The following is a 57,671-nucleotide window of genomic DNA, read 5'->3' on the forward strand; positions in this document are numbered from 1 at the left end:
TGCTGCTTGTGCAGCATGATTTTGACTTTCGTTGCCGTGTCGTATGCCGACTGGAATTAAACCATGCTGGCGTAGTTGATGTTGCATGTTGACAAAATCTATATTATCTGCGCATTGATTTACTCTTTGTAAATCAATAACTAATGGCATGTTCTTAAACAAATTTGGAGTTTTTTGCGCGTGTTTGCGTAATTGGGCAATAAAGACATTTAAGTCTACGCTGAGTAAATGCAGTACGGTGAGTGTAAACAAGCTGCCTTTGAGTTCAAACGCCATATTCGATCTTGCAGCGGAACTTGAAGATTGCATAAGTGACTGACCTTCTAAAGAGTGACTTTACTTTTACTTTAAAATCAAGATAATAGAACTATTAAGGTAACTGCTGGTCTCCTTTTTTAAAAGGGGTGAGTAGTTGCCAGCATTTGAGTTCGGTATTCTGCCTTAATCAATTGGCTAAACACAAGCGGGAACTTTATGTCTGAAAAAATCTGGTTGAAACAATATCCGCAAGATATAGCGGCGGAAGTAGATATAAAGGCCTATAGTTCTTTGGCCGATTTATTTGAAAAATCCTGTGCTGAATTTAAGGATGCGCCTGCATTAAGTAATTTGGGTTCACAACTTAGCTTTGCTGAGTTGGACTTATTATCACAACACTTTGCCGCTTATCTTCAACATGAATTGCAGCTGTGTTTGGGGGACAGGGTGGCGATTATGTTACCTAATGTGATGCAATATTACGTAGCTATGTTCGGTATATTACGCGCAGGTATGATAGTCGTGAATGTCAATCCCTTGTATACCGCGCTTGAACTGTCACATCAGTTGGCGGATTCAGGAGCTACAACGATTATCGTGATGGAAAATTTTGCCCATACGGTTCAAAAGGCTCTGCCACAAACACCCTTAAAACACGTTATTGTTACCGGGATAGGGGATTTGTTGGGGGGATTTAAATCACATTTGGTTAATTTTTTCGTTAGGCATATAAAAAAATTAGTTCCGTCATATCAATTGGAGCACTGCATTCGTTTTAAACAAGTGATGGCCATAGGTAAAGGTCATATTTTTCATAAAGTAATCCTTAACCATCAAAATATTGCCTATTTGCAATATACCGGAGGAACAACCGGAGTTCCTAAAGCTGCAATTTTAACCCACGGCAATATGTTGGCTAATGTCATGCAGGCCATAACCTTCGTTAATGCGGGCAGCATCATTAATAAGGGGAAGGATACGGTTATAGTGCCATTGCCGCTGTATCATATATTTTCATTGACCGTTTGTGCCTTAAGTTTCTTAAGATTAGGCTGTAAAGCGAGCCTAATTACGAATCCTCGTGATCTGAAGGCGTTTATTAAGGAATTAGCTCGGACTCGTTATGAGGTCATGGTAGGTATTAATACACTTTTTAATGCTTTAATGCATCGCGCAGAATTTAGAAAATTGTCATTTAATAGTTTAAAATTAGTCATTACCGGCGGCGCGCCAGTGTTAAAATCTGTTGCTGTGGAGTGGCATAAATTAACTGGGGTGCAAATTTTGGAAGGGTATGGTTTGACTGAAGCCAGCCCAATTGTCACGATCAATCCAGTCAATATTTCACATTTTACGGGTAGCATTGGGGTGCCTGTACCCTCAACTGATGTAGTCATAAAGGATGATAATGGCTATGATTTACCTGTCGGTCAGGCAGGTGAGTTGTGCATTAAAGGGCCGCAGGTCATGCAAGGCTATTGGAACAACGCAGCTGAAACCAGTAAGGTATTTACAGAAGATGGCTGGTTGAAAAGCGGGGATATTGCTAAATTCGATGAACAAGGTTTTTTATATCTTGTAGACCGTAAAAAAGATATGATTTTGGTATCTGGATTTAATGTTTATCCTAATGAAATTGAAGATGTATTAACTAGCCATCCTGGCATTTTAGAAACCGCGGTCATCGGTATTGCCAATGATTTAACTGGAGAAGCGGTAAAAGCATTTGTAGTAAAAAAAGATCCACTGCTTACAGCAGAACAAATTATCGCTTTTTGCCGTGAAAAATTGACAGGGTATAAAATTCCCAAAGATATAGAGTTTGTCAGTGAGTTACCGAAATCTAATGTGGGCAAAGTATTGCGCAAAGAGTTGCGGAAATAATGCAACTTATATCAACCTACTCAAAGTATTGAGTATACAACTAGGATGTAATGACTATGAAAGAACAATCACCAGGTAAACGTTTTAAAATTGCAGTCAATAAGGAAAAACCCCTGCAAATCGTGGGCGCTATCAATGCGTATTGTGCCTTGATGGCGACGCACGCGGGTTATAGGGCGCTTTATTTGTCAGGGGGAGGCGTTGCTGCTGCCTCTTATGGTCTGCCTGATCTCGCCATTACGACTTTAGATAATGTTTTGGAAGATGCGCGGCGTATTACCGGGGTTACGGAGGTGCCTTTATTGGTTGATATCGATACGGGTTGGGGGTCAGAATTTAATATCGCAAGAACGATACGTCTTATGGAGGGGGCAGGTGTAGCTGCTGTACACATTGAAGATCAACCTGGAGTCAAACGCTGCGGACACAGGCCAGGTAAGCATGTGATCCCGGTTGAAGAAATGGTAGATCGAATCAAGGCGGCGGTTGATGCTAAAGTGGATGAGGATTTTGTTATTATGGCGCGCACTGACGCTATACAGAAGGAAGGGCTGAGTGCTGCAATAGAAAGAGGGCATCGTTATATAGAAGCTGGAGCGGATATGATTTTTGCTGAAGCAGTTACCGACTTAGACCAGTATCGAGAATTTGTACACAAAATCAAAGCGCCTATTTTGGCTAATATCACCGAATTTGGTAAGACCCCTCTATTTACATTAGAGGAGTTGCGTGCGGCTGGAGTAAGTATGGCGTTATATCCATTATCAGCGTTTCGCGCTATGAGTAAGGCCGCAGAGAATGTATATAAAACGTTGCGTGAAGCAGGTACGCAAGAGAGTCTTTTGAAAAATATGCAAAGTCGTGAAGAATTATATAAACATCTAGATTATTATCATTATGAAGCTAAATTGGATGGTTTGAAGACTGAATAATCAATAAATTTTTTACAGGTGCTTAAAGAATGGCCGATATACTTAAGCGACGCAGCGTAGCTGTTAAAATCGGTTCAATTATCATGGGTGGTGATTCACCCATCGTCGTGCAATCCATGACAGATACTGACACCGCTGATGTAACTACAACCGTCAAGCAAATTGCCGCACTGGCTCATGCCGGCTCGGAAATTGTACGCATCACAGTCAACAATGAAGCTGCAGCGAAACAAGTCGCGCGAATCCGAGATCGATTACGTGCTATTGGCTGCAACACGCCACTGGTTGGAGATTTTCATTACAATGGCCATACCTTACTGACCCAATATCCTGAGTGCGCTGAAGCTTTAGACAAGTACCGTATTAATCCGGGTAATGTAGGTTTTGCTAATAAAAAAGACAAACAATTTGCGACCATGATAGAAATGGCGCTGAGATATGATAAACCGGTGCGTATAGGCGTCAATTGGGGCAGTTTGGATAAGGAGTTGGCAACTGGACTTATGAATCAAAATGCACGCTTGCCAGAGCCGAAAAGCGCAGCATCAGTGACAGAGGAAGCATTAATATTATCAGCGTTGCAGAGTGCTGAATTGGCTGAAAAGCTAGGGTTAGGGCGTGATAAAATTGTGCTTTCCTGTAAAGTTAGCGATGTGCAGGCGCTGATTGCCGTTTACCGTGAGTTGGCAAAACGCTGTGATTATGCATTGCACTTAGGGCTTACCGAAGCAGGCATGGGATCTAAAGGCATTGTCGCTTCGAGTATTGCTATTGGCGTTTTATTACAACAAGGGATTGGGGATACCATTCGCACGTCATTAACCCCTGAGCCAGGTGCAGAACGCGTGAATGAAGTGATTGTATCGCAACAGATTTTACAAACGATGGGATTGCGGGCATTTACGCCTATGGTGACTGCCTGTCCTGGGTGTGGACGCACCACTAGCCAGTTTTTCCGTGAGCTGGCTGAGAGAATACAAACCTATGTGCGCGAACAAATGCCAAAATGGCGGGAGCAGTATTTGGGTGTGGAGACTATGACTTTAGCGGTGATGGGTTGCATTGTGAATGGTCCCGGTGAAAGTAAGCATGCGAACATCGGTATTAGTCTTCCTGGAAGTGGTGAGGAACCGGCAGCGCCAGTTTTTATTGATGGCATTAAAACTGTAACCCTACGCGGGTCTAATATCGCTAGTGAATTTATACAGCTGATTGACCAGTATGTTGCGACTAAATATCCGCGTGTTGGCTAATTAGTTGTTGTCGCCGGATTTTTAAATGACACATATTTTCATATTTCGCCCCAGCGGCTGTCGCCACACGCACTCTACTACGTCGTCCCGCGGCTTGTCCGCGGGACGACGCAGTGGGGAGGCTAATTATTGACAGGCCCTAGCAATGAGGAGCTTTGCTGTCAAAAAGAGAAAAGAATTAACTCAAGATTTTAAATCTATATCAAGTAAACTACGCTCAGTAGGTGTTGGTGGTTTATCTTCTTTGAAACGCAAGTGGGTTCTCAAGAGGTGCCGTTTGGCATGGTTATGGTGGCTATGAGTTTGCTGATTCCAATATTCAATAGCTCTGCAGATGTATTCGGCGCGATGCACCCGCATAGATTTTGCATGCAAGTCGGCTTCATTTAGGATTTTTTCGGGCAAGCGAATAGAAATGAGTGTCATGATATAACCTCCTTGTTATAATCGATTGAAATATAGTTCCCGTCTCACATCCATGTTTTAAGGTATTTTTAGCAACTTCATACCTAAGTAAATTTGTTATTCATTGGCTTAACCATAATCCTCAGGCAGATGGGAGTGTCCTTCTGGGACTCGCATGAGGTTAATGGTAAAGCTGATTGTTACAAACTCAGACGGTCTGTAAATTATAGACCGCAACAGCAATTGAGGCAATAAGAATTATGGAATTTATTTTTCAGCCAAGTGTAGTGTTCGGAACAAAACCTGCAAGGTGGTAAGGATAGAAAGTCCAATAAAAACAATAAATAAGGCGCTTGCCCAGTGGGTGTTATATAAGCTGAGAATAGGAATTAACAGCATGAAAAAAAACATTTCGCCACGATTTAAAATACGCCAGATAATTTTTTCTTCTGGGTCAACGACAGCCTGACGGTGGTTGGCATAGGCGACAATAAAAGAAGGCATAATTGCAAAAAATAGGGCGATATAAATCCATTGGCCTAAGAGTAACCAGGGGAGCTCAAGGGGCAGCCAGAAATAGCTGAACAATATAATAGAATCGATAAAGCGGTCTAAACTGCCGTCTAAGAATGCACCTTTACTTGAAGCACAATTTAAATGTCGGGCAAGTGCGCCATCAATTAGGTCGCATACGCCCGCAATGAGAAATAATAGGGTACTGCACCAGACCCAACCGTAAATCATCATTCCCATGCCAATAAGGGCTATGGGTATAGTCATCCAGGTGTAATGATTGGGCGAAAATGGCAATTTTGATGAAATTTCCCCTAATTTTTTTGAGGCTAGGGCCCAGAGTTGTGATTTTTCCTTTATCATTTTCCTATTATACCCTTGACTTTTTTCCTTCTCCCCTTGTGGTAGAAGGTGCCCGCAGGGTGGATGAGGGGTGAGCCTTGCAGTAGCTTGGGCTACTTAAACCAACCCTCCATCGGCCCTATCAGACACCTTCTCTCACAAGGGAAAAAGAAAATGGGCTTTATGTAGTAAATGCTGCTGCAAGGCTTACCCCTCATCCGCCCTTGCGGGCACCTTCTACCACAAGGGGAGAAGGAATAAGGTTAAGGCTGTTTTAGGACTGCAATTTTTTCTTTAATAGCTCATTCACTTGTCCGGGATTAGCTTTGCCTTTAGTAGCCTTCATCACCTGACCAACAAAAAAACCAAACACGGCTTCTTTTCCAGCGCGATATTGGGAGACCTGTTCGGGATTAGCAGCGAGAATATCTTCTATGGCTTTTTCAATAGCACTTGTGTCAGTGATTTGTTCCAATCCTTTGCTTTTAATAATCTGATCGGCATCCCCCTCACCATTCCAAACTGCTTCAAATACCGACTTAGCAATTTTGCCAGAAATCGTGTTATCAGCAATACGTGTGACTATTCCGCTTAGCTGTTCTGGAGTCATGGGGCATGAGATAATGTCCAACCCCGCCTTATTCAAAGCTCCCATTAAATCGCCAATAATCCAGTTAGCTACTAACTTGGCAGAGCCTTTAGGTGCTGATTTGACAGCCGTTTCAAAATAGCTGGCTAATTCACGCTGACTGGCTAATATATTGGCATCATATTTACTCAAGCCATATTCTGAGATAAAGCGTTGGTTTTTTTCCCAAGGGAGTTCTGGCAAAGTACTGCGCACCGATTCAATCAGTTGTTCCTCTAGTACTAATGGCAGTAAATCGGGGTCTGGGAAATAACGATAGTCATTAGCCTCTTCTTTGCTGCGCATAGGACGAGTTTCGTTTTTATCAGCGTCATATAACATGGTTTGTTGTTCAATTTGACCACCACTTTCTAGAATTTCTATCTGGCGTTGGATTTCATAATTGATAGCGCGTTCAACAAAGCGGAAAGAATTGACATTTTTTATTTCTCGTCGGATGCCAAATTTGCTTTGTCCCACAGGTCTTACGGAAACATTCGCATCGCAGCGGAAAGAACCTTCCTGCATATTGCCGTCGCTGATGTCTAAATAACGCACCAGCGCATGTAATGTTTTTAAATAAGCAACGGCTTCTTTTGCTGATCGTAGCTCAGGTTCAGAGACAATTTCCAACAAGGGTGTGCCTGCGCGATTTAAATCGATCCCAGACATACCTTGCAGATCCTCGTGCAATGATTTACCCGCGTCTTCTTCTAAATGTGCCCTTGCAATATTGATTAATTTTTCTGTGCCATCTTCTAGGATAATTTTTAATTGTCCTTTACCGACAATGGGTAAGTCGAATTGGCTAATCTGATATCCTTTAGGCAGGTCAGGATAAAAGTAATTTTTTCGGGAGAACACGGAGTGTCGAGTAATATCCGCATTGATGCTTAGACCAAATTTAACGGCCATACGTACCGCTTCACGGTTAAGGGTGGGCAATACGCCGGGGAAGCCTAGGTCAATAATACACGCTTGCGTATTAGGCTCGGCACCGTATTTTGTTGCGGCGCCGGAAAATAGCTTAGATTTGGTTGAAAGTTGTACATGGACTTCAAGTCCTATCACGGATTCCCATTGCATGATTTAAGCCTCGTGTTTAGCTCGTTAATTCAGGAGATTGTAAATGCCAATCAGTATTTTGCTGATATTGGTGCGCGGCATTCAGTAACTTAGCTTCAGAAAAATGCGGTCCCAATAATTGCACTCCAATAGGCAGGCCATTGATAAAACCAGCTGGGATAGCGATGCCAGGCAAGCCAGCCAAATTAGCGGCAATGGTATAGATATCCGAAAGGTACATACTCACGGGGTCATGATTCTTTTCGCCTAACTTAAATGCTGGGGTTGGCGTAGTCGGAGAAAGGATCAAATCTACCTCTTTAAAGGCTTGATTAAAATCATGGCTGATAAGCTGGCGGACTTTTTGGGCTTTAATATAGTAAGCATCATAATAACCGCTGGATAGCACATAAGTGCCAATCATGATGCGTCGCTTCACTTCTTCACCAAACCCTTCGCTACGGGTTTGTTCATAAAGATCAGATAAATCTTTAGGATTCTGGCAACGATAGCCATAGCGTACGCCGTCAAAGCGCGCCAGATTGGATGAGCATTCAGCCGGTGCAACTACATAGTACACAGGTACTGATAAAGATGTGGAGGGTAGGGAGATTTCTTTAAAGGTGACCCCCAATTTTTTATATTCTGCAATCACAGCATCAATGGATTGGCTCATATTGGCATCCAGGCCATTACCAAAGTACTCTTTAGGTAGACCGATACGCAGTCCCGCTAAAGGATTGTTTAATTCTGCAGTGTAATCGGGCACTGGGTAGTTTATGCAGGTGGAGTCTTTATCATCATAGCCGGCAATAACATTGAGCAAGAGTGCGCTGTCTTCGGCGGTGATGGTCATCAAACCGGCTTGATCCAAGCTTGAGGCAAAAGCAATCATGCCAAAACGCGATACACGGCCGTAAGTGGGTTTAATCCCAGTGATGCCGCATAAAGTTGCTGGTTGGCGCACCGAACCGCCGGTATCAGTTCCGGTTGAAGCGGGAGCAAGTCCAGCGGCGACTGCTGCTGCTGAACCACCTGATGATCCTCCCGGCACTCTCGATAGATCCCAAGGGTTTCTAACAGGGCCATAGAAGCTGGTTTCATTGGATGAACCCATCGCAAACTCATCCATGTTGAGTTTCCCCAATGAAATCACTCCGGCTGCATTAAGACGCTCAATTACAGTGGCATCATAGGGAGATATAAAATTATCCAACATTTTAGAAGCGCAGGTGGTACGCACCCCTTTAGTGCAAAAGATATCTTTATTGGCGATGGGAATACCCAATACTGGGGAGGATTCACCTTGGGCGCGGCGTTGATCGGCATTTTTAGCAGCTGTGAGTGCCTGCTCTGCTGTAACGGTAATAAAACTATTGAGTGTTTTATCCAGTTTTTCAATGCGATCTAGGTAAGACTGTGTCAATTCAACGCTGGAATATTTTTTTGCTGCCAAATCACGGGAGATTTCAACGATGGTTTTGTGAGGCATGTGGACCTTCATAATGTTGGGTTAAAGGTTCGACTAATCTTCTTCTCAATGAACCTCTCCCCTTGTGGGAGAGGTCGACAGGCGTAGCATGGAGGGAGAGGGGGGAAGCTTGGGTAGGCAGAGATTAAGTTAATGCCTACCGAAGCCCACCCCTCTCCCTCCGCGCTATGCGCGTCGACCTCTCCCACAAGGGGAGAGGTTATTGAGAAGAAGGAGATGTTTAATCATTCGATCACTTGTGGCACCAGATACAACCCACTTTCCGTTAACGGTGCCAGCTTAAGTAAGACTTCCCGCTGGTTAGTCTCAGTGACTTTGTCTTCACGTAATTGCAAAGCCGCTTCCATAAAAGGCGAGGCCATGGGGGTAACACCACTGGTATCTTGGGCGTTAATCTGCGCAATCAGATCAAATATATTGGAAAGACTCAAAGCATGTTCATGGATTTCTTTAGCATCAATACGTAGACGTGCTAGCTGAGCTACTTTTTTCACTTCCATTTCAGTAATTTTGGATGCATGTGAGGTAGACAAGGTTTATGCTCCTTTTTAAAGGGAGCATAGTGTATCAACCTTGAAAGATTGAATCAAATGACAAGAGCGATCAGTGCGAGGGGCATTAAGAGATCTAAGTTATTGACACAATGAGGAATTGCCCTGAAAGAAAAATTGCTGCAAAATATTCGTGAGCTTCTCGACGAAACCAATGTTTTCAGTTAAAGTAATAGCGGCTTGACTTTTCAGGGCTTGCGGGTAACCGGAGAAAAATCTGAGGCAAGCAAAAAAATCTGCTTGCGTTTTTATACCGCGCAGTATCATCAAACAATCATTCAACGCGTCTGGATGGGATATTCATGTTATTTAAAAAGTTTTTCGGTATTTTCTCTAACGACCTTTCTATTGATCTGGGGACAGCCAATACCCTGATATATGTCAGGGAAAAAGGTATAGTTTTAAACGAGCCTTCAGTGGTTGCGGTGCGTATGGATCCTCATTCCGGTCAAAGCCATGTGGTTGCGGTGGGGGTCGAAGCCAAACGTATGTTAGGACGTACACCAGCCAATATCACAGCTACCCGTCCTTTAAAAGATGGTGTTATCGCTGATTTCTTTGTCACTGAAAAAATGTTGCAGCATTTTATTCATAAAGTGCATGAAAACCGCATATTAAAACCCAGTCCTAGAGTATTAGTTTCAGTGCCTTGTGGTTCAACGCAGGTAGAACGCCGTGCGATCAAAGAATCTGCTTTAGGCGCAGGTGCGCGAGAGGTGTTTTTAATAGAAGAGCCGCGTGCTGCAGCTATGGGAGCAGGCTTGCCAGTAGAAGAAGCCAGTGGTTCTATGGTGGTAGATATTGGTGGCGGCACCACAGAGGTAGCCATTATTTCACTGAATGGCATTGTTTACTCGGCTTCAGTGCGCATTGGCGGGGATCGTTTTGATGATGCGATTGTCAATTATGTGCGTCGTAATTACGGCACATTGATAGGTGAGGCCACAGCTGAACGTATCAAACAGGATATTGGAGCCGCTTTCCCAAGCAATGAAGTGCGTGAAATTGAAGTACGTGGGCGTAACCTGGCAGAAGGGGTACCACGCAGTTTTATAATGAATAGCAATGAAATTTTAGAAGCACTGCAAGAGCCCTTGGCTGGTATTGTTGCTGCCGTGAGAGATGCATTAGAAAAGATTCCACCCGAGCTTTCTTCTGATATCGCAGAACGTGGTATGGTATTGACGGGAGGTGGTGCGTTGCTTAAAGATTTAGATCGTCTTTTGATGGAAGAGACTGGATTACCTGTGATTGTTGCTGACGATCCCCTGACCTGTGTAGCCAGAGGTGGTGGACGCGCGTTAGAAATGATGCATGTATTCAACGATGATTTTTTATTCAGGGAGTAAGCCTTTAGTCTAAGAGGCCTTATAGGTCATAAGGAGTATCAGCCATTAAACCACTGTTTAAACGAAGACCTTTACTGGGGATACGAGCCACAATCCTGGTCATTTTATCTTTGGGCTTGATGATTATAAATCATCAAATGACCACATTAGATGTAGTACGTTCCAAATTAACTGTGCTGATTTTGCCAGTACAGTATATCGTCGATAAACCAATGAAATTTATTCGTTGGGCGCAAACCAGTTTCTCAGCTCAGCAGGATGTTATGGAGGAAAATGCCAGGCTGCGTGCCCGGCAGCTTTTGTTGCAGGCAAAATTGCAGCGGTTATTGGCTTTGGAGCGGGAAAATTTACAATTACGCGAACTCATGAGTTCATCCAGCCACTTAACTGGCAAGGTATTGGCTGCGCAGATATTGGATGCTGACCTTGATCCTCTTAACCAAGAGATTATCCTCGATAAAGGTGAGAAAGAGGGGGTATTTGTCGGACAGCCTGTGTTAGATGCCTATGGTATCATGGGGCAGGTGATAGAAACTGGACCATTTACCAGCCGTGTATTGTTGATTACCGATGCGCGAAGTGCAATACCGGTACAAGATAATCGTACTGGCATGCGAGCTATTGTGGCTGGCACTGGGTATGCTAATGAATTATCTTTGCTGCATATGCCGACGACTACCGATGTGCAGCGTGGAGATTTTTTTGTTACTTCAGGGTTAGGCGGAAGATTTCCATTTGGGTATCCAGTAGGAACCATCGTTGATATCAATAAAAAATCAGGTCAACGATTTGCGGTAATCACGGTGAAGCCAAGTGCACATGTTGAAGAATCCAGGATGGTGGTTTTAGTTTGGCCGCCTAATGTTTCCAATGATACTAGCCTACCTGTTGCAGATACTACTGCAAAGCCTGAAGTCCATCCTAAAAAAAGCAAGAAACGTAGTACATAATTAACTGCTCTCTCTCGGCTGTCATCTTGAATATAAGCCAAGGATGACAACCGGAGAGAAGAAATATGGACATGAATATTAGGATAAACCACAAATGAAAACTTTCTTCGCAGTGACCTTAAGTTTCCTGGCAGCACTGATTTTGGCAATTATTCCATTGCCCACCTGGGCAATTTGGTTTAGGCCGGACTGGGTATTGCTAGCTTTGATATACTGGTCGCTTATGCTGCCAGAGCGTGTGGGAGTTAATGTGGCTTTTTGTCTGGGGTTATTAATGGATGTGTTAACTGGGACTTTGCTTGGGGAGCACGCATTGGCTTATGTTGCGGTTGCTTACTTTACTGTGCGTTTTTGTCCATTAATTCGCTTATTCCCAATATGGCAGCAAGCATTGCTGATATTTATATTTACTTTTCTGGTTCAAGCATTCAAATTCTGGATTTGGGGCTTATCCGGCACTGGAGCTATTTCCGTAGGTTGGATTTATTGGCTGCCTGGAATTATCAGTGCGATATTATGGCCTGTGATATATACTCTTCTAAAAGGTTACCAGGGGCGGTATAGAATTTACGAATAGCGTTTAACCAATATCTGATATGCTTTTAAAAAAATTACTAAAATTCTTTATAGAAGCAATTGTTGCGATATTGGTATTGGTGGCTATCCTATTGGGTATCGCACGCTCATTACTTCCTTATGTTGATCGCTATCATTCTAATTTTGAAACCTGGGCTGGTCATGCCATTGCCCATCCAGTTTCTATAGGGAAAGTTGCAGCCAGCTGGAGAGGGTTATATCCTCAATTTAGCTTTGACCATATTATTATTTATGATAGCGCACGTAAAATCCAACTGCTTAAAATAAAGCATTTTCAAATCAGTCTTAATTTATTTGCCAGCCTTATTAATAAACAAATTACGCCTGCAGAGTTTCATGTATCTGGCACTTATCTTTCCATTCATCAATTGGAAAACAATGATTTTGCTATTAATGGCATCAGAATGCATTTTGCTCCTCAGCAATTGGGTAACTCAAATATTCAGAATTTCTTAGAGCAGATGTTGGAGCAGGGGCAGGTGTTACTTGATGAAATGGATGTCGATTGGTATGGGAAAAATGGCCTGGTATTACCCATTACCAATTTACAATTAAAATTAAGTAAGCACTTTTTCCAGCATCAAGTGATTGGCATCGCAACACTTATACAAAAAAAACCAGCTATACTCACGACTTACCATGCGAATAATTTTCTGCAAATAAATATCGCACAAACCTCAACTATTTGTGCATTGCCGCCTAAAAATTTCCATGCGCTATCCATATCAAAACGGATCTTTGATTTCTGTCCATTGCCGCCGCCCGTAAAAAAAGTAGAAAGCTCATCTGCCCAGGTGCGCTTTGTGCTTAATTTGCATGGTGATTTTTTGCAGAAGAGTCAGCTAAAGGCCGACGGCTATATTTATATAAAAAATCTCCAACTTGAGCCCTGGTTAAAAAATCATATACAGAATGGATTTTCATTCACTGAAGGTAAATTAAGTCAACTGCAACTATGGGCAAATTGGAGTAATCAGCAATTACAACAAGTACAAAGCGTATTTACATTGAATAATGGCTTGTTGCGTTCACAAGCCACGGGGAATATGGTTAATGTCAATACAGTGAGCGGAAATATAGCTTGGCAACGTCATCAAAATGGCTGGGACTTGGCGGCAGATCAATTGCAGTTAAACATCAATAATCACCTGTGGCCGTTGACACAATTGAGTATCCAAAATGTACAACCTGCAGCTCAACCAGAACTGCAGCTTTTTCGAGCTGATACTTTAGAGTTAGCTCCACTCAATGCCCTTTTGCGTAATTCAGATTTAATCTCAGAGAATATCAGTGCGCTATTGCAAGCCATGCAACCTGTGGGAGAAATTAAAAATCTCATTATCAGACGTGAACTGCCCATAAAGACTAATGAAAAACCCAGTCTATCGGCAAGCGCTGACTTCAAGCATGTAGGTTTGCAACCTTGGAAAAAATTCCCCGGAATAGAAAATTTAAGTGGCCATCTACTTTTGACACCTACTACAGGCGATGTACAACTCGCAGGTGACAACCTATCAGTGATGATAGGACAACTATTTCATCAGCCAGTGCGGCTGACGAATTACCATGGTCGAGTGGAGTGGTTACAAACTGATACAGGTTGGAAGGTTCAAGCGAGTGATTTAGCATTGAATAACAACGCATTCAGTCTTCGAGGCGATATGGATTTATATCTTCCGTCTGCGGGTGATCCGATTATTCGTTTACTTACTGGTTTTTCTATCAATAACATTGTTCAAGCCCATCAATATATTCCAACACTTATACTCAAACCGAAATTGACTGCATGGCTAGAACAGGCATTTGTGGGTGGAGAAAACATAACAGGTCAGATGCTATTGCAGGGACCTCTTTTGCACTTTCCATTCGAAGATCACACGGGTCAATTTGAAATTGCAGCGCATGCTACCCACCTTGATTTCAGTTTTCATACCGGTTGGCCATTGGCGAGAGACATGGACGCGGATATGTTTCTGGATGGTAAACGTTTGCAAGTAAAAGTAGCCAGCGCCAAAATTTTGGGGGTACCTGTTAATTCAATCTATGGTGAAATTGACGATTTGATTACCGGAAAACTTGAGGTGCAGGGTAATGTGGTAGCAGATATGCGTGACTGCATGCGCTTTATTTTTAAGAGTCCATTACAAGTACCGCTAGCAGGTCTGAAACAACTGGATATGCAGGGTCCCATGCGATTGAACTTAAAGTTGGAAGTGCCATTGCATGAAGCATCAAATGCGCATGAATTACCTAAAGTTGATGGCGACATTACGCTCTTGCCGGGTGGAATGGCAAAATTACCGGCATGGAATATCAGTATGGATCAGTTACAGGGGCAAATACACTTCACTGAACGTAGTGTACAATCGCAAGGATTACAGGCCAACTGGCTAGGGCAGCCCGTTGCAATTTTAGTACAATCAATAGAGCTCGAGCCTTTGCATCACATGACGACAATTCAGCTGACTGGGAATGCAATGATTAAGGCAATTATTGATAAATACCAAGTGAATTCTCTGCGTAACATCATTTCAGGAGCCATGCAATATCAAGCGCAGTTGCAGTTAAATAAGAATAAAGACCAGAGCCAAAACCGTTTGATAATCGACTCAGATTTACAAGGTGTCGCCATCAATCTACCTGATCCTATTAAGAAATCAGCTGCTAGTAAGATGCCTGCAGAGGTAGAGTTGGATTTTAGCCAACAAAATAAACTGAATCTATTTGCAACTTTAGCCAAGAAGTTAAGTTTAGCGCTGAGTTTTGATGCCAATAAGTCTGGAAAATACTTTCTAAAAAGTGGAAATTTACGCTTTGGGAGTACTAAAGCTGCTCTTAACAATAGTGGCGGGTTAACGATTGATGGCGAACTGGCTCGATTAGACTGGTCAGAGGTCAGCCCATTTTTAACTCCTTATTTAAACGGTAGCCCAGCCACTAATACCTCATTTCCTCTGCAGATAAACCAGATTCATTTATCAATTGCTGAACTCGATGCCTTGGGTATGCAGGTGTTGGGGGCTAATATTCTGGCACGCCCGATGGCTGATGCCTGGAGTTTGAGAATTGATAGTCCTGCGATAGCTGGCAGAATTTTACTGCCAAAAGATTTAAAAAATACAGAAATACAAGGCCGTTTTCAACACTTTACTTTTGTACCTGGTGAGTCTTCAATCTCACAAAGTATAGAACCGGCTAAGGTGCCACCGCTTAATTTATTGTTCCAGGATTTTAGTTATGAACAAAGACATTTAGGTAAGCTAACATTGGTGACTTTCCCAGAGAACAATACACTGGTAATTGAAAAATTAGCGTTAGATACCCCTAATTTAAATCTTTCAGCCCGTGGACGTTGGCAAGGCAGTGCTAACCGCCAGCAGACTACCCTCAATGGTAATATTAAAAGTAATAATATAGGAGCAGCATTGAAATCTTGGCAAGTAACCAATAGTCTTGAAAGCGGGGAAGGTACGGCCACTTTTGCGTTATCTTGGCCAGCTGCAGCCTATAAATACAGCTCTGCAATTTTAAACGGCAGTTTTTCATTCAGTTTCAACAAAGGACGCATTGTCAATATCAGCCAGGGGACTGAAGCGGAAATGGGAATTGGGCGTATTTTGAATTTATTAAGCCTGCAGAGTTTGCCAAGGCGGTTGGCGCTTGATTTTAGTGACTTGTTTTCAAAGGGATTTACCTTTGATACTATGAGGGGAGATTTTGCCATAACTAGGGGCAATATGACGACTAATAATACTTATTTAAACGGCCCCATTGCAAAAGTCGAAGCCCAAGGGCGTATAGGATTGGCGGCTAAAGATTACAACCTGGTTATGACTATTACCCCTTATGTGACATCTAATATACCTGTTATTGCCACTATTGCCGGCGGTCCAATCGTGGGAGCAGCAGCCTGGGTGGCTAACAAAATATTTGGCGGTATAGTAAACAAGATGACCAGTCATGCTTATAGCGTGCAAGGTTCATGGGCTAAACCCATTATTGAAAAATTAACCACTTTAGAACGACGCAGTCAACCGCAGTTTAGTACTGTAACTTCATCACCTAATACAGTGGGAACTTAAAACATGGAAGAAAAATTTTCTCAACAAAAACTAGCTTGGTTATTGTGGATCATTTTCACAATTGGCATCTGTATTTTGATTACTGCTACCGGCAATAGCCATACTGTCAGTTTAAATTACTGGTTAGCTGGCAACCATTGGTTACAGGGAAAGCCATTATATTCTTTAAAAGGTGCGGGATTTATTTATTTCCCACAATCGGCAATATTATATACGCCATTAGCGCTACTACCATTTGCTTTGAGTGAAATTTGTTGGCGAGTTATATCATTAGCTGTGTTTGCTTTGGGGTTAAATTGTTTTGCTAGCATGCTCAAACATAGTGCTTTCAATCAGGTTAGAATTGGGACAAGTTATCAGTATATTAAATCACAAGGATTTTTTTTCCTGTTACTGACTATCATTACTCTACCACTGGCATTTTCCTCAGCTCGTAATGGTCAAATGCATCTAGTTCTTTGTGGAATGCTATTAGGAGCATTATACAAGTTCAGTTTGCGGCAGTGGTGGAAATCTGCTGGGTTATTGCTGATTGCATTTGCATTGAAACCTACGGCAATTGTATTGTTGCTCATGTTAGGTGCATTATATTGGGCTATGGGTTGGCGTTTATTTGTTGGTTTGTTGGCATTAGTCCTATTGCCTTTCTTTACACAATCTTCTAGTTATGTTTGGCATCAATATACAAACAGTATTATGTCTTTTCAGATGACAGTTGAAGGAGGTTCATATGGAAATTGGGCACAAGTATTCAATGCATTGTCTCAATTTGGTTTGGTGATGTCGCAAAATCTGCAAACAGTCATTCGTCTTATTTTGGCAGTGGGAATTTTTTGTCTAGGATATTTAATAAAGAGACGTTATTCGCTAAATGAAGTCGCATTGTGGATCTTTGTGTTATCTATTTGTTATTTATTATTGTTCAATCCCAGAACAGAAAGTAATGGTTATTTTATGCTGGCGCCGGCAATTGGTTTTATCATGAGCCGGGCCATTGTTAGAAAACAATATTTGCTGGTTAGTTCTTTGGTCTTGTATTTAGTACTCACTTTTTTGGGATATTATATCACTCGTGCCTTGACCCCTGGCCACCCAGCCTGGCTTGATCCGCTGTTAGGGTCATTATTTTTTGTTTTGGTATTGATTGAAATTTTTAAGATGTTATTTCAGAAGAAATTTTTTTTAGCAACGAATAGCCTGTCACCCTGAGCGCAAGCGAAGGAGTTTATTATGTACGGGAAGAATTAAATGAACCCATCAATCAAAATAGCCCATGATGCATTATTGTCCCCATCAGGTCTTACCGAAAATTCACTAGATAATATTCTGGGAAAGTTATTGGGTAAAAACATTGACTATGCTGACCTCTACTTGCAGACGGCGCATCATGAATCTTGGTTATTAGAAGATAGTTTAGTCAAACATGGTAGTTTTAATATCGATTGTGGTATGGGGTTAAGAGCCATCTCAGGTGAAAAAACCGGTTTTGCTTATTCTGATGATTTACAGCTGACTGCTCTAGAACAAGCAGCTGGAGCTGCGCGCAGCATAGCTCAGCAGGGTGGTTATCAGCGAGTGCTCAGCCATAGTTCTGTTGTTAATAAACAATTATACGGTTTATTAAATCCACTGGGCACGCTTTCAGAGCAAGAAAAACTACAGCTTCTGCATCAGGTAGATGCCGAAGCGCGACGTCTAGATCCTCGCGTAGTGCAAGTCAATGCCAATCTTGCGGGTAGTTATGAGGTTATCTTAATTATAGGCAGCGATGGCACCTATAATGCCGATGTGAGACCCTTAGTTCGTTTGAATGTCAGTGTGATTGTCGAGAATCAGGGGCGACGTGAACAGGGCTTTGCCGGTGGTGGTGGACGTTTGGGTTATGCTTGTTTCACAGAAAATCAAACCGCATTAGAGTATGCGCGTGAGGCGGTGCGCCTGGCGTTGGTTAACCTTGAAGCTAAAGATGCACCTGCAGGGGAGTTCCCAGTGGTATTGGGTTCTGGCTGGCCGGGTGTTTTATTACATGAAGCAGTAGGTCATGGCTTAGAAGGTGATTTTAATCGCCGTGAAACTTCGGTGTTTTCCGGTCGCATAGGTGAGCGTGTGGCGGCGCCTGGCTGTACGGTGGTTGATGATGGCACTTTGCCAGGGCGACGCGGCTCTTTAAACATTGATGATGAAGGTACACCAACCCAAAAAAATATATTAATTGAAAATGGCATATTGAAAGGCTACTTGCAAGATAAGCACAATGCCCGCCTAATGGGTGGGGTATCAACGGGTAATGGTCGGCGTGAATCTTACGCACATTTGCCTATGCCGCGCATGACGAATACCTATATGCTACCTGGAAACTACCTACCCGAAGAAATCATCGCTTCAGTAGAAAAAGGCATCTATGCAGTCAATTTTGCTGGTGGCCAAGTCGATATTACTTCAGGAAAATTTGTATTTACCACTAGTGAAGCCTATATGATCGAAAATGGGAAAATTGCTTATCCAGTCAAAGGTGCAACTTTAATAGGCAATGGCCCTGATGTATTAACTCGGGTGAGTATGGTTGGCAATGACCTGAAATTGGATTCTGGAATAGGAGTTTGCGGCAAAGAGGGACAAAGTGTGCCAGTGGGTGTAGGCCAACCTACGCTTCGAGTCGATGCGTTAACGGTGGGGGGGACTCGCTAGTAAAGATATTCCTTCATTCATCCTTGACAGGGCGATCACGCTGTTGGTATAACATGCGCTCTGTATCCTACTGCTCTAGATTTTACGCATAACTGTATGTGAAATAATCAATTCCAAAATCTGAGATGAAGGGTATAAAATCCGGTGGGCAGATTGGGATGCCCAAAATTATAAATAGGAAATATTAAGAGGGAATACTATGACTGAAAGAAAAAGCAAAGCTGATTTAATAAATGCTATTGCATCAACTACAGGTCTAACTAAAGCTGTTATAGCTGAAGTGCTTGATGCGAAAATCGATACTATCACCAAATGGGTTGCTACAGGTCACGAAGTTGTATTCGTTGGTTTTGGAACCTTTGGTTCCTCTAAAAGAGCGGCACGTACGGGTCGAAATCCTCAAACAGGTGCTACGATAAAGATTCCTGCAGCAAAATTACCGAAATTTAGAGCAGGTAAAGCATTTAAAGATGCGGTTAACCAACATAAATAAAACGAAAGTAGTGAGTAATCAAGATCCTAAGTAACTACTTACCCCTTTTCAAGGGGGCAAGTAGTTACTTAGGATCAAAGTCTCGGGTGCTTAGCTCAGCTGGGAGAGCATCGCCCTTACAAGGCGAGGGTCGTAGGTTCGATCCCTACAGCACCCACCAATTTAGGAGTGGTAGTTCAGTTGGTTAGAATACCGGCCTGTCACGCCGGGGGTCGCGGGTTCGAGTCCCGTCCACTCCGCCAATTCTCCTTAGTCTTTGAAATTCTTATCATATCCAAGCTCAAACATTCGTTATCTTGTGATTTAATCGCGGGATATCAGGCTCCATTGCATTCAAGACTGCCAAATTAAAGGTGATTCCATGTTACAAAATTTAAGGGAACATACCCAAGGTTGGATCGCAACTGTTATTGCGCTTATTCTTTGTGTGGCATTTGCGCTGTGGGGAATTCAATACTATCTTTCTGGCAATAATACGCATAATGCTATTGCCAAAGTCAATGGAGAAGAAATAACCCAACAGCAGTTTAATTCAGCCTATAAATTGCTTAGACAACAGCTGCACTTGGGAGAGGAATCATCTACTTCACTCGATCAGGCAGAGCAGACGCAATTAAAATCCACCGCTTTGCAAGGATTAATTTCCCAAGTTGTGTTGGCCAATGCTGCTACTCGTAATGGTTTCCGAATTAGCAATAATCAGATGAGTGCGATTATTGCAGCGGTGCCTTTTTTCCAGATGAACGGCCAATTTGTACCCACTTTATTTCAGCGTTTTGTTGACGAGTTTTATTCTTCGGAGCAAGCTTTTGTAAATGATCTTAAACAGAAAGCCTTGGTTCTCCAGGTGAAAAGTGGCATAACCGCAACGGCTTTCGCCTTACCGAGTGAAATTAACAATGCCCTGATATTGGCCAATCAAAAACGCGATATCGCTTGGCTTATTTTGCCGCAAACATTTTTTCTTAAAAATGTAAAAGTTTCAGATGCTGATGTTCAAGCTTATTATGCCTCACATAAACAAAATTTTATGACAAATGAGCAGCTTAGTATTCAATATATTGAATTGTCTGGTGACCAAGTTAGCAAAAAAATTCCAGTAACCGAACAGGAAATACAGCAATATTATCAAGATAATAAAGCAACTTTTACGAGTCCTACACAATGGCAGATTGCGCATATTACCGTCAAATTACCTGAGAATGCTGATCCAAAAGCGCTGAGTGCTGCTCAAACTAAAATTAATTCTATTGCCCAGCAAATTCAATCAGGACAAGATTTTGCTAAGATGGCTCTGCAATTTTCTGATGACAAAGCCACTGCAATTAGTGGTGGTGTAGTCGGCTGGGTCAGCAGCGCTCAACAGACACCACAAATGGCAAAAGTGGTGCAAACCTTATCACCTGGTCAGGTGTCTGCACCTTTTAAGACAGCGGATGGATTTGAATTAATTAAATTATTGGCCGTAAAAAAAGGTGAAGCACTGCCGTTAGAAGCTGCTCGCACGCAGGTAGAAAACACTTTGCGCCGACAAAAAGCCGAACAACTCTTGGCTGACCAAAGCGATCAGTTAGCAAATTTAACCTATACGAATCCCGATACTTTGAAAGTAGCAGCAGATGCTCTGGGATTGCCTATACAGACCAGTGAATTATTTACGAGAAAAGGCAGTGACTCCGGCTTAACCGCGAATCCAAAAATAGTCAATGCGGCGTTTAGCGACAATGTACTAAAGCAGCATAATAACAGTGATGTCATTACTGTGGACAGCCAGACATTAGTCGTCTTAAGAGTGGCGCAACATAAACCACCTATGGTACGTCCACTAGCGGAAGTCCAAGCGAGCATTAGAAATGATCTTACGGCTGAATTTGCCCGCAAAGCTGCAATGCAGGCTGGCGAAAAAATTATTCAGGATTTGCAGCAAGGAATTCCAAAAGACCAAATAGCCTTACCGCAGGGTCTAACCTTTACGCAAAAAACTGCAATCACTCGCAAGACCACAGATATGCCAGCTGAAATTTTACAGCTTGCATTTAGTTTGCCAGCTATGAAACATGACAAACCCTCTATTGGTGGTCAGTCTTTAAGTAATGGTGACTTTGCAGTGGTCATGATAAATAAGATTTTACCTGGTGTCTCTTCGCAGGCTGATCCCAAGGAACGCCAATTACTGCAACAGGATATAGAAAATCATCTGGGCGCATTGGATTATTATTTATATACGACCCAACAGATGCACGCGGCTAAGATCAAATATGAGGAGGATCCCCAAGTATGAAGCCGTTTTTTCAATATCTACAAAAGCAACTGGCTGACATTAAAGCAGCAGGTCTCTATAAAGAAGAAAGAATCATTACCTCACCCCAACGTGCCGCAATCAACGTGATGAATGGTAAAGAGGTGATTAATTTCTGCGCCAATAACTACTTGGGTCTGTCAGATCATCCTGCATTAATAGTGGCTGGGAAAATTGCTTTAGATCAATATGGCTACGGCATGTCTTCGGTGCGTTTTATTTGCGGTACGCAATCAGTGCATAAAATGCTGGAGTCACAGTTAAGTGAGTTTCTAGGTACTGAAGACACCATTCTTTATTCTTCTTGCTTTGACGCGAATGGTGGTTTATTTGAAACCTTGCTGAGTGAAGAAGATGCAGTGATTAGTGATAGTCTGAATCATGCCAGTATTATTGATGGTATTCGGCTGTGTAAGGCCAAACGTTTTCGTTATGCTAATAATGATATGGTGGATTTAGAGCGTCAGTTGCAGGCAGCGAGTCAGAATCGTTTTCGCTTAATTGCTACCGATGGTGTATTTTCCATGGATGGTATTATTGCGAATTTAGCAAAAATTTGTGATTTGGCCGATCAATATGATGCGTTGGTAATGGTAGATGATTCACATGCTGTGGGTTTTGTGGGTGAGAAAGGTCGCGGCACACCTGAATATTGGAATGTCATTGATCGGGTGGATATCATTACCGGGACTTTAGGTAAAGCTTTAGGTGGTGCCTCTGGCGGTTACACCAGTGGCAGAAAGCCTGTTATTGATTTGTTGCGGCAACGTTCCCGACCTTATTTGTTTTCTAATGCTTTAGCACCAATGATTACAGCTGTATCCCTCGAAGTGTTAAAAATGCTGCAAAGTGGTGATGAATTACGCAAACGCTTGCGAGAGAATAGTAGGTATTTCCGCCAAGAGATGCAAAAACTAGGTTTTAATCTGGTGCCTGGCGATCATCCGATTATTCCGGTAATGCTGGGTGATGCAAAACTTTCAGGGGCTATGGCGGAACGTTTGCTAGAAGAAGGTATTTATGTCATCAGTTTTTCTTATCCTGTTGTCCCTCAAGGACAAGCGCGGATTCGCACGCAAATGTCTGCTGCGCATGAACCCCAACATTTGGATAAAGCGATTGCTGCTTTTGCGAAAGTAGGCCGGGAATTAGGGGTGATTCCTCTTTAGGTAATTCTCAACAGCCAAAATGTAGTATTTTGTTATTTTACCGAAATATTTAATTTGTTTGTAGATATAGAGAAATATTAAAAAATAGATAAATGACAAATCATGAAAAAATTCAAATATGGGGTGGAATTATTAGGGGCTTATTTTGAGAATTTTCTTCGGATGATTTCTTTCTTTGAAAGTCACATAGATTTTGGAAGGAATTCTATGGGCCGGCCAACCTGAGCCTTTTTCAACCATCGCTCAAGTTTTTTTCGCAATCAGTTGAATGATTCCTGACCAAATATATCTTCAACGCATGTATTTCACCCCCCATTAAATCAGCTAAAGCGCTGTAAATTAATCGATGGCAGGAAATATCACTTTGGTTGTTGAATTGAGGGCTGCTAATGGAAACTTTAAAATGTCCTGCACCGTTTTGTGCGCCTGGATGTTCTTTGTGAAAATGACTTTCATCGACAACTTCAAGATAAGTTGGTGACAAATCGCGCTGTAAGCGGTCAGTAATCGATTGTAAACGTTGCTCAGAAATCATGAGAATTTGGATTTTTTATAGTATTAGGCTTAGGGAGTTTTTGTGGCGTATTGTTTTTTGTATCCATATATTTGGTCATATAAATAGCTTGTATGACCATAAATACTAGCGTAAGTCCCAAAGTGCCAAATAATTTGAAATTGACCCAGGCATTGGTGCTGAAGTGATACAATACATAAATATTTGCAATACCCATGAGCACAAAGAATAGAATCCAGCTAACATTTAGACGCTGCCAAACATTACGTGGTAAACTCAGCTTGCTATCTAAAAGGCGTTGAATCAGTGGTTTTTTGCCGATGAATTGGCTGGAAAGAAATGCTAAGGCAAATACCCAATATATCGCAGTAGGTTTCCACTTGATAAATAAATCATTGTGTAGCAGCAAGGTACTGCCGCCTAATAAAACAACGGTCACCAGGGTAATAATATGCAGGCTTTCAAAACGGCGGTGTTTTAGCCAGTATATGCCAACTTGCAGTAGGGAGGCGAGCATGGTGGTGGCTGTGGCGATATAGATTCCGAAAAATTTAAACGCGATAAAAAACAAAAAAATAGGGAAAAAATCAAATAAAAGCTTCATTAGTATGCGGTTTCCGTCTTAAGTAATATTTAATGTAATTATACCATAATTTATAGGGTTATGGACAATTTAACAGGTATTTTGTAGTTTATAAATCCTAAGACATATATCAAAATTTAATAAAAATTGGAGCTTCAATGACTCAATTGCTGCACATTCATCCAACCCATCCGCAAGCGCGCTTAATTAATCAGGTTGTTGCTGTACTTCAACAGGGTGGGGTCATTGCATATCCTACGGATTCTGCCTATGCTTTAGGTTGTCATTTGGGGGATAAAAATGCGCTAGAACGCATAAAAAAGCTGCGAGAATTGGATAAAAATCATAATTTTACCCTGGTATGCCAAAATTTATCGGAAATTGGCACTTATGCTCAGGTGAGTAATTCTATTTTCCGTCTGCTCAAAGCGAATACCCCGGGTGCTTATACCTTTATATTGCCTGCGAGCCAGGAAGTACCTAGGCGTTTACAGCACCCTAAGCGTAAAACCATCGGGCTGCGTGTGCCAGATAACACGATTGCCTTGGAAATTTTGAAAGCACTCAATGAGCCCTTGATGAGCGTGACATTAATATTACCGGGAGACGCCATTCCTTTATTTGACCCGGAGACCATATTGGAACGTTTGCAAGGGCAGGTTGATTTGATTGTCGATGGTGGTTATTGCGAAATTGAGCCAACAACCGTTGTCGATCTGGTTGAAGGCGTTGCGAAAATCATCAGAGTAGGCAAGGGCGATCCTGCACCATTTCAGTAGTTTACGTCATAAAGTTAAAGTTGATTTGGAGTATGGTTTGTAAATTTCAGCCAATGCAGGAAGTAGCAAAACGGTCAGATTTTTCCAAGATCGCCCCTAAAACTTTTGTAAAAAAGCGGAGCATACACGGAGTATGTGAGCATTTTTTACAAAAGTTTTAGGGGCGATCTTGGGAAAATATGACCGTTTCAATCCTGTGGTAAAGAGTTAATATGATTTATCCTTGGCAACAAAAACAATGGCAGCATATGCAGCTGCAATTACAAAATCATAAGCTGCCGCATGCCTTATTGCTAGCAGGTCCAGAAGGATTGGGTAAGCGGGCTTTTGCAGAGGCATTTGCTGCTTATCTGTTATGTGATAATCGTCAGGAGACGGCTTGCGGTGTATGTCGTCACTGTCAGTTATTTAATGCGCATACTCACCCGGATTGGTTAGAGCTATCACCAGCAGCAGAAGGCAAAATTATCAAAGTAGAACAAATACGCGAATTAGTAGCAGAATTGGCACAAACTGCTCAGCAAGCTAGTTATCAAGTGATTATGATTAATCCAGCAGAAGCGATGAATAGCGCAGCTGCTAATGCTTTGCTTAAAAATCTAGAAGAACCACAAGGTTTAGTTGTATTTTTGCTAATTAGCCATCAACCTTCTGCGATACCGGCCACCATTCTCAGCCGCTGCCAACGTATCAATTTCACCGCTCCCGATATAGCCCTTAGCCGCTCTTGGTTGCAGCAACAGTTGCCTCCCCATCAAAATGCTGAAGTATTGCTAAAATTAGCTGAAAATATGCCACTTAGGGCATTATCTTTTGCCGAAAATGGTTGGGTAGCAGTTTATGATAAAATTTTGCAGCAGCTGATGCAGCTAAGTCTAGGGGTTGGTGATCCTTTGTTTTTAGCAGCCAATTGTCAAGATGAGGATTTTGCGCGCATTTATTCTATCATGTGGACAGTGCTTTTCGATTTGATTTGTGCAAAATCAATGCGCCATGGTCAGTCTGCGAATGAACTAACAAAAATAAGTGATAGAACAACTTTTTCCGCACTATTTACATTGCTGGACAAGCTGATGGAAATGAAGAAACTTCTAGAAAACAAAATTAACTTAAATATGCAATTAGCTTATGAAAAATTATTTATTGAATGGTCGCAAATTTTTAATTAGTCGCTGCCAAAAATGTCGTGCCAGCAACTAATTAGTACTGAAATTAATGCTGGGTTTTGGCTCGCATTTTAGATCGGGGTAAGTTAGAGTATTCAAAAACAAAAAGTTGTCACTACATAACTTATTACGCAAGTCACCATTATAGGAAATTATATGGACAGAATTGATGCTGTATTGCACTACTGGTTTGGGCACGTTGAAGAAACTTCCTTGCCTTCTGAACATCGTACCTGGGTTTGGTTTAGTGGCGACCCAGTGGTTGATGCGGAAATCAAAGAACAATTTCAGGAAGATTTTGACAAGGTAGTCAGTGGCGAACATGCTGATTGGGAAAATACCCCGCGGGGAAATTTGGCGCTTATTATCTTTCTCGATCAATTCTCACGCCGTATACATAGAGATACCATGAAAGCTTATGCTCAAGATGCAAAGGCCTTGGATCTCTGTTTAAGAGGCATAGAAACTCAGCATGACCATATGCTGAGTCTGATGGAGCGGGCATTCTTTTATTTTCCCTTGATGCATTCAGAAAGCGCTGAAATGCAATCTCTATCCCTACGCGCTTATGAAATGTTGTTGTCACTCTCATTTCCTGAGGTGCGCCCGGCATTTGAGAAATTTCTGGATCATGCCATTCGCCACCATGAAATCATTTCCCGCTTCGGGCGTTTTCCTTATCGTAATAAAATATTAGGCAGAGTTTCCACGCCAGCTGAAGAAGAGTTTCTAAAAAATGCTGGTACATTATTCGAGTGAATATATACCCATTGCACTCTAAGAAGCCAAAAAAATCTGCCAGACTCTCTGGATCCCGCGGGACGACGCAGTGGGAGGTTAATTGACAACAGACCCTAACTTTCAGGAGATATAAAATGCGTATTGGCAGTGTCATGATTGACCTGGAAGGCACACATTTAACACCAAAAGAGCAGGAGTATCTTACTAACCCGCAAGTTGGCGGTGTTATTTTCTTTACACGCAATTATGAAAACCGCGTGCAGTTACAACGCCTGATTGAAAGTATCCGCGCGTTGCGGGATCCAATATTAATAGCAGTTGACCAGGAAGGTGGTCAGGTACAGCGGTTTCGTAAAGATTTTACCTTGTTACCTGCATTAGCTGAACTTGGAGATGTCTATCAACAGAATCCACAACAGGCGCTATCCCAGGCGGAATATTTTGGACATCTTATGGCGTTGGAGCTTTTAGAACTGGGTCTCGATATGAGTTTAGCCCCGGTTTTAGATCTGAATCGTAATATCAGCGCTATGATAGGTCGGCGAAGTTTTCATAACACTGTAGCGGGTGTGGTTGCATTAGCTAAGGCATACATTCAAGGAATGCATACAGCTGGTATGGTGGCTACAGGTAAGCATTTTCCAGGACATGGCGGTGTGGTGGCTGACTCCCATTTGACTATGCCGGTGGACACCCGTGATTTTTCAGCACTCTATCAAGAAGATATGCAACCTTTTATACAACTAAAAGACCTGTTATGGGGTATTATGCCAGCCCACGTGCATTATTCAGCGATTGATGAAAATCCAGCGGGATTCTCACCTTTCTGGCTGCAAAAAATACTGCGTAATCAATTAGGTTTCGATGGTGTTATCATCAGCGATGATCTAACCATGGGAGGCGCTAAAGAAGCTGGAGGTTCTTATCTAAATCGAGCCCGCAAGGCATTAGCAGCTGGATGCGATATGGTTATTGTCTGCAATAATCCTGCTGGAACTCACGAAATATTAACGGGTTTATCTCATGAACTTAGCCCTGATTCCGAGCGTCGTTTGTTAAAAGGCAGGTCTAAAAAAATTATTTAGCTACAAAAGGAGAAATGATACTGTGCAATTGCCCAATGATATACAAACTGTCTTTAAAACTTCTACTTGCCTTCATACCCGCACTGCAGTCGAAGCCGCCTTAGATAACATGGCAGCTGAAATGAATCAGCGTTTAGCGGCGACTAACCCAATATTTGTATGTATTTTGGTTGGTGGAATTATCCCTTTAGGAAATTTATTGCCACGTCTGGATTTTCCTTTGGAAGTAGATTATGCCCATGCAACCCGTTACCAGGGTAAGACCAGAGGCAGTGATTTAAAATGGCAAGCTAAGCCGCAAAAAGATTTAAAAGGCAGAACAGTGATTGTCGTAGATGATATTCTAGATACAGGCCTGACGTTACAGGCAGTGATTGATTATTGTTGGCAGCAAGGTGCACAAAATGTTTACAGCGCGGTTCTGGTTGATAAAAGTGAGGCTCGCGAACCTGGGGGGTTAGCGACTGCTGATTTTGTTGGCTTAAAGGTAGAAAACCTTTATGTTTTCGGTTATGGCTTGGATTATAAGGAATATTTGCGAAATGCGCGCGGCATATATGCAGTAGCACCTGAATATGAGTAAAAGATAATCATGGTAATCAAAAAGAGGGATTGCAGTTTAGAAAGATCACAACCCCTCTTTTTACACACAGCCTTAACTTGAGGTGGTGGTTGTGGTAGTGGTGCTGCTGCTTTCAGGTGTAACAGTAGTGGTGGTGCTGGTTTCTTTAGGCTTACATGCTGTGAGACCTGCAGCCAATGCTACTGTTGCTAATAAAGCAATAATCAATCTTTTTGACATATAGACTCCCTGGTGATTGTTGTGAATATTTTAATCCTCTTATGCGGTCGCCGAGAGGACAACTTCCCGCAGCCACATATGTTTATACTAAAGTCGCAGGTAAGTAAAGTCAAGTTTGCCGGCTTCTACCTTAAGGACACCTCTAGAAATTGATCTTTTCGCTCAATACGGCGTTGGATTAGATTTTAAAATCTAATCCGCCTTTTCTTGAGCGAAAATCTCTAATTTCTAGAGGTGCCCTTAAGTGGCGGCCAAAGTTTGTCAGAGAAAAATTTATCCAACAGGTATAACTTCTTGTACAAATGTATGAAATAATACATTCGTTGAAATTATTTTTAAACGGGATGTATCCCTTCATAGTAAAAGTTAAATTTAGCCAACTACGAGGAAACAAGATGGACGATCAAAAAAAGAAAGCGCTAAGCGCTGCATTAGGTCAGATTGAACGCCAGTTTGGTAAAGGTTCTGTCATGCGCATGGGTGACGCCGGTGTCGTACGAGATATTGAAAGCATTTCTACAGGTTCCTTGGGATTGGATATCGCTTTAGGAATAGGTGGCTTGCCCAAAGGTCGGGTTATAGAGATTTTTGGGCCAGAGTCTTCAGGTAAAACCACCTTAACGCTACAAGTCATCGCGCAATGTCAAAAAGCCGGCGGCACTGCTGCCTTTGTTGATGCCGAACATGCATTGGATGCTCAATATGCGCAGAAGCTGGGTGTTAATGTAGATGAATTATTGGTTTCGCAGCCCGATACTGGAGAACAGGCCTTAGAAATTACAGATATGCTGGTACGCTCAGGCGCCGTAGATGTAGTCGTTATCGACTCTGTGGCTGCTTTGACACCACGTGCTGAAATTGAAGGTGAAATGGGTGACCAGCATATGGGTTTACAGGCGCGCTTAATGTCACAAGCCTTGCGTAAATTGACGGCTAATATCAAACGCTCTAATACACTGGTGATTTTCATTAACCAGATCCGCATGAAAATAGGAGTCATGTTCGGTAACCCAGAAACCACCACCGGTGGTAATGCCTTGAAATTTTATGCCTCAGTGCGTCTAGATATACGTCGTACGGGTGCTATCAAACGTGGCGATGAGATATTAGGTAGTGAAACTCGGGTTAAGGTAGTCAAAAACAAAGTTGCTCCTCCGTTCAAGCAGACTGATTTTGATATTCTGTATGGTCAAGGTATTTCTCGCGAAGGAGAAATCGTTGAGTTGGGAGTGGCGCAAGGTTTGGTTGATAAATCAGGTACATGGTACAGCTATGGTGACAAACGGGTCGGTCAAGGTAAAGAAAATGCTTGCCAATTTTTGCGCGAACATCCTGAGATTGCTGCAGAGATTGAAGCACAGATCCGCGCTAAATTGCTGCAGCCGGTTTTAAGATCTGCAGAGGCTGTGGAATTGGCGGAGGAGGAGGTTTAGTACTGAGGGGAAAGGGGATACAGCGGTGCTCTGGCAAGAGGAGAGGATACAGCAACTCTTAGCCTGATCTTTACTTTAGGCAAACATTTCATGGAACCTATAAAATCCAAACCAGCTGATATCGAAAAGGTAAGAGCCTGCGCTTTACGCCTTCTGGCAAGACGCGAGCATTCACGCACTGAGCTTGTGCAAAAACTTCTGCTGCGCCATTTTTCAGAAGATTTAATTCATGCAGTTATCGATTCAATGTTAGCCAAAGGTTGGCAAAGTGATTTGCGTTTCGCAAAAGCTTATGTGGAGCAACAAATCCAGCGTGGTTATGGCGCGCTTAAAATTGAAATTGAGCTGAAAAAACGTGGTATAGCCAAAGAGTTAATTGTACTAGTACTTCCTAGCGATAACGCATTCTGGCAACAGCAATTGCGAAAATTGTGGAACAATAAATTTAAAGAAACAAACAAAACACGTCCCGTGACCCAAGCGCAGCAAATCCGCTTTTTACAATCACGGGGTTTTAGTTGGCAACAAATTAAAAGCATGGTCTTGCATAATGAAAAGTAACGAACTACGTCAAACATTCCTAGATTATTTTGTAAAACATGGCCACACCATTGTGCCCAGCAGCTCCTTAGTCCCGGCTAATGATCCCACTTTGCTGTTTACCAATGCGGGTATGGTACAGTTTAAAGATGTATTTTTAGGTAAAGAGTCACGTGCTTACACTCGTGCAGTCAGCGCGCAACGCTGCGTTCGTGCCGGTGGCAAACATAATGACCTCGAAAATGTCGGTTACACAGCTCGCCATCACACTTTTTTTGAAATGTTAGGCAACTTCAGCTTTGGCGATTATTTTAAGCGTGAAGCCATCGTATTGGCTTGGAATTTCCTCACTGAAGAATTGAAAATCCCGCCTAGTAAACTTTGGGTGACAGTATTTAAAGATGACAATGAAGCGGCTGATATTTGGCTTAAAGAACTAAAAATCGACCCAGCGCGTTTTTCCCGTTGCGGCGAAAAAGATAATTTCTGGTCCATGGGCGATACAGGTCCCTGTGGACCGTGCAGTGAAATTTTTTATGACCATGGCGAAGAAATCCCAGGTGGTCCCCCAGGTAGTGAAGATCAAGAAGGCGATCGCTATATCGAAATATGGAATTTGGTATTTATGCAATTTAACCGATCGGCTGATGGGAAAATGACCCCGCTGCCTAAACCTTCGGTCGACACTGGTATGGGTTTAGAACGAATTTGCGCAGTCATGCAACAAGTACACAGTAATTATGAAATCGATATTTTTCGCCATCTCATCCAGGCGATCGCTGATCTGGCTGAAATCACCGATTTAACCCACGCTTCTTTGCGGGTGATAGCAGATCATATCCGCTCAGTCGCTTTTTTAATTGCAGATGGCGTGACACCATCCAATGAGGGGCGCGGTTATGTATTGCGCCGTATTATTCGTAGAGCCATTCGACATGGGCATAAACTAGGATTACGTGAAGCCTTCTTTTACCGATTAGTATCACCCTTAGTTAAAGAAATGGGAGATGCTTATCCTGAACTAACCAAGGCTGCGCCTATCATAGAAAAAGTTTTGCAGCATGAAGAAGAACAATTTGCTGAGACTTTAGATCAAGGCATGAAACTGCTGGAGCGTGCATTACAAGGTTTGAAGGACAATATCATCCCCGGTGAAATATTATTCCGATTATATGATACCTATGGTTTCCCTCCTGATTTAACGGGAGATATTGCCCGCGAACGTGGCTTGACACTAGATTATCCAGGCTTTGAGGCAGCGATGGAGCAGCAGCGTCAGCAGTCTCAAGCTGCCAGCCAGTTCGGTGTCGACTATAAAGTAGAATTACAGATTGCCGGTGAAACAGAATTCACGGGCTATGAGCAGATCAGTGGTGAAGGCACTGTCACTGCTTTAATTGCCCAAGGTGCATTAGTGCAAAAATTGCTACCAGGAAGTGATGGAGCAGTTATTCTGGATCGCACCCCTTTTTATGCAGAATCGGGAGGGCAGGTGGGTGACAAAGGTCAGCTGTTTTTTGAAACTGGCGTGTTTCAGGTAAATGATACTCAAAAGCAAGGACTAATTTATCTGCATCATGGCAAAGTTCTCTCGGGAACTTTAGAAACCGGCGCTAAAGTCACAGCTGAGGTTGATGCCTCACGTCGCGCCATTATGCTGAACCATTCAGCAACACATTTACTACATGCTGCCTTGCGGCGCTTATTAGGTAATCATGTCATACAAAAAGGCTCTTTAGTAGAAGCCAGCCGCTTACGTTTTGATTTTTCACATTTTTCCCCATTAACCACCAGTGAAATTAAAGAAATAGAACGCCTAGTTAATCAGCAAATTCGTGCTAACCTGCCGTGTCACATTGATTTTATGAACGCAAATGCAGCTAAAAATATGGGCGCGATGGCATTATTTGAAGAAAAATATGGTGACGAAGTGCGTGTGCTCAGCATGGGGGAGTTTTCTGTAGAGCTTTGTGGAGGAACCCATGTTTCCCGCACGGGTGATATTGGATTATTTAAGATTATCTCTGAAACGGGGATTGCAGCAGGGGTCAGGCGTATTGAAGCTTTAACTGGTGATAATGCTTTAGATTGGATAGATCAAACTGAGGCAAACTTGCAAACGATGGCTGAGATATTAAAAACACATAAAGAAGATGTGGTGGTTAAATTACAACAGCTGCTGGAGCAAAACCGTAACCTAGAAAAAAATCTCAATAAACTCAAAAATGAACAGATACACTCTCAAATACAGGAACTTGTTTCTAAGACTTTGAAAGTGGGTGATATATCTGTATTATCTACCTTAATTCCCACAGTAGATGTTGAAACTTTACGCCAATTGATGGACGTCCTAAGGCAAAAATTAACGCATGCGGTTATTGTTCTAGCAACACATAACGAAGCTAGAATATCGTTAGTTGCGGGTGTAACAAAAGATTGTTTGGATAAAGTTCAGGCCAATACCTTAATTAGTTTTGTAGCGCAACAAGTAGGTGGCAAAGGAGGAGGGCGTCCTGAGCTTGCTCAAGGTGGCGGTGATAGAGTAGAACAGCTAGATGCAGCTTTGAATTCCGTTGTTCCTTGGATACGGCAAAAGTTGCAGCTGTCATCCTGAGTAGCGATACTAGTGTCCGACAAAGTACTGTATCCCCTCTCACCCTCTCCCCCACAAGGGGAGAGGGGTTACAGAGCTGGAGCGAGGGAAGATGACAACTCAATATTTTTATTAAAAAAGTGTACATATGGCATTGATTGTGCAAAAATTCGGCGGCACCTCAGTTGGGAGTTTGGACCGAATTGCCCATGTGGCAAATAAAATTATCCAGGCTAAAAACCAGGGGCATCAGCTGGTTGTTGTCTCTTCAGCCATGAATGGAGAAACTGACAGATTGATCCAGCTGGCAAATGCCTTCTCCGATCAGCCGGAAGCGCGTGAATATGACGCCATGGTCGCTACAGGTGAGCAAGTAGCAACCGCCCTAATCAGCATTGCATTAAACAGCAAGCAATGCCAAGCACGCTCCTATAGCGGGGCTCAGGTGAGAATAACCACGAACAGCGTGCATAAAAAAGCACGTATCGTTAACATCAATCCTGAAGTTTTACGCGCTGATATCAATGCTGGGATAATACCGGTAGTTGCTGGATTTCAAGGAATTGATTCTAAAGGGGATATTACCACTTTGGGTCGGGGTGGTTCTGATACGACTGCTGTGGCCTTGGCAGCTGCGTTGAAAGCAGATGAATGTCAAATTTACACAGACGTCGATGGTGTATATACTACTGATCCCCGAATGGTGCCTTCTGCAAGACGTCTGAACCGCATTACTTTTGAGGAGATGTTGGAGTTAGCAAGTTTAGGGGCTAAAGTTTTACAAATTCGCGCGGTAGAGTTTGCTGGTAAATTTAATGTGCCAGTGCGTGTGCTATCCACTTTTACTGATGGGCCGGGAACATTGATTACTTTTGAAGATAATAGCATGGAGCAGCCTTTGGTTTCGGGCATTGCCTTCGATAGAAATCAAGCCAAATTGACCTTGCTGGGTTTGCCTGATCGCCCTGGAGTGGCTAGCTATATTTTAGCTGTAGTCAGCCAGCATAATATCGATGTCGATATGATTGTACAAAATGTCCCGCGGGAAAATAAAAGCGTTGATTTTAGCTTTACTGTCCAGCGCGATGATTATAAGAATGTCCATGCCTTAATGGAGCAACTTGCAAAAGACTTAGGTGCCCAGGGTCTTTTGGGAGATGCTAGGATAGCGAAATTATCGTTAGTGGGTGTGGGAATGCGATCCCATGCTGGGGTTGCAACCACAATGTTTAAAACATTGGCGGAAGAGGGTATCAATATCCAGCTTATTTCAACTTCTGAGATTAAAATTTCAGTAGTGATTGATGAAAAGTATCTGGAATTGGGCGCTCGCAGTTTGCATGCGGCATTTGGGTTAGATGTGGAACCCATGGAAGAAGAGAGGCTATAAATATTTAATTCTGGCTAAATAACAAAATAAGGCATTTTATGCTTTTATTTTTTAGTGAATTTGAGTTATAGTTTCTGGCTTTTCATCTGGTTTCAGATGTGGGATAAAAAATCATTAATGGACTAACAAATACTGCTCTAGCTTTGGAAAGCTTGTGCTTAGAATATAACTTATATCAGTTATATCTACGGTTCAAAATATGTTGCTGAGCGTGGTATATAATTGAATAGAGTATCTGAAGCTTTGGTAGTAATTATAATTTAAGGGATATATGAAGGAGAATTACAATGTTAATATTAACAAGACGTATTGGAGAATCTGTGATTATTGGTGATGACATCACCATAACAGTGCTTGGCGTGAAGGGAAATCAAGTTCGCTTGGGTGTAAATGCCCCAAAAGAAATTTCAGTGCATAGGGAAGAGATCTATAAACGTATTAAGCAAGAACAGGGTACTGATGAGACAAAACCAGAGGAAGAATAATGGCTGAGCTGTTTATAGTGCATTGTGGTTAGAAGGTGAGTTATGCGCTAGAGGCCGGTTTGCCCGTTATGTTATAGCAAGTATAATTTGCCTCTAGTCCTCTGATCGGCTACATGGGAGTACAAAAATTGGAGATGGTAGAGCCATCAGAAAATTATTGTAATTCTAGGCCTTGTGCAATATGCAGGATGATAGTTTCTGAATGCTGGCATTCGTCAGCATGTTCAAAAAAATCTACCTGAACCCTTGATGTAAAATTTACAGATATTAAAATAAAACCAGCTAATAAAGCTGGTTTTATTTTAATATACTAACTTCTTACCCCCTTTTTCAAAGGGGGGGTGAGAGTCTGGAGAGATGGCCGAGAGGCTGAAGGCGCTCCCCTGCTAAGGGAGTATGGGGTCAAAAGCTCCATCGAGGGTTCGAATCCCTCTCTCTCCGCCAAATGGTCGATAATACTGCCTTTGTCAGGATGACTTAAACATTAATCCGCGCCCGTAGCTCAGCTGGATAGAGTACCTGGCTACGAACCAGGGGGTCGGGAGTTCGAATCTCTCCGGGCGCGCCAACTTTCCATACAATTTAGCCCCCCCTCATCCACCTAATAAACATCCTCCCTCGCCCCCAGCAAGATTAAGAAATCCTAACTATACTTACATTGAGAATTTATAAATATTTAGGAGATTATTATGTTAACTCCAAAATTAAAACATTTTTTAGATGAAAATCATGTAAAATATAGAACAATCGATCATACAGTTGCCTTTACTGCCCAAGAGACTGCAGAAATGGCGCATATCCCTGGAAAAGAATTAGCTAAAACCGTGATAGTTAAAATAGATGGCAAAATGGCAATGGTCATCGAACCAGCCAATATCAAATTAAACCTGCAATGGATGGAAAAGCTATTAGGCGCTAAAAAAGTAGAGCTAGCTACCGAACGAGAATTTAGAGAATGGTTTCCAGAATGTGAGATTGGTGCAATGCCTCCTATGGGTAATCTGTTTAATATGGATGTTTATATGGATGACAAGCTGTCTGAAGATGAAAATATTGCCTTTAACGCGGGTACTCATACAGATTTGGTAGAAATGAGATACAAAGATTTTGAAAAATTGGTTAAGCCTAAAATGCTTCACATGCATTAATTTTAGAGAAGTATAAAGCTTAAATCATAAAACTAAAATTAAAAAGGAGGGTAGCAAAATGGCAATGTTACCAGTAGATATTACTATGCGCGATATTCCCAATTCTGTTGCTGTTGAAACTAAAATTCGTCAAAAAGTTGAAAAATTAAAGTTGCTTTATCAGCGGATTGAATTCTGCAAAGTGGTAGTTGAACAATTGACGAAACGCAAACATCAAGGCAGAGTATTTGGCACCAATATTGAATTAGGAGTTCCCGGAAAAAGACTAGTTGTCAATCACAAATTTGATGAAGATTTATACGTAGTGATAAGAGATGCTTTCGCTGCCATGAAACGGCAAGTTGAGCATTATGCTCAACAACAGCAAGGTTATGTAAAAGCCCATATGGAACCCTCGATGGGTCGCATCAGCCGGCTATTTGAGGATTATGGCTTTATTGAAGATATGCAAGGAAATGAATTTTATTTCAATGCCAGCAATGTCCTCAATACTGAATTTAATACAATCATGGTGGGGGATTCAGTGACTTTTCTGGAGAACATGGTAGAAGACACAGATTCTCCGCAAGCAATGCATATAAGTGTGAATAAACCAGTTTTGGAGCACTGATTTCACCAGCTGTCATCTTGAGGGCAAGCGAAGGATGACAGCTTGTGTTGTATTCAGTCATTTTATGACAGAATACCGTCATGAGTTTCTCAAGTAAAATTACCATTAAAACCCAGAAAATAATCCATGTCGATATGGATTGTTTTTATGCTGCTATTGAAATACGAGATAATCCTGAGCTTGTAAACCAACCAGTTGCAGTAGGGGGTTCTCCCAATAAACGTGGTGTGATTTGCACTTGTAATTATATGGCTCGCCAATTTGGTGTGCGCTCAGCAATGGCCACAGTCACGGCATTTCGCCACTGTCCCCAATTACAATTACTGCCAGTTAATATGCCAAAATATCAGGCAACTGCTAAACGTATCCACAGCGTTTTTCGTGAATTTACGTCGCTGGTAGAACCGTTGGCGCTGGATGAAGCTTATCTAGATGTCACAGATGCACTATACTATCAGGGTAGCGCCACCCTAATTGCCCAAGCTATTCGCCAGCGCATCTGGGATACTGAGCAGCTGACTGCTTCTGCTGGAGTAGCACCCAATAAATTTCTTGCAAAAATTGCCAGCGGTTGGAAAAAACCTAATGGTTTATATGTTATTCGACCCCATGAAGTCACAGCCTTTATAAGCACTTTGCCAGTAGAGAAACTCTATGGCGTAGGCAAAGTCACTGCAAAAAAATTGCAGGCTATGGGATTGTCGACCTGTACTGATTTACAACGCTTATCATTATCTGAATTGAGGGAACAATTTGGCAAATTGGGTCAGCGGCTCTATGAACAATGTCGTGGTATTGATTCGCGTAATGTTGAACCTAATAGGGTGCGAAAATCACTGAGTGTAGAACGTACTTTTCCTGAGGATATACAGGATATGACATTGTGCACAAATATTATCAAGGAGCTCCATAATAAACTGCTAAGCCGTATTCAGGAATCGGCACTAGAGCACGCCATAAAAAATCAATACATCAAGATAAAATTTCATGATTTTAGTCAAACAACTGCAGAGATAGTCAGTGAAAGTGTCAAGCTGGAGCATTACTTTAATTTATTTCAAAATGCCTATCAAAAAACTGCTAAATCGATACGTTTATTGGGCTTAGGTGTACATTTTAAAACGGAAAATAAAATGACAAGTTTTTTACAAGGGTCGTTATTTTAAAGGGCACTGTATCCCAGTGCACGCCAGAACTACGACAAATCCCGACCCGCTTCCCCAGAAAAGTAATAGTCCAAGGTTTTATGCAAAGCAGTATGTAAATCTGTTTTGGGCTGCCAGCCTAAATACTGCTCTGCATTTTTGATCGAAGGCACGCGCGCTAAAATATCCTGGTAGCCGTCACCATAATATTCATTGGCATTTATGGTTAAAATTTTTGTTTTTGCCACTTGCTGTGCATATTTAGGAAAAGTAGCGGCTATTTTCAATAACATTTCTGCTAACTCCTTAATAGAAATATTATTAGCGGGATTGCCGATATTAAAGATGCGATTATTCGCACAGCCATCGCGGTTTTCAATAATTTTCATTAAACACTCTATACCATCATCCAAAAAAGTAAAACTACGTCGCTGTAAACCACCATCCACCAGTTGAATATCTTTACCATGCAAAATATTACTAATAAATTGCGTCAATACACGGGAACTGCCTTCTTTAGGTTCATAAACATTATCCTGCTTAGGACCAATCCAATTAAATGGCCTGAAAAGTGTAAATGCTAATCCTTGATGTTGACCGTAAGCAAAAATAATGCGGTCAAGTAACTGTTTACTGCATGAATAAATCCAGCGCTCTTTATGGATGGGGCCTAACACCAATTTGGATGTTTCCTCATCAAATTCGTTTTCATCACACATTCCATAAACTTCGGATGTTGAGGGAAATAATACGCGGGTCTTGTATTTCACACATTGACGGATAATGGCAAGATTGGCTTCAAAATCTAATTCAAAAACGCGTAAGGGATCTTTTACATAAACTGAAGGAGTGGCAATGGCGACCAAGGGCAGGGCAACATCACATTTCTTGATATGATATTCAACCCACTCCTTATTAATTAAAATATCGCCCTCAATAAAATGAAAGCGCCGATTCTCAAGACTATGACTCAATTTATCCGATGCCATATCCATACCGTAGATTTCCCAGTCAGTATGTTTCAATACAGCGCGCGCCAGACCATTGCCTATAAACCCATTTACGCCTAGAACTAGTACTTTAAGACTCATGATTTTCAGATTCCTGCAAGGTTTGAACTATTTTTCGTATGACAAACCGTGGTCGTTTACGCACTTCTTGATATATCCGGCCAATATATTCGCCTAAGATACCAAGTCCAAGCAGGCAAATCCCGATGAGAAAAAATGCAATAGCGAATAAAGTAAATACCCCTTGTACTTCCGGTCCCTCGATCAAACGACGCATTAGCAGATAAATGACCAAAAGACCGCTTAATGCAGAAATACCTAATCCTAATAAGGTGAATATTTGTAATGGTACTAGGGAAAAATTAGTGATTAAATCAAAATTGTAACGGATCAGTTTATAGAAATTATATTTGGAAGTACCGGCAGCGCGTGCTTCATGTGATACCGGAACTTCGGTAGGATTATTGGCAAAATTCAAGGCAAGCGCATTAACGAAAGTATTTGATTCATCACTTTTTACCATCAAATCCACGATATAGCGTCGATAAGCGCGGAGCATACACCCTTCATCCTGCATCACAAGACGCGGTATCATAATTTGGCGCATTTTATTATGCATTTTTGAGAACCATTTGCGCCAAAATAAATCCTGACGATTTTCTCGACAACCACCGACTACATCATAACCTTCTTCTATTTTGGCAATTAATTTGGGAATATCTTCTGGGGGATTTTGTAAATCAGCATCCATCGTCACGACGATTTCACCGCGAACTTTTTCAAGACCGGCCATGATGGCCAGATGTTGACCATAATTGGTATTAAAATGAATGACGCGTATTTGTAGAGGGCGGCGCTCAAAGAATTGATTAAGGATATTTTCGGAATTGTCTTTGCTGCCATCATTGGTAAATATAATTTCATAGGATTTACCTATGCTATCCATGACGGGGATGAGACGTTGATAGAGAATTTCTAGTGATTCCTGTTCATTGTAAATAGGAATGACGACGCTGATATAGGGTTTATTCATAAAGGTAGGACCTGCGTTGATTTGTCTTTTAGATTTTAGGCACTTAGGATGACAGCTTAAGTCAGGATGAAGCCTTGTATTATTTCAACTCCGTGCCACCAGATAAACCCCAGCTAAAATTAAAAAAATACCACTAACTTTAATAGCACTCATCGATTCACCAAATAAATACCAGGCAGCTACAGCATTAATAATATAGCCTATGCTCACCATAGGATAGGCCACACTCACGTCGACTCGGGATAAGACACCTATCCAGATAACTACACTAATGACGTAAGCGACAAGACCCATAATGATGTAGGGATTCGTCGCCAATTGCCAACCCATGGGAATAGCGTTGTTCCAGCTAAAAGTCACGTCACTGATTCGTTGTGATCCTGCCTTTAATGCGAGTTGCGCGCCCGCATTCAATAATACGCCAAATAATAGCCAAGGTAATATAAAGAGTTTCATAAAGGATGGTTCGTCAGCAAAAAGATTCTGTCAGTCCGCCCAATTAAGTAAAGGAAAGGGCGGTGCTTTTTGGGTAAATGCAGCATGTGATTATAATCAAACCACCCCATAAGCACAAATATCCGTTGGGGTTCACCCCAAAGCTTCCAAAAGTTATCCGCATCAACTGTCCAGGTATGGGTATCTTGGTGTTCCATACCAAATTCTAATTCACCGGTATAATTAGCTATCATAATGCGTCGTTGTAAATAAACCGGTAAATCCTGGTAATATTCATGATAATTGGCCACCACATCACCGGGTTTTAACCAGGGTAGCAACTGCATGGCGATAGACTTGCTGGAGCGCACATCCACCGCCGCATAGGTAAGACTAAAAGTGCTAAGAAATAAGCTTATGCCAATGATTAAACCGACAATACCGGCTTTAATTCCACCATACCAATAAAGTAATGTAGCTAATAGGGCACTGACCATCAGTAAAATTATCGAGGTATGCCAAGCAGTTTGCAGGCTAGGCTTAAATGCGATTAAGCCTATGACTGAGATGGCTACAATCACCACTAAAAGTAAAGCAAAACCTAAACGAATTTCTGCAGTATCCCCTTTATCCCACTGCAAAGATAGACGGCGAGCAATCAATATAGCCAACGGAGGAATCACGGGAAGCGCATAAGAAATCAACAAGGATTGGGAGAAAGTAAAAAATACCGTAATAGCCAATACCCAGACCAATAAAAAAATCACAGTCCGGTGTTGTTTTCTGATAGACCAATAATGCCTTATCGCTGTGAAAATTCTGTTATTTCGAATTTTCCCTTTTTTTGTAGAGGTATATCCATTGTTTGATGACAATGACAGTGATTTTTCAAGCTCTTCTGAAATGGTAGCAAAACTTGTGGTGGGTTTAGGCTGTTTTCGTGAAAATAACAGCGCTAACAAAAAACATAACCAAGGGAAAATACCGACTAAAACCACTGCCGGAAAAAACCATAAATCTTGCCCGCGACCGGCATAACTGGTGAAGTAACGTAAAAAATGCTGTTCAATAAAATAAAATTGAAAAAACTCAGGGTTACGTTGTTGTACCAGCACATGCCAAGGCACTGCAATCACTAAAAATAACAACAAACCTGATAGTAGCCGGTAGCTTAATAATTGTCGCCATTCATTAACCAAGCACAACCAGAGGAAAATGATAAGGCCAGGGAAAATAATACCGATTAAACCTTTCGTTAAAGTAGCTAAAGCTGCTAAGGCATACATAGCCCAAAGCCAACAATTACGCTTCCAACCTCGTGGCTCATGTACGGCTACCAGAAATGACAAAAGACTGCTACTTAAGAGGACCGTAAGCGTCATATCGGGTGTAATAAAATGCGCGAGCACAAAATACAAAACACTGGTTGCTAAAACCAAGGCAGATAGTATACCGGTGCGTCGGTCAAACAGTTTGCGGGAAGTGATGTAAACAAACAGACACCCCAAAAGGGCAATACATGCAGAGGGCAAACGCAATGCCCATTCGTTTAGCCCAAACAACTTGATGGGTACTGTTTCCATCCAATAAAACAGCGGTGGTTTTTCAAAATATTTAAGGTAATCGAGATGTGGGGTAATGTAATCACCGCTTTCTACCATTTCTCGCGGAATTTCCACATAACGACCTTCATCAGGCGACATCAGCGGGCGACTACCCAGAAAGCTGCCGAATAAAATAGCTAGAAATAAAGTCAGAAATGCAATATCGATCAACCAGGTAATAGGGGATACTTTTTTTACGACTTGGTAATCTTTCATGCGGGATATTAGTTAAGAGGTTATGGGAGAATAGGTGACGAATTTGAGATAACATCCCTTCTCCCACAAGGGGAGAAGGGAAAAAGTATCTCTGAAGATAAGAGAAAAAACCTAACCTAAATATCCTCTTTAATCCTAGCTTTTTTACCTTCCAGTTCGCGCAAGTAATACAGCTTAGCGCGACGCACTGCACCTCGGCGCTTGACCTGTATGGTGCTGATTAGTGGGCTGTAAGTCTGAAATACACGTTCCACACCTTCACCGTGGGATATTTTTCGCACAGTGAAACTAGAGTTTAAGCCACGATTGCTAATAGCAATGACGACTCCTTCAAAAGCCTGCAAGCGTTCGCGTTCACCTTCTTTTACTTTCACTTGAACAACAACAGTATCTCCGGGAGTAAAATCAGCAATTTGCTTGTCTTTAATTTGCTCATTTTCCCACTGTTTTACTAGGTTATGCATTTTATTTTTCCTCATGAATGTTCTTTATAGTTACTAATAAATTCTCTTAATAACACTTGTTCCGCATCTGTCAAAGGCTGTTCATTGAACAAATCCGGTCGCCGCTGCCAAGTTCTGCCAAGAGCTTGCTGTTGCCGCCAACGGGCAATCTCCGCGTGATTACCACTGTTAAGTACTGCAGGCACAGCTAGGCCATCAATGATTTCAGGACGGGTATAATGTGGATAATCCAAGCGTTCGCTACAAAAAGAATCCTGCTCAGCTGATCCAGGATGTCCCAAAGCACCAGGTAGAAAACGGGTTAGGGCATCTACCAGTACCATGCCAGCTAATTCTCCGCCGCTTAATACATAATCTCCAATCGACCACTCTTCATCAATATCTGTCGTTATCAGCCGTTCATCAATACCTTCATAACGCCCACAAACTATAATCAGGTCAGGGTAGGTAGCGAGTTTACGTATGCCAGATTGATTGAGTAAACGTCCTTGCGGTGTCAGATAAATTACAGGAGCATTTGATTTAACTGTTTTGGCCGCAGAGATAGCATCTCGTAGCGGCTGCACCTTCATGACCATACCCGGTCCGCCCCCATATGGGCGGTCATCTACACTATGGTATTTATCTAAAGCAAAATGACGCGGGTTCCAATAATTGAGTGCTAACAAGCCATTCTCAATTGCGCGCCCAGTAATACCATAGTTCAATGTGGTGAACATTTCTGGGAATAAGCTGATTAGGCCAACCCACATTGGCTCAACCTCGGACTGCCGCTTTAAAAATTTTCATCCCAATCAACTCGCATCACACCTTGCTGTAAATCTACTGCCAGAACAACCTGCTTGATATAAGGCAATAATCTTTCTTTTTCACCTTTAACTACCAGGACATCATTAGCCCCAGTTGCCATCAAACGCGTCACAGTGCCTAACTCAATTCCCTGCTGGTTGATAACTTTCAAACCTTCTAAATCTGACCAGTAATAATTGCCGGTGGTTAGCTTTGGCAATTGATCGCGGGTCACAGCAATGTCGGCATTAACATAAACCTGTGCCTGCTCAGGTGTGCTACAACCTGTCAATTTAACCAATAAAGACTGATCCTGTATTCTAGTGTGCTCTAATGAAGCCGGCTCCCAGGCGCCAGTCTTATTACGAATAAACCAGTGCTGATAGCTCAGAATATTTTCGGCAGGTTCAGTGAAGGAATGCAACTTTAGCCAACCTTGAACTCCATAAGCTCGTCCCAAACGGCCAACGACCACCATATGGCTATCTTTTTTCATAGAAGTGCTTTATTCAAAGATGCGAGCTTAAAATATACAGGCATACTTACGAAGCAGTTCCAGTTGCAGATTCTTCTTTAGTCTCAGTCGCAGCGGCGGCCAATTTCTTAGCAGCAGCCTTCTTCGCTTTGAGTTTTTTCTTTTTCGCTTCGTACAACGCTGCACCCTTGTCTGGTAATTGAGAAATCTTAATCAGATGCGACACTTTTTCGGATGGCTGTGCGCCTTTTCCTAGCCAGTGAGTGACACGTTCATTATCCAGAAACAGTTTAACCTCAGCACCTTTGGCGATTGGATTAAAATATCCTACGCGTTCTATAAAATTACCACTGTCACGCGCATGACGGCTATCAATTACAACTACATGATAAAATGGGCGTTTTTTTGCGCCAGTGCGCGATAATCGAATTACTACCATAAATTATTATATCCTCAGTATATTGGGTGTAAATGAACAGTGGCGCATTATACCTGAATTTTCAATATGTTAAATAGGAAATCTTAAAAATCAGCGCTCAAATTTTCCTTCTCACCTTGTGGGGGAAGGAAAATTACTAAAACCTGAAGTAATCGGATAGCGCCAATCTTTGCCAAATGCACGCTCGGTAATACGCACGCCAGGCGCTGCTTGGCGACGCTTGTATTCATTCCGATCAACCATTTTTACCACCCTGCGCACGATATCTGCATCAAATCCAGCGCGGATAATATCTTCTATGCTTTCATCATGTTCAATATAGCGTTCCAAAATTGCATCTAAAACCGGATAGGGTGGTAAAAAGTCTTGATCCAACTGATTTTCGGCTAATTCCGCCGAAGGCGCGCGGGTAATAACTCGCTCGGGAATCACCTGTGACAAGGTGTTCCTATAACGCACCAAGCGATAGACCATCGTCTTGGGAATATCTTTCAACATACAGAATCCCCCGACCATATCGCCGTATAAAGTAGAGTACCCGACTGACGTTTCACTTTTATTGCCCGTAGCTAGCACAATGGCTTTCTTTTTATTAGAAATAGCCATTAATAGCGTCCCGCGGCAGCGTGCTTGTAAATTTTCCTCCGTGGCATCTGGCGCTAAACCAACAAACTGAGGTTGCAAGGTTTGTAAGAACGCCTCAAATACCGGCTCTATGGGTAATACATAATGCTTAACTCCCAGTAAACGTGCTTGTTCTTCGGCATCAGTCACACTCATATCAGAAGTATAACGCGACGGCATCATCACCGCTTCCACCCTGTCCTTACCAATGGCATCCACAGCAATGGCCAAAGTGAGCGCTGAATCAACCCCTCCCGATAAACCCAACACCGCTCGGGGAAAATGATTTTTCTCAATATACTCACGTACCCCCAGCACCAACGCTTTATAAATCCGTTCTTCCTCACTCATGGGGACAGGGATAGCGCCCATTGGGACGTTGGCCTCACTCCCATCATAACTGACTTCCACGAGATGCAATTTTTCTACAAAAAATTCAGCTTGTTGCACAAGCCTACCTTGGGCATCGAACACCATAGAGCCACCATCAAACACCAATTCATCCTGTGCACCCACGCAATTGACATAAACAACCGGCATTTGCCCCTCACGCGCCCGTGCCGCAATGATGTTTTCTCGAGCTATGGCCTTATCTTTGGCAAAAGGCGAAGCATTTATCGATATCGCCAACTTCGCCCCAGCCGCCTTGGCTTGAGCCATAGGTTCAGCAAACCACAGATCTTCACAAATAGTAATAGCGGTAGGGATACCGTGAATATCTACGACGCAAGGCGTGTTGCCAGGTTTAAAATAACGTACCTCATCAAACACGCTATAATTAGGCAGTTGTTGTTTATGATAATGCGAGACAATTTCGCCTTCACGCATTAATGCCGCTTGGTTATAACAGCCGCCTACGGCTTTTTCTGGATAACCCAGTAACACATCGATACCTTTGGCTTGGGCTTTAATTTCAGGGAAAATCCGGTTGATGCGCTCATATAATTCCGGCCGGTAGAGTAAATCTTCCGGTGGATAGCCGCATAATGCCAACTCTGGAAATATGACCAATTGTGCTCGATACACATCCCGTGCTGCAATAATAGCATTTATGATTTTTCGAGCATTACCTTCAATATCGCCAACTAAAAAATTAAGCTGCGCCATAACAAGGCGTAGAGTTTGTGTCATGGATCACCTCGATAATTTATTGAATGACCAGCCCAGCCACCACATTACGCCCTTCAGACATCAATAAATTGTATGTCCTGCAAGCAGCAGCAGTATCCATAATTTCAAAACCCACTCCTTTTTTTATCAACACCACCAATGTTTCCACTTCAGGAAAATATTGTTTCTCACCTGTCCCTAATAACACTACCTCAGGATTTTGCTCCACCAGCACCTGCAAATCTTCAGCTTTTAACTGCATTATATTTTGTGGTGACCAGTGCTCAATTAATAAGCTGGGTGACAATACAACACTTTGGGTATAAGTCGTTGCATTAATGACGATTTTGCCGGGAGTATAACTGCGAACAATATTGCCGGTTAAATTTTTATCCTGCCTAAGCAACATAATAATGTCCCATAGAGTGTCTATTAATATATGATAGCACCCTCTAAAGATGCATCGGTACGATATAATAATAATTCAAGGAAAAAACCAAATGGATAAAACTATTCTGCGCCGGCCTGTCCCTGAGTTTCTTATGACAGCCAATTTACCCCCGCTATTACGACGAGTATATGCCGCACGCGGCATCCGTTCCATCGATGAGCTGGAACAAAGCCTCAAACATTTATTACCCTATAGCAGCTTGTTAGGAATAGAACAGGCAGTAACCTGCCTTTACCAGGCATTAAGCCAACAGCAGCATATCCTCATTTTGGGAGATTTTGATGCCGATGGCGCAACCAGCACCGCATTGGCCGTCAGCGCCTTGCAGGCTTTTGGCGCACAGCAAGTCTCCTATCTGGTACCCAATCGCTTTGAGTATGGATATGGCCTGACCTCAGAGATCGTAGAAGTAGCCGCCGAACGCAATCCACAATTAATTGTCACTGTTGACAATGGCATCTCTAGCATAGCTGGCGTTGTGCGCGCCAATGAACTGGGTATACAAGTATTAATTACCGACCATCACTTATCTGCAGAAACCTTGCCTCCAGCCAGGGCAATCGTCAATCCTAATCAACCGGGGTGTTTTTTCCCCAGCAAAAACCTAGCCGGTGTAGGCGTGATTTTTTATGTCATGCTGGCATTGCGCAATCACTTACGCCAGGTGAATTGGTTTGCCGAGCAAAATCTCCCTGAGCCCAACATGTCCAACTTACTGGATCTGGTCGCTTTAGGCACGGTGGCCGATGTCGTGCCTTTAGATCAAAACAATCGCATTTTGGTGCAGCAAGGCTTGAATCGCATCCGCCAAAATAAAGCTCGCCCAGGCATAGCTGCATTGCTAAAAATCGCCAACCGTTCAAAAGAACATTTAGTTGCCAGTGATCTAGGTTTTGCCTTAGGTCCCAGGCTTAATGCAGCCGGAAGGTTAGAAGATATGTCGTTAGGCATCGCTTGCCTTTTAAGCCAAGATCCAATACAGGCTGAATCCATGGCTTTACGTTTAGATGCGCTTAATAAAGAACGTCGTGAAATAGAAGCCACCATGCAGCAACAGGCGCAATCCGTACTCAGCCAGTTAAAAATTAACGCTGATTTGCCCCTGGGCGTTTGCTTGCATGATAGCAGCTGGCATCAAGGGGTAATCGGCATTTTAGCTTCACGCATTAAAGACCAGCTGCATCGACCCGTCATTGCCTTCGCCAGCACGGATTCTGTATTACTTAAAGGCTCTGCGCGTTCTATCAATGGTGTACATATCCGCGATGTGTTGGATGCGATTGCCAAAAAACAGCCACAATTGATATCTAAATTCGGGGGTCATGCTATGGCTGCTGGACTCAGTTTACATCAGGAAAATTATCCCGCTTTTTGCCAAGCATTTGCCGAAGAAGTCGCAAGACATATCTCACTCGATGATATTCAAGGAAAAATCACCACCGATGGTGAATTGACTGCAGAACATTTCTGCATTGAAATCGCCGATCTACTGCGCAATGCCGGTCCTTGGGGACAGGCATTTCCTGAGCCTTTATTCGATAATTATTTTTATATCGTAGAACAACGTATTGTGGGTCATAAACATTTAAAGCTACAGTTGCAATTAGAACAGAGCCATTTGGTGTTTGATGCCATTGCTTTTAATATTGATATAGAGAAATGGCCGAATTATCGCGCCCGTAAAATACATGGCGTCTACCGCTTAGACGTGAATGAGTTTCGAGGGGTACGCAATGTGCAATTAATGATCGAGCATTTAACTGTCGTTGAGAATTAGTTTTCTGATGAAAATCTTTTACGCATTATCAGCACGTACAAAAGCTTTGATCGTTGCATACTCCTCTTGCGTCGGGCTAAGAGGGCGAATGCTATATGCGCCAACTTGAGCGGGAATAATAAAAGTTTCAGCATAGTTAACCTGAAATGGCGCAAATGCTTGTGTTGGGCTCTCAACTATCGCTGCTGCGCCTTCCACTAAATTAAGCACATTCACTGTGTTTCGAGTATCATGCGGCACGGTTTGCGTAAACCAATGCCGACGCGTCTCTATAAATTGCAAAGAGTGCAAACCCGTTCGTTCCTCGCGCCAACCTGCGCCGTGGGCTATTGGACAGAGGGCATTGATTAAATTCGCTTTCACCCAATCGGTTTGGCGCTCCCATTGTATGACTTTGCGGCCGTGGCCAATATTGATAGGGCGGGGCAGTCCATCCAAACCTAGACGTTCCCAATCCCAGAGTTTAAAAGTAAAAATATAGGGGGTTGCGCTGATTTCCAATACAACACCGTCAGCACCGGAACAATGCACAGTGCCGGCTGGAATCAAAAAGTGATCATGTTTTTTAGCCGGCCATTTATTAATATATTCTTCCGCCGCAAAAGGTGGTCCGCCTTCTTGTGCCTGTTGTAATGCTGCACACATTTTGTCTGGATCAATCCCCGTCTTTAAGCCAAGATAAACGGTCGCTTTTTCACCGGCGGCTAACATGTAATAGCTTTCTTCCTGGGTATAATGCAGACCGAATTTTTCCTGTGCATATTCTACGATAGGGTGTACTTGCAGACTTAAATTACCACCGCCCACAGTATCCAAAAAATCAAAGCGGATAGGAAATTCAGGACCAAACAAACCATACACATAATCTCCCAGCAATTGTCGCGGTCGATAATACACTAGATTTTGTGCAGGAATTTCTACACGGACCTCATCAAACTGCAGTAATAGGCTGTTTTCTTCAGGGACACAATCAAAGCCCCAGCCATAATTTGCCGCTTTGGCATCGAGGCCAAATTTCTCTTTCATCCACTGTCCACCCCAAGGAGCAGGATCAAAAAAAGGTACTACGCGGAATGGCTGTGTGACAATTTGATCCAACGCGCCACGCAAGGCATCGCCAGTAATTAATTTAGGATCGTTAGGTATAGTTGTATCTAGTAAATAATCCCAAGTAGAAAGAGTAGTCTTTTTTAAACGATCGCAGACGCGCCAATCAATAAAAAATGCACGTTTGTATTGCAAAGAGGCGCGTAAATTTGCGTTTTCAACGCCAAGGTTGGACACTTCATTGCGCCGTTGTCGCAATTGTCCTTCCCAACGCGGCATATCGGCATAAACAATCAAATCGGGTGTGCAACAGAGTAGGGCGCCGGCGCCGTACACGACCACCACGCCTTTTTTTGCCAGGATTTCATTTCTGAAAGCTAGTTGCTTATCTGGATCAAAAAATGCCTCCAGTGTCAAATGAGTATAAAAGCCGAAAATCGGATCATTACCGCCCAAAAAAGGCGCAATCAAGGCATCAATCTGTTCGGAGGATTTAAATGCGCTCTGCGTGTATAGAAATGCTTGGTGTTGTAAGCCAGCCTGTAATTTGCCTGCTACCTCTTGATCGTGCAGACCTGTATAGGTTTCTATGGCAATAATCACCTGAGATTGGCGTGAGCTAAGTGCTGAAATAACTTGATTGAGTTCGGTGCATACTGCAGGCCAACCGCGCCAACATTGACCTGAAAATCCGGTGATAGTCGTGGTAGGAAAATGATTGTAGCTATTATTAGACATAAAAAATCTCTACGACTCTGTGCAATGTTTTGAAGTCCTATACATGGCTATGGTTTTTTTAATAGTCATGCACCCATCACAAGCAAATGCTTGTAACAGCAAGTAGAAATCATATGCTATATATTAGTCAAGTGCTCGCTTCTAAAAAAAATTTATTTTGCTATTATAAAGTTGGGTTATTGCAATAGTTTTAACTTAACTACAAGCAAGACCGATAGATAAATCCTCATCAGTTACAAAATCATCTCCTTTGACTGATGCCGATAATCTTTTACACAGAAGTAATTTTTGAGTTTGTAAAGTATTCCATTCCAAACTACCCTTATCATAATCAAATTGACTTTGGAGCTCAGCACATAAAGCAAGCTTATGTAGACAGTGAAAAAATGCAAGCACATCTTCATCTTCAGGTCGATTTCTATAATCTGGATCACTCATGATATCAAGAAATTGGAGAATGACATTACGAATATCAAATTCATCAGAGGGTTGCAAATTTGCAGGAAACTCCATAACGCCTAAGTTGTTAAAAGCTAAATATTGACAATCAAGTGGCTCCTTATTACTCGTAGATTTATGATCTGAAATCTCTACATCCTCATCCGTCAAAGAATTTTCCGACTTAACTTTATCGTAGAAAGACGATTTTAGTTTCAGAGGATTGGGCTCTAAAAGCAGACTTAATATGGGGTAGACCAACATAAAAATATCGCTTTTTAAACAGTATTGTGCGTGACGTGTTTCGGGAGGATGGTAACAAGATCCACCTTCAATCAAAAAGGGATGAAGATACATTTTATTACCCTGATTTTCAGTTTTCAATTTTGCATCTTGTTGGCTAGGTACAAGCCTACTTTTTGTGAATTCAAAAGAATCACCAGGATCAATTAAATAACAATTTTTTAAATCTGTCAGAACATTATCTATATTGATATCCCCATGGATGATGCCATTACGATGCCAAGTAAAGATTTGCTCTACCAGTTGAAATATCAATTGAGTTCGTTTTGAAAATGCTAATTCTCTGATCTCGCTGTTTGGGACTTCCTTTCCAGTGCTTACGTTTTTAATATAGAAGTTAGATAGAGGATTTCCTTCCAAATATTCCATTTGCGTCCAAAAAGGCTTTGTATGCATTTTTTTCGATGTTTCATATAAAATCTCAGGTAAATATTTTTTTAATTTTTTCTCAGCCTTTTTACGTCCGTGTTGTTGATAAAATTCTGCTAATTTTTCTAAACTAAAACCTCTGTTTGTAATGGTCTTTATAGTGCCATTTACCTCAATTTCTGCTAGATTGAGCAATCTATAATTTAAAGATAATTCTTTTTCACTGTTTTCAGTTAAATCAAGATAAATAGTGCCTTTTTTCAAATTTTTATCTTTTGACATGAAGCGAATTTTATAACTAATTGGTTCATGGCGTAATTTCATTTCGGGTTTATTATTGTTGCCAAATAAAAAGTTGGTAATTTTAATTTCATTAGTTATTATTTCCTTAGAAACTCCTTTGGTATGGAAAAATTTGACTGCAAACCCTTGACTTTGTTTGGCATCATTTATGGTTTTTATTTTGTCAGCTACTGTGGCATTCTTAGGTAATTTTTTGAGTTCAGCCAGCGGATTTTTGGGTGCTAATTTAGTGCCGCTGGAGTCTGTTGGATATCCAATAAAAACTTTTCCAGAACGTCCCGCGCCTAAAGTTTTGCCAAGTTCAAAGTTTAAATTTTCTGATTCTGATGTAGTTTGAATTTCCTCTTGTTGGGAGAGAGAGTTTGTCAATCTTCCAAAAGTCGAGGATAATTTCTTTTGATTCTCTAATTTTAAATTTGACATTTATAGATTAATTAGATGGTTATAATTATTCTATTTTAGTGTTTACGCATTAACATTTTATTAACACATCAGAAATAGCCAAAATGACAGAGAGGCTTTTGTCCAGTTGGCTAGCGCCAATCACACCTTGAGTTATGCGCATTTTTTTATGTATATTTATATTCTTTTATCGTTATTTTATATTAATGAATTTATATATTACTGAATCTTTGGTGTTATATGCTATTTTTGATTCAAACGCTGTTGAATGCAGTTTGAAACCTTTAAACAATTAGCAAGCATTAGGCCTAAAAAATTAGCATTTTGTCAGCTAACTAACATAAAATAAACACATGCAGAACCAGCAAACCAGCCAAGTATCCAAAATGCAATTTCCAATAATTTCTGTCGCCCCCATGATGGATTACACTGACCGGCATTTTCGCTTTCTGCTGCGTCTTATCAGCAAGAATACCCTGTTATACACCGAAATGATTACCACAGGTGCGCTGCTGCATGGTGATTATCAGGGGTTATTGGCATATCACCCAGCTGAACACCCATTAACTTTGCAACTGGGCGGTAGCCATCCAGATGAACTGGCACAATGCGCACGCATGGCCGAAGATTTTGGCTATGATGAAGTGAATCTCAATATAGGGTGCCCAAGCTCCCGAGTACAGGAAGGTCGTTTTGGTGTCTGCCTATTGAAAGAACCGCAATTAGTCGCTGAATGCGTAGCCGCTATGCAACAGGCGGTGAGTATCCCCATCACAGTTAAAACCCGTATTGGTGTCGATGAAATTGATAGCTATGAGCACTTATGCCATTTCATACAACAAGTGAGTCAAGCAGGTTGCAGCCGCTTTATTATTCATGCGCGTAAAGCTTGGCTAAAAGGTTTAAGCCCTAAAGATAATCGTACCATCCCGCCATTGCGATATGATGTGGTTTATCAGCTTAAACGAGATTTCCCGAAGCTTAAAATCATTTTAAATGGTGGCATTCAAACCTTGCAGCAAATCACTAGTGCATTAGAACATGTAGATGGCGTGATGTTGGGGCGTAGTATCTGCCAACACCCTTATTTACTGGCAGAAATAGACGATCTGCTTAAATTGTCATCCACACCATCACTTTCACGTGTTGAGGTAGTGGAATATTTCCTTGAGTATATTCAGAAGCAGTTGATGCAAAAAATACGTTTGAATTCCCTGAGCCGCCATTTATTAAATATATTTCACGGCGTTCGAGGTGCTAACGCATGGCGACGGTATTTGAGTGAACATGCACATAAAACAGAAGCTGGGATTGAAGTGGTGCAGTCTGCATTAAAGTTTATTCTTTAAGAGCTAGCAGCTCATCTACTGTGGGATCAAGATTTCATTTTGGCGTTGAACCTGATAACTCAGGAAAGATGATGCCCAGAAAAAATTATCTACTGAAGCTAGAAGTTATTTGGTGAAAAGATTTGAAGTAGCCTGCATTTTGGCATTTACGGTATTTACTTCAAGCGAATGTTTAAAGTATTCTTCTCTGCTAAAAAATTTCTATATCTCAACTACTATGAATCTCACACAACCTTTAACACATCCTTTACCAGATAAACCAGGTGATCGTCTCATTCTAGGTCAGTTGCAAGGCGCAAGCTTAAGCCTGGCCATTCTGTCAGCAGCGCAAGCAGCTAAGGGATTATTAATTGTCATTACTACAGAAGTTTCCATAGCCAACCAGCTAGAACGTGAGCTCAATTTTTTTAAAAGTGATGCGGATTTACCGGTACTAGTTTTCCCTGATTGGGAAACCTTACCTTATGATCACTTTTCCCCACATCCAGATATCCTTTCCGATCGCATGGTTACCCTGACACAATTGCCGCAATTAACCAAAGGCATATTGCTAGTTTCAGTCACCACCTTAATGCATAGACTCCCGCCCCGCGGTTATCTGGAAGGCAATTGCTTGTTTTTAAAGCAAGGGCAGCGTTTAGCCCTGCAAGTGTTTCGAGAACAACTGGATAAAGCGGGTTATCGTCATGTATCACAAGTGATGCAACACGCAGAATATACCGTGCGTGGTTCATTGCTAGATGTCTTTCCCATGGGAAGCGATGTGCCGTACCGCATTGATTTATTCGATGATGAAATTGACAGCTTACGCACTTTTGATCCTGAATCACAACGCACCTTAGAAGTCATTTCTGAAATCAATTTGCTACCCGCGCATGAATTTCCACTAACGGCTGATGGTATTGGCCATTTCCGTCAAGCTTGGCGCGAGCATTTTTCTGGCAATCCTATGCAAAGTCCTTTGTATCAGAGCATTAGTCAAGGCGAAAGCGCTGCAGGTATTGAATACTGGCTGCCATTGTTTTTTGATAGAACTGATACTTTATTTGATTATCTTCAAAGTAAAAGCTTGATCGTTGGCATTGACGATGTGCATCCGGCGGCTGAACGTTTTTGGCGTGAAGTCACCGAGCGTTATGAACAATTAGGCCACGATCAAACCCGACCCATTTTGCCCCCGAATGAAGTATTTATCCCGGTAGAAAATGTATTTGGCGCTATTAAAACTTTTCCGCAGCTACAATTGCAGGCTGCAACTGTCCCGGAAAAAAGTTATAGCTTAAATATGGCCACTCAGGCTGCACCGATGGTTGCGCTAGATTCACAGGCGGCAGAGCCGTTACACACTTTAACAGCCTGGTTAACTGCTTACGGTGTTATACCTGAAACGCACAAAACAGCTGCAAACTCCCGCGTACTCTTTTGTGCTGAAACCGCTGGCCGACGTGAAGTTTTGGAGTCTTTGCTAAGCAATATTCCCATTCATCCACAATTTTTTGCTTCATGGCATGAATTTTTAACAAGTTCTGCCTCCATTGGCATGGTGATTGCGCCATTAGAACAAGGCATGTCCTTAAGCGATCCTCAGCTGACTTTAATAACAGAAACCCAACTATTTGGTCAGCAAGTGATGCAACGACGTTTACGCAAACGTCGTGCACAAGAGCCAGATGAAATTATTCGTGATCTAACGGAACTGAAAATCGGCTCTCCCGTGGTGCATATCGATCATGGTGTGGGGCGATACCAGGGTTTACAGACCCTTACAACGGGCGAGCAGGTAGCTGAGTATTTAATGTTAGAGTACGCTGATAACGCTAAACTCTATGTCCCCATCTCTTCATTAAATTTAATTAGCCGTTATAGCGGTGCCGATATCGAACATGCCCCTTTGCATCGTTTAGGCTCTGGACAATGGGAAAAAATCAAACGCAAAGCCACGGAGAAAATCCGCGATGTTGCTGCTGAATTATTAAATATTTATGCAGAACGCGCCGCTAAAACTGGATTTGCTTTTGCTAAACCCGATCAGCATTATTTGGCCTTTGCAGCCGCGTTCCCTTTTGAAGAAACACCCGACCAGCAGCAAGCCATTTCTCAGGTCATAGCCGACATGACTGCGCCCAAGTGCATGGATAGGTTAGTATGCGGTGATGTGGGATTTGGTAAAACGGAAGTGGCCATGCGTGCTGCCTTTTTAGCTGTGCAGTCGCACAAGCAGGTTGTGGTGCTGGTGCCTACCACCTTATTGGCAGAACAACATTTACATACTTTTCAAGATCGTTTTGCTAAATGGCCAATTAGAATCGAAGCGATTTCGCGCTTTCGCTCGCGAGAAGAACAGAAAAAAATCCTTGAAGACTTAAGCGCCGGCAAAATTGATATTATGATTGGTACGCATAAACTTTTACAGCCAGATATCAAAATTAAAGATCTAGGATTATTAATCGTCGATGAAGAACACCGTTTTGGGGTGCGTCAAAAAGACCGCATTAAAGCCTTGCGCGCCGAAGTCGATCTATTAACGCTGACAGCAACACCGATTCCACGCACTTTAAATATGGCGCTGGGAAATATCCGCGATTTATCTATTATCGCAACACCACCCGCTAAACGTTTATCTGTTAAAACCTTTGTGCGTGAATATCAAAATGCACTCATTCGCGAAGCTGTGTTGCGCGAAACCATGCGTGGTGGACAGGCTTATTTCTTACATAATGAAGTGCAGTCTATCGAACGCTTAGCCAATGAATTGCAAAATTTATTGCCCGAAGTACGTATCGCAATTGCCCATGGTCAAATGCGTGAACAAGCATTAGAGCGCGTGATGGCTGATTTTTACCATCAGCGTTTTAATTTACTGCTGTGTACAACCATTATTGAATCCGGCATTGATATTCCAACGGCGAATACCATGATTATTAATCGCGCGGATCGTTTTGGATTAGCCCAGTTACATCAATTACGCGGACGAGTAGGGCGCTCACATCACCAAGCTTATGCTTATTTATTAACACCCGCAGAAGAAGTTTTAACGAGTGATGCAAAAAAACGTCTGACGGCCATTGAATCACTAGAAGATTTAGGTGCAGGATTTATGTTGGCGACACATGATCTGGAAATTCGTGGCGCTGGGGAGTTATTAGGTGATGAACAAAGCGGCCATATGCAAGAAATTGGTTTTTCACTGTATATGGAGTTATTGGAAGAAACGGTTAAAGCCTTGAAATCAGGTAAAGAACCGCTGTTGGATAAACCGCTTGCGGCAGCTACAGAAATCAATTGTAAAATCCCTGCACTCATCCCTGAGAATTATTTACCCGATGTGCACACGCGTTTGATGTTGTATAAACGTATAGCCAATGCCAAGAATAAAGCTGCGTTGGATGATCTACAAGCAGAAATGATAGACCGCTTCGGAATCTTACCGCCTGCTACCAAAAATCTATTCCATATTACCGAATTGAAATTACAAGCAGAACCTTTGGGTGTGCGTAAAATTGATATGGGAGTAGAAACCGGCACGATTGAATTTTCACCTAACCCGGCCATTAATATGGCGGCCTTGATCCAATTGGTACAAAAACAACCTGAGCGCTATAAAGTAGTGGGAAGTGAGAAATTACGATTTACGATGCCTGAAGGTAATGTCGATGAGAGAATTAAGGCAATAGAATCCTTGTTGGAGAAATTAAGCATGCCATAATTCGTCGCTGGGGTTAATCACTGTAACCCCCTCTCCCCTTGTGGGAGAGGGGATATAGTGCTTTGCCGGACACCTATGCACAATTTAAAGATGCTTAGCAAGAGGCAGCCCATTCAGCAATTTCTCCAAGCTGTGCTATCATCGTTCATTTTCACCCTGAACTTAAAAATTATGTCACAAAAACTCTACATCAAAACCTTCGGCTGCCAGATGAACGAATACGATTCATCTAAAATGGTGGATGTGTTAAAAAACCATGCGGAAATGACCTTAACCGATACCCCTGAAGAAGCCGATATCCTATTACTGAATACGTGCTCCATCCGTGAAAAAGCCCAAGAAAAAGTGTTTTCCGATTTAGGTCGTTGGCGGCAATTAAAAACGGTGAAGCCTGAGTTAATTATTGGCGTGGGAGGATGCGTTGCCAGCCAGGAAGGGGAGCAGATTATTAAACGCGCACCATTTGTAGACTTGGTGTTTGGTCCGCAGACCCTGCACCGCCTGCCGGACATGCTCAAGCAACGTCAAGATACCCATAAGCCAGTCGTGGATATCTCGTTTCCAGAAATTGAGAAATTCGATAACCTACCAGAGCCCAAGGCCAATGGTGCTGCCGCAATGGTTT

49 protein-coding genes, 4 tRNA genes and 1 pseudogene (2 of these 54 running past the window's edge) are annotated in these 57,671 nt (G+C 42.2%); 33 read left to right on the forward strand and 21 right to left on the reverse strand.

Going from position 1 to position 57,671, the window contains the following annotated elements:
* Positions 1–309, reverse strand: the beginning of a protein-coding gene (gene minC / locus VHE99_04810; GenBank protein ID HVV68342.1) for a septum site-determining protein MinC. 429 nt of this gene lie to the left of the window's left edge; 309 of the gene's 738 nt are visible here — the first part of the coding sequence; it begins with the start codon at positions 307–309; its stop codon lies beyond the left edge, outside the window.
* A gap of 165 nt (positions 310–474) precedes the next feature.
* Between minC and VHE99_04815 the strand changes: the two genes are divergently transcribed.
* Genes VHE99_04815 through ispG form a run of 3 tightly spaced genes read left to right on the forward strand, consistent with a single transcriptional unit; the run spans position 475 to position 4,327 of the window.
* Entirely contained in the window at positions 475–2,142 is a 1,668-nt protein-coding gene (locus VHE99_04815) for an AMP-binding protein (GenBank protein ID HVV68343.1), read from the forward strand.
* A gap of 56 nt (positions 2,143–2,198) precedes the next feature.
* Positions 2,199–3,074 carry a methylisocitrate lyase gene (gene prpB, locus VHE99_04820; protein HVV68344.1) on the forward strand — a complete coding sequence of 292 codons (876 nt, stop codon included), beginning with the start codon at positions 2,199–2,201 and terminating at the stop codon, positions 3,072–3,074.
* A 29-nt stretch (positions 3,075–3,103) separates the two neighbouring features.
* Positions 3,104–4,327: a flavodoxin-dependent (E)-4-hydroxy-3-methylbut-2-enyl-diphosphate synthase gene (ispG, locus tag VHE99_04825; GenBank protein ID HVV68345.1), complete on the forward strand. Its 1,224-nt coding sequence runs from the start codon at positions 3,104–3,106 to the stop codon at positions 4,325–4,327.
* A gap of 183 nt (positions 4,328–4,510) precedes the next feature.
* On the opposite strand, the gene VHE99_04830 is transcribed toward ispG, so the two are convergent.
* From VHE99_04830 to gatC, 5 genes are all read right to left on the reverse strand, one after another.
* The gene (locus VHE99_04830; protein HVV68346.1) at positions 4,511–4,753 is read right to left on the reverse strand and encodes a hypothetical protein; all 243 of its coding nucleotides are present in this window, start codon (positions 4,751–4,753) and stop codon (positions 4,511–4,513) included.
* Positions 4,754–4,999: 246 nt separating this feature from the next.
* A complete protein-coding gene (locus VHE99_04835; GenBank protein ID HVV68347.1) occupies positions 5,000–5,608 on the reverse strand; it encodes a CDP-alcohol phosphatidyltransferase family protein in 609 nt (202 codons plus the stop codon).
* A 253-nt stretch (positions 5,609–5,861) separates the two neighbouring features.
* A complete protein-coding gene (gene gatB / locus VHE99_04840) occupies positions 5,862–7,301 on the reverse strand; it encodes an Asp-tRNA(Asn)/Glu-tRNA(Gln) amidotransferase subunit GatB (protein HVV68348.1) in 1,440 nt (479 codons plus the stop codon).
* 16 nt (positions 7,302–7,317) lie between these two features.
* Positions 7,318–8,772 (reverse strand): Asp-tRNA(Asn)/Glu-tRNA(Gln) amidotransferase subunit GatA, encoded by a 1,455-nt coding sequence (gene gatA, locus VHE99_04845; protein ID HVV68349.1) that lies wholly within the window; start codon positions 8,770–8,772, stop codon positions 7,318–7,320.
* A gap of 224 nt (positions 8,773–8,996) precedes the next feature.
* Complete coding sequence (gene gatC / locus VHE99_04850) at positions 8,997–9,305, reverse strand: Asp-tRNA(Asn)/Glu-tRNA(Gln) amidotransferase subunit GatC (protein ID HVV68350.1); 309 nt, start codon at positions 9,303–9,305, stop codon at positions 8,997–8,999.
* Between the two features lie 320 nt (positions 9,306–9,625).
* Between gatC and VHE99_04855 the strand changes: the two genes are divergently transcribed.
* The 11 genes from VHE99_04855 to VHE99_04905 all read left to right on the forward strand — a co-directional run bounded on the left by VHE99_04855 (position 9,626) and on the right by VHE99_04905 (position 22,950).
* Positions 9,626–10,672 carry a rod shape-determining protein gene (locus VHE99_04855; GenBank protein ID HVV68351.1) on the forward strand — a complete coding sequence of 349 codons (1,047 nt, stop codon included), beginning with the start codon at positions 9,626–9,628 and terminating at the stop codon, positions 10,670–10,672.
* Positions 10,673–10,725: 53 nt separating this feature from the next.
* A complete protein-coding gene (gene mreC, locus VHE99_04860) occupies positions 10,726–11,622 on the forward strand; it encodes a rod shape-determining protein MreC (GenBank protein ID HVV68352.1) in 897 nt (298 codons plus the stop codon).
* A 94-nt stretch (positions 11,623–11,716) separates the two neighbouring features.
* Complete coding sequence (gene mreD, locus VHE99_04865; GenBank protein HVV68353.1) at positions 11,717–12,199, forward strand: rod shape-determining protein MreD; 483 nt, start codon at positions 11,717–11,719, stop codon at positions 12,197–12,199.
* 19 nt (positions 12,200–12,218) lie between these two features.
* A complete protein-coding gene (locus tag VHE99_04870) occupies positions 12,219–16,301 on the forward strand; it encodes a YhdP family protein (GenBank protein HVV68354.1) in 4,083 nt (1,360 codons plus the stop codon).
* A gap of 3 nt (positions 16,302–16,304) precedes the next feature.
* The gene (locus VHE99_04875) at positions 16,305–17,510 is read left to right on the forward strand and encodes a glycosyltransferase family 87 protein (protein ID HVV68355.1); all 1,206 of its coding nucleotides are present in this window, start codon (positions 16,305–16,307) and stop codon (positions 17,508–17,510) included.
* A gap of 39 nt (positions 17,511–17,549) precedes the next feature.
* Positions 17,550–18,989 (forward strand): metalloprotease TldD, encoded by a 1,440-nt coding sequence (gene tldD / locus VHE99_04880; GenBank protein HVV68356.1) that lies wholly within the window; start codon positions 17,550–17,552, stop codon positions 18,987–18,989.
* Positions 18,990–19,188: 199 nt separating this feature from the next.
* Positions 19,189–19,482, forward strand: a complete 294-nt coding sequence (locus VHE99_04885) for an HU family DNA-binding protein (protein ID HVV68357.1) — start codon at positions 19,189–19,191, stop codon at positions 19,480–19,482.
* 84 nt (positions 19,483–19,566) lie between these two features.
* Positions 19,567–19,642 (forward strand) — tRNA-Val (locus tag VHE99_04890).
* Between the two features lie 5 nt (positions 19,643–19,647).
* A tRNA-Asp gene (locus VHE99_04895) sits at positions 19,648–19,724 on the forward strand.
* 119 nt (positions 19,725–19,843) lie between these two features.
* Positions 19,844–21,763, forward strand: coding sequence for a SurA N-terminal domain-containing protein (locus VHE99_04900; protein ID HVV68358.1), 1,920 nt, complete (start codon positions 19,844–19,846; stop codon positions 21,761–21,763).
* Positions 21,760–22,950 (forward strand): glycine C-acetyltransferase, encoded by a 1,191-nt coding sequence (locus VHE99_04905; GenBank protein ID HVV68359.1) that lies wholly within the window; start codon positions 21,760–21,762, stop codon positions 22,948–22,950. The genes VHE99_04900 and VHE99_04905 overlap by 4 nt, the downstream gene beginning before the upstream one ends.
* A gap of 232 nt (positions 22,951–23,182) precedes the next feature.
* Here the strand turns inward: VHE99_04905 and VHE99_04910 are convergent, their stop codons facing one another.
* Complete coding sequence (locus tag VHE99_04910; protein HVV68360.1) at positions 23,183–23,485, reverse strand: BolA family protein; 303 nt, start codon at positions 23,483–23,485, stop codon at positions 23,183–23,185.
* On the reverse strand, positions 23,475–24,068 hold the full coding sequence (locus VHE99_04915; GenBank protein HVV68361.1) for a septation protein A: 594 nt from the start codon (positions 24,066–24,068) through the stop codon (positions 23,475–23,477). Before VHE99_04915 ends, VHE99_04910 begins: the two co-directional genes overlap by 11 nt.
* 137 nt (positions 24,069–24,205) lie before the next feature.
* Here VHE99_04915 and VHE99_04920 point away from each other — a divergent pair, with 137 nt between their 5' ends.
* From VHE99_04920 to VHE99_04940, 5 genes are all read left to right on the forward strand, one after another.
* Positions 24,206–24,826, forward strand: coding sequence for an L-threonylcarbamoyladenylate synthase (locus VHE99_04920; GenBank protein ID HVV68362.1), 621 nt, complete (start codon positions 24,206–24,208; stop codon positions 24,824–24,826).
* Between the two features lie 212 nt (positions 24,827–25,038).
* On the forward strand, positions 25,039–25,995 hold the full coding sequence (locus VHE99_04925; GenBank protein HVV68363.1) for a DNA polymerase III subunit delta': 957 nt from the start codon (positions 25,039–25,041) through the stop codon (positions 25,993–25,995).
* Positions 25,996–26,148: 153 nt separating this feature from the next.
* Complete coding sequence (locus VHE99_04930) at positions 26,149–26,751, forward strand: DUF924 family protein (protein ID HVV68364.1); 603 nt, start codon at positions 26,149–26,151, stop codon at positions 26,749–26,751.
* A 116-nt stretch (positions 26,752–26,867) separates the two neighbouring features.
* Positions 26,868–27,818 carry a beta-N-acetylhexosaminidase gene (gene nagZ / locus VHE99_04935; protein HVV68365.1) on the forward strand — a complete coding sequence of 317 codons (951 nt, stop codon included), beginning with the start codon at positions 26,868–26,870 and terminating at the stop codon, positions 27,816–27,818.
* Between the two features lie 22 nt (positions 27,819–27,840).
* Positions 27,841–28,401, forward strand: a complete 561-nt coding sequence (locus VHE99_04940; protein HVV68366.1) for a hypoxanthine-guanine phosphoribosyltransferase — start codon at positions 27,841–27,843, stop codon at positions 28,399–28,401.
* A gap of 72 nt (positions 28,402–28,473) precedes the next feature.
* On the opposite strand, the gene VHE99_04945 is transcribed toward VHE99_04940, so the two are convergent.
* The gene (locus VHE99_04945; GenBank protein ID HVV68367.1) at positions 28,474–28,620 is read right to left on the reverse strand and encodes a hypothetical protein; all 147 of its coding nucleotides are present in this window, start codon (positions 28,618–28,620) and stop codon (positions 28,474–28,476) included.
* Between the two features lie 395 nt (positions 28,621–29,015).
* On the opposite strand from VHE99_04945, the gene recA reads away from it, so the two are divergent.
* From recA to dinB, 10 genes are all read left to right on the forward strand, one after another.
* Complete coding sequence (gene recA, locus VHE99_04950; GenBank protein ID HVV68368.1) at positions 29,016–30,053, forward strand: recombinase RecA; 1,038 nt, start codon at positions 29,016–29,018, stop codon at positions 30,051–30,053.
* 90 nt (positions 30,054–30,143) lie between these two features.
* A complete protein-coding gene (locus VHE99_04955; GenBank protein HVV68369.1) occupies positions 30,144–30,614 on the forward strand; it encodes a regulatory protein RecX in 471 nt (156 codons plus the stop codon).
* On the forward strand, positions 30,604–33,207 hold the full coding sequence (gene alaS, locus VHE99_04960; protein ID HVV68370.1) for an alanine--tRNA ligase: 2,604 nt from the start codon (positions 30,604–30,606) through the stop codon (positions 33,205–33,207). Before VHE99_04955 ends, alaS begins: the two co-directional genes overlap by 11 nt.
* Positions 33,208–33,334: 127 nt before the next feature.
* Positions 33,335–34,576 carry an aspartate kinase gene (locus VHE99_04965; GenBank protein HVV68371.1) on the forward strand — a complete coding sequence of 414 codons (1,242 nt, stop codon included), beginning with the start codon at positions 33,335–33,337 and terminating at the stop codon, positions 34,574–34,576.
* Between the two features lie 287 nt (positions 34,577–34,863).
* Positions 34,864–35,061, forward strand: coding sequence for a carbon storage regulator CsrA (gene csrA, locus VHE99_04970; GenBank protein HVV68372.1), 198 nt, complete (start codon positions 34,864–34,866; stop codon positions 35,059–35,061).
* Between the two features lie 351 nt (positions 35,062–35,412).
* Positions 35,413–35,505 (forward strand) — tRNA-Ser (locus VHE99_04975).
* A gap of 47 nt (positions 35,506–35,552) precedes the next feature.
* Positions 35,553–35,629, forward strand: a tRNA-Arg gene (locus tag VHE99_04980).
* 121 nt (positions 35,630–35,750) lie between these two features.
* Entirely contained in the window at positions 35,751–36,209 is a 459-nt protein-coding gene (locus VHE99_04985) for a YbaK/EbsC family protein (protein ID HVV68373.1), read from the forward strand.
* Positions 36,210–36,267: 58 nt separating this feature from the next.
* Positions 36,268–36,819: an HPF/RaiA family ribosome-associated protein gene (locus VHE99_04990; GenBank protein ID HVV68374.1), complete on the forward strand. Its 552-nt coding sequence runs from the start codon at positions 36,268–36,270 to the stop codon at positions 36,817–36,819.
* Positions 36,820–36,899: 80 nt separating this feature from the next.
* Positions 36,900–37,985, forward strand: coding sequence for a DNA polymerase IV (gene dinB / locus VHE99_04995; GenBank protein HVV68375.1), 1,086 nt, complete (start codon positions 36,900–36,902; stop codon positions 37,983–37,985).
* 29 nt (positions 37,986–38,014) lie between these two features.
* Here the strand turns inward: dinB and VHE99_05000 are convergent, their stop codons facing one another.
* The 10 genes and pseudogenes from VHE99_05000 to VHE99_05045 form a co-directional block, all read right to left on the reverse strand.
* Complete coding sequence (locus tag VHE99_05000; GenBank protein ID HVV68376.1) at positions 38,015–39,055, reverse strand: bifunctional UDP-4-keto-pentose/UDP-xylose synthase; 1,041 nt, start codon at positions 39,053–39,055, stop codon at positions 38,015–38,017.
* Complete coding sequence (locus tag VHE99_05005) at positions 39,045–40,007, reverse strand: glycosyltransferase (GenBank protein ID HVV68377.1); 963 nt, start codon at positions 40,005–40,007, stop codon at positions 39,045–39,047. The genes VHE99_05000 and VHE99_05005 overlap by 11 nt, the downstream gene beginning before the upstream one ends.
* An 84-nt stretch (positions 40,008–40,091) precedes the next feature.
* A complete protein-coding gene (locus tag VHE99_05010; GenBank protein HVV68378.1) occupies positions 40,092–40,463 on the reverse strand; it encodes an SMR family transporter in 372 nt (123 codons plus the stop codon).
* Positions 40,460–42,262: a glycosyltransferase family 39 protein gene (locus VHE99_05015; protein ID HVV68379.1), complete on the reverse strand. Its 1,803-nt coding sequence runs from the start codon at positions 42,260–42,262 to the stop codon at positions 40,460–40,462. The genes VHE99_05010 and VHE99_05015 overlap by 4 nt, the downstream gene beginning before the upstream one ends.
* 116 nt (positions 42,263–42,378) lie before the next feature.
* Positions 42,379–42,726, reverse strand: coding sequence for a 50S ribosomal protein L19 (gene rplS, locus VHE99_05020; GenBank protein HVV68380.1), 348 nt, complete (start codon positions 42,724–42,726; stop codon positions 42,379–42,381).
* 11 nt (positions 42,727–42,737) lie between these two features.
* Positions 42,738–43,478: a tRNA (guanosine(37)-N1)-methyltransferase TrmD gene (gene trmD / locus VHE99_05025; GenBank protein ID HVV68381.1), complete on the reverse strand. Its 741-nt coding sequence runs from the start codon at positions 43,476–43,478 to the stop codon at positions 42,738–42,740.
* Between the two features lie 23 nt (positions 43,479–43,501).
* Complete coding sequence (gene rimM / locus VHE99_05030; GenBank protein ID HVV68382.1) at positions 43,502–44,011, reverse strand: ribosome maturation factor RimM; 510 nt, start codon at positions 44,009–44,011, stop codon at positions 43,502–43,504.
* A gap of 187 nt (positions 44,012–44,198) precedes the next feature.
* Positions 44,199–44,429, reverse strand: a pseudogene (rpsP, locus tag VHE99_05035) (30S ribosomal protein S16).
* A gap of 111 nt (positions 44,430–44,540) precedes the next feature.
* Positions 44,541–46,184, reverse strand: coding sequence for an NAD+ synthase (locus VHE99_05040; GenBank protein ID HVV68383.1), 1,644 nt, complete (start codon positions 46,182–46,184; stop codon positions 44,541–44,543).
* Between the two features lie 16 nt (positions 46,185–46,200).
* Positions 46,201–46,572 carry an Mth938-like domain-containing protein gene (locus VHE99_05045; protein ID HVV68384.1) on the reverse strand — a complete coding sequence of 124 codons (372 nt, stop codon included), beginning with the start codon at positions 46,570–46,572 and terminating at the stop codon, positions 46,201–46,203.
* 91 nt (positions 46,573–46,663) lie between these two features.
* Between VHE99_05045 and recJ the strand changes: the two genes are divergently transcribed.
* Positions 46,664–48,391, forward strand: a complete 1,728-nt coding sequence (gene recJ / locus VHE99_05050; GenBank protein ID HVV68385.1) for a single-stranded-DNA-specific exonuclease RecJ — start codon at positions 46,664–46,666, stop codon at positions 48,389–48,391.
* An 18-nt stretch (positions 48,392–48,409) separates the two neighbouring features.
* Here recJ and VHE99_05055 read toward each other — a convergent pair whose 3' ends face one another.
* Together VHE99_05055 and VHE99_05060 are read right to left on the reverse strand one after the other, a co-directional pair.
* A complete protein-coding gene (locus VHE99_05055; protein ID HVV68386.1) occupies positions 48,410–50,176 on the reverse strand; it encodes a class I mannose-6-phosphate isomerase in 1,767 nt (588 codons plus the stop codon).
* A 195-nt stretch (positions 50,177–50,371) separates the two neighbouring features.
* Entirely contained in the window at positions 50,372–52,012 is a 1,641-nt protein-coding gene (locus tag VHE99_05060; GenBank protein HVV68387.1) for a hypothetical protein, read from the reverse strand.
* 332 nt (positions 52,013–52,344) lie between these two features.
* On the opposite strand from VHE99_05060, the gene dusA reads away from it, so the two are divergent.
* The 3 genes from dusA to miaB all read left to right on the forward strand — a co-directional run.
* Complete coding sequence (dusA, locus tag VHE99_05065; protein ID HVV68388.1) at positions 52,345–53,340, forward strand: tRNA dihydrouridine(20/20a) synthase DusA; 996 nt, start codon at positions 52,345–52,347, stop codon at positions 53,338–53,340.
* 217 nt (positions 53,341–53,557) lie between these two features.
* Positions 53,558–57,046: a transcription-repair coupling factor gene (gene mfd, locus VHE99_05070; protein ID HVV68389.1), complete on the forward strand. Its 3,489-nt coding sequence runs from the start codon at positions 53,558–53,560 to the stop codon at positions 57,044–57,046.
* A 171-nt stretch (positions 57,047–57,217) separates the two neighbouring features.
* Positions 57,218–57,671: the start of a tRNA (N6-isopentenyl adenosine(37)-C2)-methylthiotransferase MiaB gene (gene miaB, locus VHE99_05075; GenBank protein ID HVV68390.1), read on the forward strand. Its footprint extends 884 nt past the window's final position; only the first 454 of its 1,338 coding nucleotides appear in the window; it begins with the start codon at positions 57,218–57,220; its stop codon lies beyond the right edge, outside the window.

It is taken from the genome of Gammaproteobacteria bacterium (genome assembly GCA_035546635.1).
Classification (GTDB): Bacteria; Pseudomonadota; Gammaproteobacteria; order JAURND01; family JAURND01; genus DASZWJ01.

What these genes read in the sequence shown, in the direction of transcription:
- VHE99_04815 (HVV68343.1), top strand. Translation starts at nt 475, where the DNA reads ATGTCTGAAAAAATCTGGTTGAAACAATATCCGCAAGATATAGCGGCG.
- prpB (HVV68344.1), top strand. Translation starts at nt 2,199, where the DNA reads ATGAAAGAACAATCACCAGGTAAACGTTTTAAAATTGCAGTCAATAAG.
- ispG (HVV68345.1), top strand. Translation starts at nt 3,104, where the DNA reads ATGGCCGATATACTTAAGCGACGCAGCGTAGCTGTTAAAATCGGTTCA.
- VHE99_04830 (HVV68346.1), bottom strand. Translation starts at nt 4,753, where the DNA reads ATGACACTCATTTCTATTCGCTTGCCCGAAAAAATCCTAAATGAAGCC.
- VHE99_04835 (HVV68347.1), bottom strand. Translation starts at nt 5,608, where the DNA reads ATGATAAAGGAAAAATCACAACTCTGGGCCCTAGCCTCAAAAAAATTA.
- gatB (HVV68348.1), bottom strand. Translation starts at nt 7,301, where the DNA reads ATGCAATGGGAATCCGTGATAGGACTTGAAGTCCATGTACAACTTTCA.
- gatA (HVV68349.1), bottom strand. Translation starts at nt 8,772, where the DNA reads ATGCCTCACAAAACCATCGTTGAAATCTCCCGTGATTTGGCAGCAAAA.
- VHE99_04855 (HVV68351.1), top strand. Translation starts at nt 9,626, where the DNA reads ATGTTATTTAAAAAGTTTTTCGGTATTTTCTCTAACGACCTTTCTATT.
- mreD (HVV68353.1), top strand. Translation starts at nt 11,717, where the DNA reads ATGAAAACTTTCTTCGCAGTGACCTTAAGTTTCCTGGCAGCACTGATT.
- VHE99_04870 (HVV68354.1), top strand. Translation starts at nt 12,219, where the DNA reads ATGCTTTTAAAAAAATTACTAAAATTCTTTATAGAAGCAATTGTTGCG.
- VHE99_04875 (HVV68355.1), top strand. Translation starts at nt 16,305, where the DNA reads ATGGAAGAAAAATTTTCTCAACAAAAACTAGCTTGGTTATTGTGGATC.
- tldD (HVV68356.1), top strand. Translation starts at nt 17,550, where the DNA reads ATGAACCCATCAATCAAAATAGCCCATGATGCATTATTGTCCCCATCA.
- VHE99_04885 (HVV68357.1), top strand. Translation starts at nt 19,189, where the DNA reads ATGACTGAAAGAAAAAGCAAAGCTGATTTAATAAATGCTATTGCATCA.
- VHE99_04900 (HVV68358.1), top strand. Translation starts at nt 19,844, where the DNA reads ATGTTACAAAATTTAAGGGAACATACCCAAGGTTGGATCGCAACTGTT.
- VHE99_04905 (HVV68359.1), top strand. Translation starts at nt 21,760, where the DNA reads ATGAAGCCGTTTTTTCAATATCTACAAAAGCAACTGGCTGACATTAAA.
- VHE99_04910 (HVV68360.1), bottom strand. Translation starts at nt 23,485, where the DNA reads ATGATTTCTGAGCAACGTTTACAATCGATTACTGACCGCTTACAGCGC.
- VHE99_04915 (HVV68361.1), bottom strand. Translation starts at nt 24,068, where the DNA reads ATGAAGCTTTTATTTGATTTTTTCCCTATTTTTTTGTTTTTTATCGCG.
- VHE99_04920 (HVV68362.1), top strand. Translation starts at nt 24,206, where the DNA reads ATGACTCAATTGCTGCACATTCATCCAACCCATCCGCAAGCGCGCTTA.
- VHE99_04925 (HVV68363.1), top strand. Translation starts at nt 25,039, where the DNA reads ATGATTTATCCTTGGCAACAAAAACAATGGCAGCATATGCAGCTGCAA.
- VHE99_04930 (HVV68364.1), top strand. Translation starts at nt 26,149, where the DNA reads ATGGACAGAATTGATGCTGTATTGCACTACTGGTTTGGGCACGTTGAA.
- nagZ (HVV68365.1), top strand. Translation starts at nt 26,868, where the DNA reads ATGCGTATTGGCAGTGTCATGATTGACCTGGAAGGCACACATTTAACA.
- VHE99_04945 (HVV68367.1), bottom strand. Translation starts at nt 28,620, where the DNA reads ATGTCAAAAAGATTGATTATTGCTTTATTAGCAACAGTAGCATTGGCT.
- recA (HVV68368.1), top strand. Translation starts at nt 29,016, where the DNA reads ATGGACGATCAAAAAAAGAAAGCGCTAAGCGCTGCATTAGGTCAGATT.
- VHE99_04955 (HVV68369.1), top strand. Translation starts at nt 30,144, where the DNA reads ATGGAACCTATAAAATCCAAACCAGCTGATATCGAAAAGGTAAGAGCC.
- alaS (HVV68370.1), top strand. Translation starts at nt 30,604, where the DNA reads ATGAAAAGTAACGAACTACGTCAAACATTCCTAGATTATTTTGTAAAA.
- VHE99_04965 (HVV68371.1), top strand. Translation starts at nt 33,335, where the DNA reads ATGGCATTGATTGTGCAAAAATTCGGCGGCACCTCAGTTGGGAGTTTG.
- csrA (HVV68372.1), top strand. Translation starts at nt 34,864, where the DNA reads ATGTTAATATTAACAAGACGTATTGGAGAATCTGTGATTATTGGTGAT.
- VHE99_04985 (HVV68373.1), top strand. Translation starts at nt 35,751, where the DNA reads ATGTTAACTCCAAAATTAAAACATTTTTTAGATGAAAATCATGTAAAA.
- VHE99_04990 (HVV68374.1), top strand. Translation starts at nt 36,268, where the DNA reads ATGGCAATGTTACCAGTAGATATTACTATGCGCGATATTCCCAATTCT.
- dinB (HVV68375.1), top strand. Translation starts at nt 36,900, where the DNA reads ATGAGTTTCTCAAGTAAAATTACCATTAAAACCCAGAAAATAATCCAT.
- VHE99_05000 (HVV68376.1), bottom strand. Translation starts at nt 39,055, where the DNA reads ATGAGTCTTAAAGTACTAGTTCTAGGCGTAAATGGGTTTATAGGCAAT.
- VHE99_05005 (HVV68377.1), bottom strand. Translation starts at nt 40,007, where the DNA reads ATGAATAAACCCTATATCAGCGTCGTCATTCCTATTTACAATGAACAG.
- VHE99_05010 (HVV68378.1), bottom strand. Translation starts at nt 40,463, where the DNA reads ATGAAACTCTTTATATTACCTTGGCTATTATTTGGCGTATTATTGAAT.
- VHE99_05015 (HVV68379.1), bottom strand. Translation starts at nt 42,262, where the DNA reads ATGAAAGATTACCAAGTCGTAAAAAAAGTATCCCCTATTACCTGGTTG.
- rplS (HVV68380.1), bottom strand. Translation starts at nt 42,726, where the DNA reads ATGCATAACCTAGTAAAACAGTGGGAAAATGAGCAAATTAAAGACAAG.
- trmD (HVV68381.1), bottom strand. Translation starts at nt 43,478, where the DNA reads ATGTGGGTTGGCCTAATCAGCTTATTCCCAGAAATGTTCACCACATTG.
- rimM (HVV68382.1), bottom strand. Translation starts at nt 44,011, where the DNA reads ATGAAAAAAGATAGCCATATGGTGGTCGTTGGCCGTTTGGGACGAGCT.
- VHE99_05040 (HVV68383.1), bottom strand. Translation starts at nt 46,184, where the DNA reads ATGACACAAACTCTACGCCTTGTTATGGCGCAGCTTAATTTTTTAGTT.
- VHE99_05045 (HVV68384.1), bottom strand. Translation starts at nt 46,572, where the DNA reads ATGTTGCTTAGGCAGGATAAAAATTTAACCGGCAATATTGTTCGCAGT.
- recJ (HVV68385.1), top strand. Translation starts at nt 46,664, where the DNA reads ATGGATAAAACTATTCTGCGCCGGCCTGTCCCTGAGTTTCTTATGACA.
- VHE99_05055 (HVV68386.1), bottom strand. Translation starts at nt 50,176, where the DNA reads ATGTCTAATAATAGCTACAATCATTTTCCTACCACGACTATCACCGGA.
- VHE99_05060 (HVV68387.1), bottom strand. Translation starts at nt 52,012, where the DNA reads ATGTCAAATTTAAAATTAGAGAATCAAAAGAAATTATCCTCGACTTTT.
- dusA (HVV68388.1), top strand. Translation starts at nt 52,345, where the DNA reads ATGCAGAACCAGCAAACCAGCCAAGTATCCAAAATGCAATTTCCAATA.
- mfd (HVV68389.1), top strand. Translation starts at nt 53,558, where the DNA reads ATGAATCTCACACAACCTTTAACACATCCTTTACCAGATAAACCAGGT.